This window comes from Kutzneria viridogrisea DSM 43870 (assembly GCF_000525635.1).
Lineage (GTDB): Bacteria > Actinomycetota > Actinomycetes > Mycobacteriales > Pseudonocardiaceae > Kutzneria > Kutzneria viridogrisea.
The window spans coordinates 795,913-853,583 of record NZ_CP007155.1 but is presented as its reverse complement, the minus strand read 5'-3'; the positions used below and the strand labels follow the sequence as shown (position 1 = coordinate 853,583).

Here is a 57,671-nt window from a genome sequence, read left to right as displayed (position 1 = left end):
TGATTGGGCTACGGGGGCGAGGGGAGCCTAAAGCGTCACGCCCCGCACCGGGAGATGGTTGAGGCCAATCCGGTGTGGTGTTCGCCCACCCGGCCCAGCGAATGCGCCACCTATCGACCTAATCCGCCCCGGTCAGCGCGACTGGTGTCCACCGAGCAACTCCCCGAACCGGTCCGCGACCCACCGGTGCACGGCGTCGGAGACCTCCGTGGTCTCCGCGCGGTGCTCGAACCAACGCCAGTCGCAGTTGACGTTGACCTCGAGGAACACGTGGTCCCCGTCGACCACGAGCAGGTCGAACGCGGCGACCTGGAGCTTCCAGTGCCTGGCCAGCGCCAGCAGCCGGTCGGCTAGCGCGGGCGGCACCTCGGTGCGCCGCACGGTCACCGCGTCCGGATCCACCCACAGCTGCGCGGGGTCGAACTTGTCGACCTGGTAGCCGATCAACTGCTCGCCGACCACGAACACGCGCAGCTCGGTGTCGGCGTTGAGGTACTGCTGCACGATCACCGGTGCGGGCTCGGGCACGTCACCGGCCCGCGCGGTGTCCAGCGGGCGCGGGAACAGCCCGTGCTGCACCCCGGGGCGCGGCTCCAGCAGGTGCCGCCCGGTGGTCTTGACGATGCACGCGCCCCCGCCGGGACGACTGCGGCCGGGCTGGGTGCTCACCGCGGTGCGCGGCGTGCGCAGCCCGAAGGCGGTGGCGTCGCTGAGCTGGGTGAGCCGGTTGAGGTGGCCGGTGGTCCTGGTCGGGTTGACGTGCGCCCAGTCGGTGCGCTCGGTCAGCCAGCCGGAGACGGTGCGCCACTGGTCCAGCGCGTAGGACCCGGCGATGGTGCGCGGGTCCACCGGCATGGCGGACAGCTCGAAGTGCCTGCGCCACACCAGTAACGGCCGCAGCAGCCAGCGGTCCAACTCCAGCAGCGGGGTGTCGGTGTAGATCGTCAGCGCCAGGTCCAGGCAGCGGTCGGCGTCGATGCGGGCCATCCGGATGCCGCGCTCGGCCAGCGCGATGGACAGCTCGTTCATCTCCATGTCCGCCGAGCGGGCCAGCACCAGCACGCAGGGCGTGGGGTCCCCGCCCTCCTCGGCGACCATGCCGAGGCGGTGGATCTGCTCCTGGAAGTCGAAACAGCCCGCGGGTGCGCGGAAGACGTAGTCCTGGCCCTGTAACAGCAGCGGGGTGGGTCGGCCGGTGGGCACCGGGGCGGCCGGTGCCGGAATGGTCGGTGCGGTGGGTGGACCACCGACGACCGGCTGGAACGGGCCGTCCGACTGGGCCCGCCCAGCACCGATCATGCTCAGTCGTCCTTCTTGCTGCGCGAAATCCGCTCGGCCCTGGCGTACTCGACGGCGAAGTCAGCGAGCGCCTGGTCCTGGATCTCGCCGCTGCGGAGCTGGGCGGCCAGTTCCTGCATCGACATCGCGGTCACCTCTTTCCCAGTGGCGCATCACACGTTCAGGCGATCCACGAGGGGTAGTTTCCGGACCCGCCTAACGCAATGTCAAGGAGACAGATTCGGATCATAGCCCATTTGGAGGATCAAGAACGAAGCCCTCAGGGCCGATACACAGGAACCTCTCAGCCACGCGTGACCCTGTCGAACTCCGCCTTCGGGTTGTTGATCTGTCCCAGGGACACGACCTCGCGCTTGAACAGCCAGGCACCCAGCCAGTCGAAGGCCACCCGCACCTTGCGGTTGAAGGTGGGCATCCGGCTGACGTGGTACGCGCGGTGCATGCCCCAGGCCACGAAGCCCCTGGCCTTGACCCCGTAGACGTCCGCGACGCCCTTGTAGAGCCCCAGGCTGGCCACCGAACCGGCGTACTTGTGCGTGTAGACCCGCGGCTTGCCCCCGCGCAGCACGCGCACGATGTTCTTGGACAGCTGCTTGGCCTGGCGCACGGCGTGCTGCGCCGAGGGGCTGCACGTGGCCGCGGGGTCCTCGTCGGTCTTGGACAGGTCCGGCACCGCGGCGTTGTCCCCGGCAGCCCAGGCGTTGTCCACGCCCTGCACCTGCATGGCGGCGGTGCACAGCACCCGGCCGCGCTGGTCCAGCGGCAGGTCGGTGTTGGCCAGCACCGGGTTGGCCTTGACCCCGGCCGTCCAGATGATCGTCTCGGCGTCGAACTCGGTGCCGTCGTCCAGCACCACGTGCCCGTCCTCCATGGACTTGACCCGGGTGTCCAGGAAGCACTCGATGCCGCGCTCCTCGAGCTGCTTGACCGTGTACACGCCCAGGCTCGGCCGCACCTCGGGCATCACCCGGCCGGCGGCCTCGACCAGCACCCAGCGCATGTCCTTCTGGTCCAGCGTGTCGTAGTACCGCGTGGCGTAGCGGGCCATGTCCTCCAGCTCGGCCAGCGCCTCGATGCCCGCGTAGCCGCCGCCGATGACCACGAAGGTCAGCAGCCTGCGGCGCAGCTCCGGGTCGTCGGTGGTCGAGGCCAGGTCCAGCCGGGAGAGCACGTGGTTGCGCAGGTAGATGGCCTCGCCGATGGTCTTGAACGCGATGCCCCGCTCGGGCAGGCCGGGGATGGGCAGCGTGCGGGCCACCGAGCCCAGTGCGACCACGAGCGTGTCGTAGCCGACCTCCTCGATGTGGCCGTCCAGCGCCTCCACGGTGGCGGTCTTCGCCGCGTGGTCGATCTTGGTGACCCGGCCGGTCAGCACGTGGCAGCGCTTGAGCACGCGGCGCAGCGGCACCACGACGTGCCTGGGCTCGATGGAGCCGGCCGCCGCCTCGGGCAGGAAGGGCTGGTAGGTCATGTGCGGCTGCGGGTCGACCACCGTCACCGACGCCTCACGGGAACGCAGCTTCTTCTGCAGGCCGAGCGCGGTGTACATGCCCACGTAACCGCCGCCGACAATGAGAATCCTTTTGGGTAGGTTCCTCGATGGTTCCGACTTCACTGCCGCCATACGCTCATGGTCGCACCGAGGGCCAGTGGCCGCTGACCTCAAACGGCCCGATGTGACGCCAATCGCTCGTGATGACGATCACGGATAGTGGCGTGTTGCGGCAGGATGTCCGAGTTCGTTCGGACATCCGAATCGGTTCACCTCCCCGAATGGACCACTACGCGAGGGTAGTTCGCACACTCTGAGTGACATCCCCGGAACGTGACCCACACTGCTGCGTTCGGCGCAAACCGCGGGAAAGCCTGCCCAGGAGGGCACCGCGCCGATCGGTCATCTGTTAGGGCTTCAGGCATGCGCCGAACAGTTGCAGCCACCCTGCTGGCCTCGGCGGTGCTGGCCGCCACGGCCGCCGCCCCCGCCGCCGGAGCCGCGCCGAGCACGCTGACGCAGATCAACGCCACGCCGTACGCGCTGGCTGAGGGCGGCAGCTTCGCCAAGTACGCGCCCCGCGTCACCGCGCTGGACGCCAAGCTCGCCAACGCCAAGGTCGCCGACGTGCTCGCGGACGCCAACCGGACGGCCACCGCGGGCTGCCACGGGGCCGCCAGCTTCTGCTGGGACAGCGGGGACAACTCCACCGCCGACTGGTACCCGCAGGGCCTGTCGGGCAGCTGGGACGCGACCGGCGGCCAGCCCAAGATGGTCCTGACCAGTTGGTACAACAAGACCGGGGACAAGGGCGTGCGGCTGACCTTCGCCGACTACCACGACCCCGCGCACGTGAAGTACCGGCACGCGCTGCTGGTCGAGCCCACCGCGGCGGACAACTTCGGCCCGGTCAAGGTGCACGCCGGCGGCATCGCGCTGGTCGGCGACTACCTGTACGTGGTGGACACCGCACACGGCCTGCGGGTGTTCGACCTTCGGCACATCTGGCGCACCGCGGCCGACCCGGGCAAGAGCAAGATCGGCAAGCAGTCGGACGGCAAGTACTACGCCTACGACTACCGCTACGTGGTCGCACAGGTGGGCTCGTACCGGCAGGGCGGATCCGGGGACTGCGACCCGCCGCCCAGCTCGCTGACCGCCCCGCTGTGCTTCTCCTACATCGGGGTCGACCGCAGCATCAGCCCGCCCTCACTGCTGACCGGCGAGTACTACAACGGCAAGGCGGGCGCCCGGCTGGTCCGCTGGTCCCTGGCCGCCGACGGCAAGCTGGCCACCGGCAAGGCCGCGGCGGCCTACCAGAGCCCGCACCAGAACCTTCAGGGCGCGGTCTCGTACAAGGGCGAGTTCGCCTCCTCGCGCAGCCAGAGCGCCAGCAAGGACGGGGTGCTCTACGACGAGCGCGTCGGCGCCGCCGCCACGTCGAGCAGCCTGCCGCCCGGGCCGGAGGACCTGTCCTACGACCCGGCGGCCAAGCGGGTCTGGACGCTCACCGAGCACCCCGGCTCGCGCACGGTGCTCGGCGTCGCGCTCACGCTCGGCTGATCGCGCGGCGCAGCACCTCGCGGACCATCTCCTGCGTCAGCCGCCGGGTCTGCGTGTTGTGCGGGCTCGGGTGGAAGCACCCCAGCAGCACCAGGTCCGCGCCCTCGTCGGTGGCGGGCAGCACCACCTCGGCGCCGTGCCCGAACCGTGGGCGCGGCCTGGGCGCCTGCCAGCCCGCCTCCGCCAGCACCGGCAACAGCGCCTGCCAGCCGAACGCACCCAGCACCACGACCGCCCGCAGGGTCGGCCGCAGCAGCTCGAACTCGCGCGCCAGCCAGTGACGGCAGTTGTCCCGCTCCTGCGGGGTCGGCTTGTTCTCCGGTGGGGCGCAGCGCACCGGGGCCGCCATCCTGGTGCGGTACAGCTCCAGGCCGTCACCGAGGTGCGTTGCCTCGGCCTGCGAGGCGAGCCCGACCGCGTGCAGCGCCTCGAACAGGAAGTCACCGGAGCGGTCCCCGGTGAACATGCGCCCGGTGCGGTTGGACCCGTGCGCTGCGGGCGCCAGTCCGACGATCGCGATCGAGGCGTCGTCGGGGCCGAAGCCGGGCACCGGCCGGGCCCAGTACTGCTCGTCCCGGTAGGCGGGCCGCTTCTCCCTGGCGGCCTGCTCCCGCCACGCCACCAACCGGGGACAGGCACGGCACCGCGTGATCGAATCACCGAGTTCGACTAGGTCCTGGTTCATTAGGGTTCAACCATGGCAGACACCACCGAGGACAGCGAGACCCCGAACCCCGTCGACGAGTTGGTGGCGACCAGCCACAGCATCACCGCGGACGGCCGGGAGCTGTCCTACACGGCGACGACCGGGCGCGTGGTGCTGCGCCAGGAGGTCGTCAGCGAGGGCAAGTTCGACGGCAACCAGGCCAAGGCCGAGGTGTTCCTCACCGCGTACACCCTGGACGGGACCCAGGCCGCCGACCGGCCGGTGACCTTCGCCTTCAACGGCGGCCCCGGCTCGGCCAGCGTGTGGCTGCACCTGGGCCTGCTCGGGCCGCGCCGGGTGGTCAGCGGGGACGCCGGTGCGCCCGCCGCCCCGCCGTACGCGCTGGTCGACAACGCCGAGACCCTGCTGGCGCACAGCGACCTGGTGTTCATCGACCCGGTGTCCACCGGGTACTCCCGCTCGGTCAAGGGCGGCAAGTCCGACGAGTACCACGGGTTCAAGGCCGACATCGAGTCCGTGGCCGAGGTGATCCGCCTGTGGACCTCGCGCAACGGCCGCTGGATCTCCCCGAAGTTCCTCGCCGGCGAGTCCTATGGCACCACCCGGGCCGCCGGGGTGGCCGCGCACCTTCAACAGAAGTACGGCATGTACTTCAACGGACTGATGCTCATCTCCACCGCACTGGACTTCACCACTCTCGACTTCTCCACCGGCAACGACCTGCCCTACGTGCTGTTCGTGCCCACCTACGCCGCCATCGCGCACTACCACGGCCTGCACGGGGACCGCCCGCTCGCCGAGGTCGTGGCCGAGGCCAACGAGTTCGTCGAGCGCGACTACCCCTGGGCGCTGGCCCGCGGCAGCCGCCTCACCGAGCAGGAACGCCAGTCCGTTGTGGACCGGCTCGCCCGGATCACCGGCCTGTCGCCGGACTACGTGGACCGGGTGGACCTGCGCATCGAGCACCTGAGGTTCTTCACCGAACTGTTGCGCGGCAAGCGGTTGACCGTTGGGCGCCTCGACGGCCGGTTCACCGGCTGGGACAGCGACTACGGCCGTGAGTGGATGAGCGAGGACCCGTCGATGACCGCCATCATCGGCCCCTACGCCACCACCCTGAACCACTACCTGCGCGCCGAACTCGACTACCTCAGCGACCTGCCCTACGAGGTGCTCTCCGACAAGGTGCACCCCTGGTCGTACAAGGAGTTCGAGAACTCGCACGTCACCGTCACCGACAAGCTCGCCGCCGCCATGCGCGCCAACCCGCACCTCAAGGTGCACTTCGCGCTCGGCTACCACGACGGCGCCACGCCCTTCGCCGCCACCGAGCACGTCCTGGCCCACCTGGCGATCCCGCGCGAGCTGCACGCCAACATCGACATCGCCTACTACGAGGCCGGGCACATGATGTACGTGCACGAGCCCAGCCGCGTCCAGCAGTCCGCCGACCTCGCCGCCTTCCTGCGTTCGGCCTGCACGAGCTGACTCCGCTGCGCCCCGAAGGTGCCCTTTGCGACGTTCAACGTCACGAAGGGCACCTTCGGGACATCGGGTGCGGGGCGGTGAGCCCTCAGCCACCGTCATGAAGGTGCCGTTGCAGACACCCAACGTCGTGAAGGGCACTTTCATGACGGGACCAGTGGGCGTGTGTGCACGGGTGGCCGGGGACGGGACGCGGCCGCCGCGTAGGCGGCACGCAGTTCGTCGAGGACTCCGCGCGGATCATCGCGCAACCGCGAGGGCAGGGTCTGCACCACGAGCACCCCGGCCGCGGCGTACCTGGTGTTGCGCGCCAGCGTGCGGGCGTAGCCCTCAGGTCCGAGGTGGAACTCAACAGAGTCGATCTCCCACGCCAAGGCCACCTCCTCGAACCAGGCGTCCGGGATCGCAACGAGATCACCAGCACTGTCGAACACCGGCGTGTTCCACTGCGCGGGTGGGAGTTTCGACCTGCGCCACAACGCGAGTGCCTGGGACTCGGCGACAGATCTGGCACCCCCGAGCACCTCACCGAGGACCTGCCGGGGCAAGGCCGATCCTCGTTGGCTACCGGCATCCAGTTCGGTGATCAGCTCGACAGGTCCGCACCGGCCGCGTTGTACGACTTCTGCGAGCAGGGCTCGGATCGGGTCGGTGGCCCGCATCCGCCGCGCGGCATCTAGTGCGGCCCTGCCCAACGGGGCCAACGGTACCCCGTCACGGATCTCCGGGCGCGGCTGGTTGCTCGTTCTCTCCACGTGCACGAAACCGGTGCTCTGCACACGTCTTTCCTTGCGCACCAACAGGTGTAGCTCATCCTCGTCGGGAAGGTTGCGCATGCCGTGGCGGCGAGCGGCCGCCACGCCGGTGAGCATCGCGCCGTCACCGCAGTGCAGCAGCGCGGCCTCGACCCGTTGGGCGGTGGTCGGCGGGCTCGCGGCGAGCAACACGATGCCTGGCAACAGCCAGCGCCATGGGCCGCCCGACAGACAGCGCCGATACGAAGTTCGTTGTGGCACACCCAGTCTGTCCAGTGCAGCGACCTGGATGACTCCTTTGCGGCTCGCCCGCCACAACCGGTCGACGTCGAGCGCCCAGTTCCCTCGCCTCATGCCGACATCCTGCGCCGGACCTCTGACAACTCCGCCGCCCCCAAGACATGAAGGTGCCGTTTGAGACGTTCAACGTCTCAAACGGCACCTTCACGGCACTACTACTGGCGGGCGCTAGACCACTGCGACGTGGGGGTGTTCCTCGGCGAAGTGGCAGGCGCTGAGGTGGCCGAGCCGCTCGGTCAGCGGGGGCTCCTCGGTGGCGCAGATGTCCTGGGCCTTCCAGCACCGGGTGCGGAACCGGCAGCCCGAAGGCGGGTTGACCGGGCTGGGCACGTCACCGGTGAGCCGGATGACCTCCCGCCGGCCCCGCAGCTCGGGGTCGGGCACCGGCACCGCGGACAGCAGGGCCTGCGTGTACGGGTGCGTGGGGTGCTCGTAGATCTGCTCGTCGGTGCCCAGCTCGACGACCTTGCCGAGGTACATGACGGCGACCCGGTCGGACAGGTGCCGCACCACGGACAGGTCGTGCGCGATGAACACGTAGGACAGGTCGAACTCGGTCTGCAGCTCGTCGAGCAGGTTCATCACCTGTGCCTGCACCGAGACGTCCAGCGCGGACACCGGCTCGTCACAGATGATCACCTTGGGCCGCAGGGCGAGTGCCCGCGCGATGCCGATGCGCTGGCGCTGGCCGCCGGAGAACTGGTGCGGGTAGCGGTTGATGTGCTCGGGGTTGAGCCCGACCACCTCCAGCAGCTCCTGCACCTTGCGCTGCCGGTCACCCTTGGGCGCGACCTCGGTGTGGATCTCGAAGGGCTCGCCGACCAGGTCGCCGACCGTCATCCTCGGGTTGAGCGAGGTGTACGGGTCCTGCAGCACGATCTGGATGTCCCGGCGCAGCCTGCGCAGCTCCTGGCCCTTGAGCCCGAAGATGTCGCGGCCCTCGAACTTCACGGTGCCCGAGGTGGCCTTCTCCAGGCGCATCAGCACCTGGGCCAGGGTGGACTTGCCGCAGCCGGACTCGCCGACCACGCCGAGGGTCTCGCCCTTGCGCAGGTCGAAGGACACCCCGTCCACGGCCTTGACGTGCCCGATGGTGCGCTTGAACAGCACGCCGACCTGCACCGGGAAGTGCTTCACGAGGTCGCGGACCTCGAGGATGGTCTCAGACACGCTGCATCAGCTCCCCGGTGAAGTGGCAGGCGCTGGAACGGCCATCGCTCAGTACCACCGACGCGGGCACCTCGGTACGGCAGATGTCCTGCGCCATCCGGCACCGCGGGTTGAACGGGCACCCCGGCGGGATGTTGGTCAGGCTCGGCGGCAGCCCCTTGATCGTGTTGAGCTGCTGGCCCTTGAGGTCCAGTCGCGGCAGCGACTCCAGCAGCGCGATCGTGTAGGGGTGGCCGGGCTTGGCGTAGATGGAGCGGGCGTCCCCGGACTCCACGATCCGGCCCGCGTACATCACCGCGATCCGGTCGGCGACCTCGGCGACCACGCCGAGGTCGTGGGTGATCAGCACCATGCCCATGTTGCGCTCGCGCTGGATCTCCGAGAGCAGGTCCATGATCTGGGCCTGCACGGTGACGTCCAGCGCCGTGGTGGGCTCGTCGGCGATGAGCACCTCGGGGTCCAGCGCCAGCGACATCGCGATCATCGCGCGCTGCCGCATGCCGCCGGAGAACTGGTGCGGGTACTCCCCGAACCGGCCCTTGGCGTTGGGGATCTTGACCTGTTCCAGCAGCTCGATCGCTGCCTTCTTGGCCTCGGCCTTGCTCATGCCGCGCCGGCCGCGCAGCTGCTCGGCGATCTGGAAGCCCACGGTGAACACGGGGTTCAGCGCGGACAGCGCGTCCTGGAAGATCATCGCGATGCCCTCGCCGCGCACCTTGCGGCGGCGCTCGGGGGTCGCGGTGAGCAGCTCCTCACCCTTGAACTTCACCGAACCGCCGGTGACGAACGCGGGCGGGGTGTCCAGGATGCCCATGATGGTCTGCGCGGTGACACTCTTGCCGGAGCCTGATTCTCCCAGCACGGCAACGGTTTCCCCGGCGTTAACGTGGTAGCTCACGCCGTTGAGGACCTTGGCCACACCGTCGCGGGTGCGGAACTCGACCTGCAGGCCGAGCACCTGGAGCAAGGGCTCGCCATCTGCCGCCGTCACTTCCTCGGGCGGCACGAACTCCCCGGAGGAGCCGTCGTACACGGTCTCTGCCACGGACTTTTCCTCCTATCGGGACTTGGGGTCGAGGGCGTCGCGCACGGCGTCGCCCAGCATCACGAAGGCCAGCACGGTGATGCTGACGAAGGCGGCCGGGAACAGCACCATGTGCGGGGCCACGGTGAAGTAGTCCCGCGCGTCGCTGATCATCACGCCCCAGGACACGACCGGGGCGTGCAGGCCGATGCCCAGGTAGGCCAGGGTGGCCTCGGCGCCGATGTTGGCGCCCAGCGCGATGGTCGCGTACACCATGACCGGGGCGACGGTGTTGGGCATCAGGTGCCGGAAGATGATCCGCAACGGGCCCGCGCCCAGTCCCCGCGCCGCCTTGACGTAGTCCTGCTGCTTGGCGACCAGCGTGGCGGCGCGCATGATGCGCATGGCCACCGGCCAGGACAGCACCGCGATGGACAGCACCACCTGGGTGATGATCCGCACCTCGCCGGGGTTGCTGCCGGGGGCGTTGAAGGTCATCAGGATGACGATGGCGCCGAGCACGAAGGGCAGTCCGGCGAAGATGTCGGCGAACCGGGACAGCAGGCTGTCCGCCCAGCGGCCGTAGTAGCCGGAGACGATGCCGACCAGCGCGCCGATGATCACTGTGCCGATGGTGGACAGCACGCCGACCAGCAGCGAGGCCCGCGTGCCGTAGATGACGCGCGAGAACATGTCCGAGCCCTGCACGTCGTAGCCGAACCACGCCTGGCCGGACGGGCCCTGCCTGGCGTGGTTGATGTCGGCCGCGTTCGGGTCGACGTGGCTGAACAGCCCTGGGAACAGCGCGATGAGCAGGATCAGCACGATGATCACCAGGGAGATCACGAACGCGGGCTTGCGGCGCAGTTCACGCCAGGCGTCGCTGCCCAGGCTGCGCGGCTTGTCCTGCTTGCGGGAGTCGTCCAGCCTGGTCTCGGCGCCCTGGTCCAGGGCCGGACCGCTGCTCGCCGCGGTGGGGTCACTCATAGCGGATCCTCGGGTCGAGTACGGCGTAGAGCAGGTCAACGACCAGGCTCATCAACAGGTAGACCAGCACGAGCAGGGTCACCACGCCGGTGACGACCACGCCCTGCTGCTGCTGGATGTTGATGAACACCAGGCCACCGATGCCGTGGATGTTGAACACGCCCTCGGTGACGATCGCACCGCCCATCAGGGCACCGAGGTCGGTGCCGAGGAAGGTGACCACCGGGATCACTGAGTTGCGCAGCAGGTGCACGCCGACTACGCGCTTGCCGGGCAGGCCCTTGGCGATCGCGGTGCGCACGAAGTCCGCGCCCCGGTTCTCCGCGATCGAGGTCCTGGTCAGCCGGGCCACATAGGCCATCGACAGGCTGCCGAGCACGAAGCCGGGCAGGATCAGGTCGAAGAACGACGGGTTGCCAGGCACCGAGACGGTGAAGATCAGCTTGAGGATGTAACCAGTGACGAACACCGGCAGCGAGATCAGGACCAACGTGGAGATGAGGACCAGGTTGTCCAGGAAGCCGTTCTTGCGCAGGCCGGTCAGCACACCGGCGGTGAGGCCGATGATCGCCTCGATGATCAGCGCGACGACCGCGAGCCGGATGGTGATCGGGTAGGCGTTGGCGATCAGCGTGCTGACGTCGATCCCGCTGAAGGTCTGCCCGAAGTTGCCGGTGAACAGCTTGCCCAGGTACTTGATGTACTGGACGAGCAGGTTGTCGTCGAGGTTGAAGTCCGCGCGCATCTTGGCCACGTACTCCGGCGGGCACGGCCGCTGGCCGCACTTGCCCGCGAACGGATCGACCGGGATGGCCCAGACCAGCGCGTAGATGATGAACGTGGTACCGAAGAAAACAGGTATCAGTTGCAGCAGGCGTCGCAGAACGTAGCGACCCATACGTCCGCTCCTTGTGGTGGGAGCTGGTCAGCAGGAAGCCCGTGGGCCGCCGTCCCACTTGGGGATCCGGCGGCCCACGGGAATGTCCTGGACCGGCTTAGCTGGCGAGTCGGAAGGACGACAGGTCGGGCTGGCGCTTCCAGCTCAGCTTGGCCGCGCTGAGCTTGCTGGAGTAGCCGCCGGTGCCCTTCTCGCTCCACAGCGGGATGCTCGGCAGGTCCTTGGCGATCAGGGCCTCGGCCTGCTGGTACAGCTTGATCGCGCCGTCCTTGTCCGCGGTGGAGTCGGCCTGCTCCAGCAGCTTGTCGACCGCCGGGTTGCTGTAGGTCGAGTCGTTGGAGGAGGCGCCGGTCTTGTACAGCGGGTTGAGGAAGTTCTCGATCGACGGGTAGTCGGCCGACCAGTCGGAGCGGACCATGCCGGTGGCCTGGTGCGAGGTGATCATCGAGCGGAACTGGCCAAGGCTGGTCTGCGGCACGAAGTCGCAGGAGACACCGAGCACCTTGGTGATGGAGTTGCAGACCGCGGTCAGCGCCTCCTTGTGGCCACCGTCGGAGTTGGAGGCGATGGTCAGCTTGCCGCTGAAGCCGGACTTGGCGAACGCGGCCTTGGCGGCCTCGGGGTCGTACTTGCAGAACTCGCAGGAGTTCGGCACGTTGCCGTCGAGGCTGGAGGCGAAGTAGCTGTTCGCCGTGGTGTAGGCGTTGTTCAGGACCTGCTTGATGATGCCGTCGCGGTCGATCGACAGCGAGATGGCCTTGCGCAGGTCCGGGTTGTTGTAGCCCGGCACGTAGTACGGCACGGCGATCGTGTCGATGTCGATCAGCGTGGTGTTCAGCGCGCGGCCCTGCAGGTCCGCCTTGTACTTGTCACCGACCAGCGCGGCGGGCGGCATCAGGTCCAGGAAGTCCAGCTGACCGCCCTGCAGGTCGCTGTAGGCGGTGTTCAGGTCGGAGTAGGTCTTGATATCGAGGTCCTTGAAGTGGACCGCGTCCTGCCCCTGGTAGCCGTCGAAGCGGGTGAGCTTGATGTCCTGGTTGGGCGTGTAGGACACGAACTTCATCGGGCCGTTGCCGATGGGGTTCTGCTCGAACTTCTTGGGGTCCTTGAAGAACACGTCGGGCAGCGGGTCGAAGCCCTCGTAGCCGACCTTGACCGGGAACACCGAGAACGGTGCCTTGAGGGTCACCTGGAACTCGTAGTCGCCGACGACCTTGAGCCCGGACATGGTCTGGGCGGTGGGCTTGGCGTCCTTGCTGTCCGGGTGGACCTCGTCGAAGCCCTGGATCTGCGAGAAGAAGTCCGCGTTGATCTGGGCGTTGGTGGCCAGCGCCGCGTAGTTCCAGGCGTCGACGAAGTTGTGCGACTTGACCTCGGTCCCGTCGTGGAACTTCCAGCCCTTCTTGATCTTGATGTCGTACACCTTGGCGTCCGAGCTGGTGATCGACTCGGCCATCAGGTTGTACGGCTTGGCGTTGTCCGGGTCGAAGCCGACGAGGCCCGCGTAGAGCTCGTCGATGACCCGGATGCCGCCCTGCTCGTTGGTGTTACCCGGAGTCAGCGGGTGCTGCGGTTCGGTGCCGTAGATCGACACCGCCCCGTCGCTGTTGTCCGCCCCGGCGGTGCTGCCGCCGCCACCACAGCCGGTCGCCAGCAGCGCGACGGCCGCGGGCACGGCGACAAACGCCGCCATCTTCCGCTTGCCCATCAAGACCCTCCCAGAGATCCCCACGCCGGGCGCCGACCGGTCAGGACGGGCGCCGACGATGGCAGCACCACCACTCCGTGGTGCTGCTAACCCAGCGAACGTAGTCAGCACTGCAGCCCCCGTCACAGAGGGGTAGATCACAAAGCAATCACAATGCGTGTGCATCGGCCACTCGAATGGCAGAAAGTAGCCAACCGGGTGCTGGCGGTGGCCTGAGCACCACTCACCGACAGAGCACGCTCACGCTGCGCACACCGGCTCAGCGCGCGAGGGACAGCGCGATGCCGTCCAGAATGTCGTGTTCACTCACCAACAACTCTGTGATCGCGGCCCGTTCGGACAGTCGCTCCGCCAGCGCGCGCAGCACTACCGCGCCGCCACCGATCACGTCAACCCGGCCCGGGTGGATGGTCGGGATGGCCGCCCGCTCCTCCCGCCCGATCGTCAGCAACCGCTTGGCCAGCGACCGGATCTGATCGGTGCTCAGCCGGGACAGGTGCACCGTTTCCGAGTCGTACTCAGGAAGGTCCTGTGCGATCGCGGACAGGGTGGTCACCGTGCCCGCCACCCCGATCCAGGTCCGCGCCTGCTGCACCGGTACGGCCTCAAAAGCCTTGTCCAGCACGGAGTTCGCGAACTCCTCCGCGGCCCCGACCTGTTCGGCGCTCGGCGGGTCCTCGGGCAGGCAGCGCTCGGTGATCCGCACGCAGCCCACGTCCACCGACTTGGCGGCCCGCACCTGGGCGGTCCCGCCGTCCCAGGTGCCCAGCACCAGCTCGGTGGACCCACCGCCGATGTCCACCACCAGGAACGGGCCGTCCGCCGGGTCGCAGTCGCCGACCGCCCCGGTGAACGACAGCCGCGCCTCCTCGTCCCCGGAGATGACCTCGGCCGCCACGCCCAGCACCTCGCGGGTCATCGCGAAGAACTCGTCCCGGTTGGCCGCGTCCCTGGTGGCCGAGGTGGCCACCATGCGGACCCGCTCGGCACCCTTGCGGCGCAGCAACGCGGTGTAGTCGGCGAGCGCGGCGCGGGTGCGGGCCAGCGCCTCGGGGGCGAGCACACCGGTCGCGTCAACCCCCTGACCAAGGCGGACGATGCGCATTTCCCGGTGCACGTCCCTGAGCCAGCTGGTGCCGTCCTCACGCAGGGTGACGTCGGCGATGAGCAAGCGGATCGAGTTGGTCCCGCAGTCGATGGCGGCTACACGCGGCATGGCCCCACGCTAGTCGCCGGACCGGCCAACGGCGCTCACGACATGAAGGTGCCCTTCGCGACGCTCAACGTCCCAAAGGGCACCTTCATGGCACGGCTGGACGGCGCCAAGACGCAGCGAAGGTGGCTTTCGCCGCGTTGGACGCGGCGAAAGCCACCTTCGCGTCACGTCAGTGGCAGCCGCCGCCGGAGGACTTGGTGGTGGTCGTCGTGGTGGTGGGGGCCGTGGTGGTCGTGGTCGAGGTCGGCGACGAGGTGGTGGTCGACGCGGGGGTCGTGGTCGTCGTCGGCGTGGTCGTGGTGGTGACCGTCGTGGTGGTCGTGGTGCACGGGGGCGTCGTCGTGGTGGTGACCGTGGTGGTCGACGTGGGTGTCGTCGTGGTGGTCACGGTCGTGGTCGACGTGGGCGTGCTGGTCACCGTCGTGGTGGTGGGAGGCGTCGTGCCCGGCGTCTGCGGCTGGGCGGGGTGCACCGGGTCTGCCGGCGGGCCCTGCACGGGCTGCTGCTTGGACAGCGGCAGCACCGGCTCGACACCGGAGACGTTGGGGACCTCGCTGGCCCCGGAGGCGTACGCGTCAGCCCAGGCCAGCACGGTCTGCACGTAGCTGTCGGAGTGGTTGTAGTTGAACACCGCGGCGGCGCGCTGCTGGCGGTTGCGCATGTCCCCACCGCTGGCGCACAGGTAGTTGCCCGCGGCCAGCGCGGCGTCGTAGATGTTGTTCGGGTCGGCCTGCCCGTAGCCCTTGGCGTTGGAGATCGCCGCGTAGCTGAGCCAGGTGGACGGGATGAACTGCATCGGGCCCACCGCGCGGTCCCACACCGGGTCGCCGTCCCACTTGCCGCCGTCGGTGTCGGCGATCGCCGCGAAGCCGGAGCCGCCGCTGAGCACCGGGCCCAGGATGGGCCGCAGGGTGTTGCCCTGCGCGTCCACGGCACCCCCGCTGGCGTGCCCCGACTCGACGTGCCCGATACCGGCCAGCAGGGACCAGTCCATGTGGCAGTTGGGCGTGGTGCGGGCGAGGATCTGCTCGGCCTTGCGGTAGGCGGCCATCGCGGCGGAGGGGATGCCCATCGGCCCGTTGGGCAGCGAGCTGGCCTGACCCGAGTCGTTCGGGTCCAGCACCTCGGGCCCCAGCTGGGCGGATTCGGGCAATCTGCCGGTGGCGCCCAGCGGGCTGCTCGGCACCTCGGCCGCGTTGACCGGACCGCTCAACGGCGCCTGGTTGGCCGTGTTGAGCCAGGACGCGGTCGCGTCCCCGGCCAGCACAACCGGCGCCAGCAGTGCTGTCACGGCCATCGCCGCGCGCAACCGTCGATCGGGTGCGACACGCGCTGGCTTCGGCTTCCCGGCTCGGACGCTGTGCACACCCACGACGGCCCCACACTCCTCGTCTCGACCACTCACACCCGAAGTGATCGTTGCTGACGACCTGTTATGTCACAGTCAGCCTGCCCCATACCCACGAAGGTGTCACTTGCTCGGGTGAGATTTGCCTGGATGACAACATCCCGTAGGCCATTTGGGGGTCCCGTGTTCATCACCCGAGCCACAACTTCCGCAGGGTGGCTCAGGTGACGGACAGGTTTCAGCCCTGTGCCGCGCAGTCGCCGGAAGGCCAGGAACCGGACAAAGCGGCCAGCGCCTCGTCGCCGAACGGGTTCACCCCAGGGCCCGCGGCCAGCGCGTGCGCGATGTGCACGTGCAGGCACTTGACCCGGCCCGGCATGCCGCCCGCGCTCACCTCGTGCCCGAGCGGGTCGATGGCGTCCCGCTCGGCCAGGTAGGTCTGGTGCGCGCGCAGGTAGGCCGCGGCGAGCTCCTCGTCCTCGGCCAGGCGGGCGGTCATCTCCTTCATCAGTCCGGCGGCCTCCAGCGTGCTGGCCAGGGAGGTCAGCCGGGGGCAGGTCAGGTAGTACAGCGTGGGGAACGGCGTGCCGTCCTCCAGCCGAGGGCTGGTCTGCACCACCGCGGGGTGCCCGCTGGGGCAGCGCGCCGCGACCGCCCGCAGTGCCCTGGGCCTGCGCCCGAGCTGGGCGGCGATGGTGTCGAAGTCTGCTTCGGAGACCGGCTCGTAGGCCCGTGCCGTCACGAGCCGCTCCCGGTGATCGAGTCCCACAACTGTGCGTACCAAGGTTTCGTCGAGGTCTGTTGTTGCGGCGAGGTCTGCTGGTCGGACTGCTGACCGTCGCCGGGGAGCTGCACGGTGTACGGGGTCTCCCCCGGCATCACCATGCGCAGCCTGCGCCGCGCCTCGGCCTCCACCTGCGCCGGGTCGGCCAGCTGCGACTTGCGCTGCTCCAACTGCTGTTCCAGGGCCTTGAGCTGGGTCTGCTTGTCCAGCTCGCTCTGCACCTGGGCGTGCTGGGTGAGGTAGGTCCGCAGCGGCAGCGCCACGGTCAGCGCCAGCGCGCACACCACCATCGCCAGCACCGCGGCCCGCCGGGTCGCCGACAGCCGGAAGGCGCCGCCGGTGCCCGCTCCCGAGCCGGACCGCGCCCGCCCGCCCGCCGGACGGCGCACGGGCGGCTGCGGCTGCTCCTGCTTGGCGCGCTGCTCGCGCCGGGGCCGACGAGCACGGTCGGCCCGGCGCGCCGCGGGATCGGAGTCCCCGCGGCGCCGGGTCTCCCGACCGTGCTCGCGTTCGGCCACGGGTCAGCTCCGCGGGCTGAACCGGGGGAAGGCCAGCTCACCCGCGTAGCGGGCGGCGTCACCGAGGGTCTCCTCGATGCGCAGCAGCTGGTTGTACTTGGCGGTGCGCTCGCCGCGGGCCGGGGCACCGGTCTTGATCTGGCCGACGCCGGTGGCCACGGCCAGGTCGGCGATGGTGGTGTCCTCGGTCTCGCCGGAGCGGTGGCTCATCATCGACTTGTAGCCGTAGGAGGTGGCCAGGGCGACCGCGTCCAGGGTCTCCGACAGGGTGCCGATCTGGTTGACCTTCACCAGCAGCGCGTTGGCGGCGCGGCGGGAGATGCCCTCCTCCAGGCGCTCCGGGTTGGTGACGAACAGGTCGTCGCCGACCAGCTGCACCTTCTCGCCCAGCTCGGCGGTCAGCTGCACCCAGCCGTCCCAGTCGTCCTCGGACAGGCCGTCCTCGATGGAGACCAGCGGGTAGGCGTTGACCAGCTCGGTGTAGTACGCGGTGAGCTGCTCGGCGCTGCGCTTGGTCTTCTCGAAGGTGTAGGCACCGTCGGAGTAGAACTCGGTGGCGGCCACGTCCAGCGCGAGCGCGATGTCGGTGCCGACCTTGTAGCCCGCCTTCTCGATGGCGGCCAGGATCAGGTCCAGCGCCTCGCGGTTGCTGGACAGGTTCGGCGCGAACCCGCCCTCGTCGCCGAGCCCGGTGGCCAGGCCCTTGCCCTTGAGCACCGACTTGAGCGAGTGGTAGACCTCCGCGCCCCAGCGCAGGGCCTCGCGGAAGGACTCCGCGCCGATCGGCGCGATCATGAACTCCTGGATGTCCACGTCCGTGTCGGCGTGCGAGCCGCCGTTGAGGATGTTCAGCATCGGCACCGGCAGGATGTGCGCGTTCGGGCCGCCGACGTAGCGGAACAGCTCCAGGCCGCTGGACTCGGCTGCGGCCTTGGCCACCGCGAGCGAGACGCCGAGGATGGCGTTGGCGCCGAGCCGGCTCTTGTCCGGGGTGCCGTCCAGGTCGACCAGCTTCTGGTCCACCACCCGCTGCTCCACGGCCTCGATGCCGACCAGCTCGGGACCGATCTCGTCGAGCACGGCGGTGACGGCCTTCTCCACGCCCTTGCCGTTGTAGCGGCTGGTGTCGCCGTCGCGTAGTTCCACGGCCTCGTGCTCGCCCGTGGAGGCACCGGAGGGCACCGCGGCCCTGGCCAGCGTGCCGTCGTCCAGCGCCACCTCTACCTCGACGGTCGGGTTGCCCCGCGAGTCCAGAATCTCGCGCGCGCCGACCTGCTCGATGACCGCCACTAGAACTCCTATTCAGCCCAAAAAACTTGCGCAGCCGACTCCACCGCCGACCAGCCTAGCCGGGCGGCCCTGTCCCCCGGTGGCGGCACGCTACCGGGCCAAGGGAAACGCTGGGTGATCGTCCTGAATCGTGGGAGACGCGTCCTGGCGTCCGACCGGGTGCGGCAGCAGGCTGGGGACATGACCAAACAGCTCGGGATCCTGCTGTTCGACGGGGTGGAGGACCTCGACGCCACCGGCCCCTGGGAGGTGCTGGCCTACTGGACCAGGACCTGGCCGCAGGACGGTTACGCCGTGTCCACCTTCTCGGCCACGGGCCAGCCGGTGACCTGCGCCAAGGGCCTGCGGATCCTGCCCGACCACTCCTACGCCGACTCGCCGCCGTGGGACGTGCTGCTGCACCCCGGCGGCCGGGGCACCCGCCCGATGCTCACCGACCAGGCGCACCTGGACTGGGTCCGCGAGCAGCGGGCCGCCGTGCCGCTGATGACCAGCGTGTGCACCGGCTCGCTGGTGTTCGCGGCGGCCGGACTGCTCAAGGGCCGCCCGGCGACCACGCACTGGGCCTCGCTGGACCGGCTGGCCGAGTTGGACCCGAGCATCGAGGTGCGCGCCGAGGACCGGTTCACCGACGACGGGGACGTGATCACCTCGGCGGGCGTGTCCGCGGGCATCGACATGGCCCTGCACCTGGTGGTGCGGCTGGCCGGAGCGGACCGCGCCCGGGAGGTGCGCCGCAGCATCCAGTACGACCCCCTGCCGCCGATCTGACGGGGTTGGCCGCCTTCGGGACCTGAGCTGTCCCGAAGGCCGCCAACGCGACTAGTCGGCCAGACCGGTGAGCACCTCGGGCAGCGGCCCGGTGTGCAGCACGCCGAGTCGTTGGGTGGCACGGGTCAACGCCACGTACAGGTCGTTGAGCCCGCGCGGTGACTCGTCCAGCACGCCCTGCGGGTCGACCAGCAGCACGGCGTCGAACTCCAGGCCCTTGGACTGCCCCACGGTCAGCACGACCACCGGGCTCTCCAGGTCCTCCTCGCCACGAGAGAGCCGGTCGACCAGCGCGCGCGGCGCCAGCACCGCGAGCCGGCCTTCACCGATCTCGGCCAGCTCCCGCTCGATCGCCGCCGAGACCGCGGCCTCCAGTTCCCCGTCGGCCACCTGGCGGTGCCACGGGCTGGTTCCCGCGTCGCGCACCGACTTCGGCGGCACCGCCGACGGGTCCAGGTTGGCCAGCACCTCGGTCGCCACCGCCATGATCTCGCTGGGCGTGCGGTAGTTGACCGTCAGCTCGGCGAGCTTCCACCGGTTCATCACGTAGGGCCCGAGCACCTCCTGCCAGGACGTGGTGCCCGCCAGGTCCCCGGTCTGCGCGATGTCCCCGACCACCGTCATCGACCGGCTCGGGCAGCGCCGCATGAGCACCCGCCAGGCCATCGGCGAGAGCTCCTGCGCCTCGTCCACGATGACGTGGCCGAAGGTCCAGGTCCGGTCGTCGGCCGCGCGCTCGGCGGCGGTCATGTACTCGCCGGAGGCCACCCGCGCGACGAGCGCGTCGGCGTCCAGCATGTCCACCGCCATCAGCACGTCCGGGTCCGCCTCGTCCTGCAGGTCCAGGATGTCCAGCACGCCCTGGGCGTAGGCCAGGTCCCTGCGGCGCTTGGCCGCGGCCGCCGCCTTGGCCGCCCGGTCGTCCTCGCCGAGCAGTTCGGCGGCCTCGTCCAGCAGCGGTGCGTCCGCGGGGGTCCACTCCGCGCCCGGCTCGCGCAGCAGCAGGTCACGGTCCTGTTTGGACAGTGCGCGCGAGGTGGCGCCCAGCCGCTTGGCGGAGCCGAACAGGTCGGTGAGCAGCTGCTCGGGGGTCAGCACGGGCCAGAGCTTGTCGATGGCCGCGATGACGTTCGGGTCCTCGCGCAGCTCGCGGCGGATGTCGGCCACGTCGTCGGCGTCCAGGAACTGCGCGCCCAGCTTGCGCGCCACCTGCTTGCCCAGCGCGCCGATGATCTCCCGTTCGAACACGGGGCGGGCCTGGTTGTGCGGTCGCCGGGAACGCCGCGCCCTGCCGCGCGCGTCCGCGCAGGTCTGCCGGTCCAGGTGCAGTTCGTGCTGTTCGTGCACCAGGTCCAGGCCCTCGCGCGGCACCCACTGCCGGTCGCGCACCGCCGCCGCCAGCGCGTCGGCCATCGCCAGCCTGCCCTTGACCGCGGCGACCTCGGCGGGCTCGGTGCCCACGGCCTTGAGCCCCGGGTACAGCTCGCCGACGGTGGACAGCAGCACCCCGGTCTCGCCCAGCGAGGGCAGCACCTGGCCGATGTAGTTGAGGAAGGTGGCGTTCGGCCCGACCACCAGCACACCGCGCTTCTCCAGCTGCCTGCGGTGCGTGTAGAGCAGGTACGCGGCGCGGTGCAGCGCCACGGCGGTCTTGCCGGTGCCCGGCCCGCCCTGCACCACCAGCACCCCGTTGAGCTCGGCGCGGATGATCTTGTCCTGCTCGGCCTGGATGGTGGCCACGATGTCGGCCATGCGCCCGGTCCGGCTGGCGCTGACCGCCGCCAGCAGGGTGGCCTCGCCGACCAGGCCCTCACTGCGTCCGGGCGCCGCGCTGGCCAGGTCCAGCACCTCGTCGTCCAGCGCGACCACGTCCCGCCGCCGGGTGCGCACGTGCCTGCGCCGCAGCACCCCGTCGGGGTTGGCGGCGGTGGCCAGGTAGAACGGCCGGGCGGCGGGCGCCCGCCAGTCCATCAGCAGCGGCTCGTAGTCGCCCTCGGTGTCGAAGATGCCCAGCCGGCCGATGTGCTGGTGCTGGCCGTCGGTGAAGTCCAGCCGCCCGAAGCACAGGCCGTTCTCCACCGCGCTGTACTGGGCGAGGTGCCCGGTGTGCATGGCTGTGGCGGTGTCCCGCTCGGACCTGGCCTGAGGCGTGCCGCCGGTCTCCAGCAGCACGGCGGCCAGTCGGCGCGAGGTCTGCTCGCGCAGGCCGTCCAGGCGGCCGTAGAGCATGGTCACGTACTCCTGCTCACGCGCTATTTCCTGGTTGTCCGCATTACCCGCAGGGCTTGACAACTCGCCTCACACACCCTTAATATTGCCACCAGACACCTTTTCGGTGTCTTTATTTTTGTGCGCTCCGACCGGGCAATCTAGCAAACCCGGGCTTCCGCGCGCCACTATTGGGCCTGTCGGAACAAGCCGATCTTGCGTAGCGTTGGCCTGACCATGAGTGACGGCACCTTCGAGGCGTTTCGGCGGGCCGAGGCGCTGATCGCCGGCGGACGTCCGCTGGACGCCCTGCGCGAGCTGGGCCCCGTGCTCGATGCCGAGCCGGACCTGCCCAGCGTCCTGCAACTGGCCGGTCGCGCCTACCTGAACTCAGCCCAGTTCCACCGCGCCGAGCAGGCCCTGCGCCGCCTGCTGGAACTGGACCCCAGCGACCACTACGCCCTGTTCGCGCTGGGCAAGACCCTGCAACGCACCGGCCGCCACGCCGAGGCCCAGACCCAGTTGCGGCTGGCCGTGGCGATGAACCCCCGCCCGGAGTACCAGGAGGCCCTCGGCGAGGTCAGCGCCCGGCTCGCCCTGCGCGACGGCACCACGGGCTGAAGATCGTCCCCACCTACTACTGACCGTCCCCCGCCACTCCCTGGGGGGGCGTCCCCGGCACCAGTCTACCGCCCACCCCCGACAGTTGATCTTGCTCAAGATCCAGGTGTGCACAACTCGGCGGCTGTGGACAAGTGGCTCAAGCCCTGGTCAGGCTCACCTTGCCGTAGGCATCAGCACTGCTGAACACCGAACGCGCGTAGTCCACCGAGTTGTTGTAGACCAGCACGGCCTTCCACCAGGTCTTGGGCACCGAAAGATCACCGCTGCGGCACAGGTAGCGCCCCGCGGTGCGGCTCGCGTCGTCGATGTTCTGCGGGTCGGGGGCCTTGCCGTCCCCGCTGGCCCGCACACCGAGCATGCGCCAGGTCTCCGGGGTGAACTGCATCGGTCCCACCGCGTGGTCCCACTTGGTGTCCCCGTCCAGCTCACCCTTGTCGGTGTCGGGCACGGCCAGGAATCCCTGCGTGCCGTCCAGCGCGGGCCCGATGATCGGCTTGGACTCCTCGCCGCTCTCGGTGACGGTGGACCCGCCGTAACGGCCGTGCTTGGACTCGATGCGGCCCACCGCGGCCAGCGTGGACCAGGTCAGGTGGCAGGACGGGTTGCTCGCGCGGATCGCCAGCGTGGCCTTGGCGTAGGCGACGAGCACGCGCTCGGGCAGGTCGGTGACGTAGGCCATGCGCCGCACCCAGCCCTGGAAGGTCTCCGCGGGCGGCGCACCGGGCTTGTCCGGATCGGGGATGTCCGAGGCCGGTCCCGGGATCGCGGCGTTGGCTTCCACAGCCAGTTCCGGCACGAAGAACGGCGGCGGCCCCGCGGGCTTGGTCGGACCGTTGTTCCTGCTGCCCAGCAGGGAGATCGCGAAGATCGCGCCAGCGCCCAGCGCCACCACGAGGCCGACCAGGAACAGGCGGCCGATCCACTCGCCGACCCCGGCCTTGCGGCGACGTCTGCCGCGCGGCGGATCGGCGTCGAGACCGGGTACGGGCGAACCCTGCCGGGGCAGGGTGTCGGTGAGCCTGTTCGACGGCTCCGTCGACTGGCCACGACTGCTGCGGGGCGAGCGCGACCAGGGTGGCGGGGACGAATCAGGCATGCGACCCAGGCTACGTGCTCGCGGGCCAGTACCGCCGCCAGTCGTCCGCGCTGAGCCTGGTCTGGTCCAGTCCGGCCTGCTTGGCGGCCTGTTCGGCGGCTCGCACCTCGCGTTCGAACCGCTTGGCCACCGCGCGCAGCTCGCCCTCCGGGTCCTCACCGGCCAACCGGGCCAGCGCGGCCACCAGGAACAGCGTCACCCCGGCGCCCTCGCCGTCGGGCAGCAGGTCCACCGGGAACCCAGCCTTGCTCGTCCGGCTCGCGAGCTTGCCCGCCAGCGAGACCGCGGGCTGCCCGAGCGCCACACCGTCCACACTGGACTCACGCCGCTTCTCGGCCTGCTTGAGCTCGTCCCAGCGCCGGTCGTGGTGGTCGTCCTCGGCCACCTCGTCGCCGAACACGTGCGGGTGCCTGCCGACCAGCTTGTCCACCAGGTCCTGAGCCACCCCGTCGATGTCGAACGGGGCCGGGTCCTCGGCGGCCACCCTGGCGTGGAACAGCACCTGCAGCAGCACGTCGCCCAGTTCCTCGCGCAGCGCCTGCCGGTCACCCTGCTCGATCGCGTCCAGCAGCTCGTAGGTCTCCTCGACCAGGTACTGGCGCAGTGAGTCGTGAGTCTGCTTGGCGTCCCACGGGCAGCCGCCGGGTGAGCGCAGCCGGTCCATGACCGACACGGCGTCCAGCAGCGCGGCGCCCGCGGGCGGCTCGGTGCCGATCACCACGGCCCCCGCCGCGTGCAGTGCGGCGGCGGTCGGCTCGGCCAGGCTGGCGCTGATCAACGCCACCGGTCCCGGTGCGGCGAGCACCTGCTCGGTGGCGCCGACCGGCTCGGCGCCGAGCGCGAGCCGCACCTGCTCGGGCAGGTCGCTGCCCGCGTACACCGCGGACGCGCCGCGCAGTGCGGGCAGCGCGGCCGCGGGCAGCACGGCCCCCAGGCGGAGGTCAAGCAGGACAACGAGGTTGTGCTGATCGGTCACTGGTTCGGGTTCTGCGTCTTCGCCGTCAGGGTCACGCCGACCGCCTCGCCGGTGCTCGGGGCCAGGCTCAGCGCCAGCGGGTCCCACACCCCGTAGCGCGGGTTGACCTTGAGGCCGCGCTGCACGGCGGTGACCGCGGCGGCGCCCTTGCCGATCGCCGGGATCAGCTGCGGGTCGACCGAGTCCATGTCGACCGGGCTGGCCGAGGTGTCGCGCTTCTTGACGTAGCCGACCAGCCAGGAGGCACCGCTGTTGTCGAACTGGTAGGCGACCACCGAGCCCTGCGGCACCACGAACAGCGAGGCGAGCTGGGACGCGGTGTCCAGTTGCAGGGTCTTGTTCACCAGGTTGGTCTTCGAGTTGGCACCCAGCGACTTGATGATCTCGTCGGCGCGTTGCGGGTTGTCCGCGATCTCCTTGGCCTTGGCCACGGCGACCGACTTGTCGGACACCACCGCGGTGTCCACGGTGATCGACAGGCGCGGGGCGAGCTTGCCACCAATGGCGCTGAAGACCTGGTTGTCCCACACGCTCTGCCGCAGCAGCCCGCGCTCCGGGGCCACGCTGCCGTCCTGGGCCCCGCTGGACTGCGCGGCCAGGGACTGCTCGGTGATCCGGTCCACCAGCTGCTGGTCCACGTGGATGCCCTGCTCGGTGGCGAGCTGGGTGGCCAGCTCGTGGAAGATCGCGTACGAGACGATCGTCCTGGCCACCTGGTCGAACTTGCCCTGCTGCTGGAGCTGGCGGGCCTGGGGCACATTGGCCAGCTCAGCGGAGATCTGCTGCTGCACCTGGTCGATGCCGACCACGTGGTCGCCGATGATCGCGGCGGCACCGAGCTGACTGGGTCCGGCGCCACAGCCCGCCAACAGCGCGCCGACGGCGGCGCAGGCGACGAGCATGATCCCCGGACGGCGAATGGCAAGCGTCACAGTGCGTACCCTCTCACAGCGCTGGTGATCTCAACCACCTACTACCGGCGCGGGTGCACCGAGCAGGGAGTCCAGGAACTTCGCACACCAGTCGAGCAGCTCCAGGTCGCGCAGCGGCGGGGCGCCCATGCGGCCACCGGCCGGTCCCTCGGTGGGCCGGGGCACCGAGACGAGCCGAGTGGCCGGCTTGTGCACCGCCTTGGGGAACAGCCGGCGCATGCGCACCAGCTGGGAGTCGCGCAGTTCCAGCGGTGCGAACCGGATCGTGCTGCCCTGGGTGGCCACCTCGGTGACCCCGTGCACGCGGCAGGCCTGCCGGAACCTGGCCACCGCGAACAGGTGCTCCACCGGGGCGGGCGGGGTGCCGTAGCGGTCCTTGAGCTCCTCGGCCACCGCGGCCAGCGCAGCCTCGTCCACCGCGGCGGCGAGCTTGCGGTAGGCCTCCAGGCGCAGCCGCTCGCCGGGCACGTAGTCGTGCGGGATGTGCGCGTCCACGGGCAGGTCCACCCGGACCTCCGCCAGCTCCTCGGCCTCCTCGTCGGTGGGAGCGCCCGCGTGCTTGCGGAACGCCTCCACGGCCTCGCCGACCAGCCGCACGTACAGGTCGAAGCCCACGCCCGCGATGTGCCCGGACTGCTCGGCGCCCAGGATGTTGCCCGCGCCGCGGATCTCCAGGTCCTTCATGGCCACCGCCATGCCCGCGCCCAGCTCGGTGTTCTGCGCGATGGTGGCCAGCCGGTCGTGCGCGGTCTCGGTGAGCGAGCCGTCCGGCGGGTACAGGAAGTAGGCGTAACCGCGCTCCCTGGCCCGGCCGACCCGCCCGCGCAGCTGGTGCAGCTGGGCGAGGCCGAGCAGGTCCCCGCGCTCCACGATCAGCGTGTTGGCGTTGGAGATGTCCAGGCCGGTCTCCACGATCGTGGTGCACACCAGCACGTCGAACTCGCGCTCCCAGAAGCCCTGGATGATCTTCTCCAGGCGGTCCTCGTTCATCTGGCCGTGCGCGGTGGCGATCCTGGCCTCGGGCACCAGCTCGCGGATGCGCCGCGCGGCCTTCTCGATCGAGGACACCCGGTTGTGCACGTAGAACACCTGGCCGTCGCGCAGCAGCTCGCGGCGGATCGCGGCGCCGACCTGCTTGTCGTCGTAGGCGCCGACGTAGGTCAGGATCGGGTGCCGCTCCTCGGGCGGGGTGAGGATGGTGGACATCTCGCGGATGCCCGCCAGGCTCATCTCCAGGGTGCGCGGGATCGGGGTCGCCGACATGGTGAGCACGTCCACGTGCGTGCGCAGCGCCTTGATGTGCTCCTTGTGCTCCACGCCGAAGCGCTGCTCCTCGTCCACGATGACCAGGCCGAGGTCCTTGTAGCGCAAGCCGGTCTGCAGCAGCCGGTGCGTGCCGATGACGATGTCCACCTCACCGTCGGCCAGCCCGGCGACCACCTTCTCGGACTCGGCGGGATCGGTGAACCGGGACAGGCCCTTCACGGTGACCGGGAAGGCGCGCATGCGCTCGGCGAAGGTGTTCAGGTGCTGCTGGGCCAGCAGCGTGGTCGGCACCAGCACGGCGACCTGCTTGCCGTCCTGCACCGCCTTGAAGGCGGCGCGCACCGCGATCTCGGTCTTGCCGTAACCCACGTCACCGCAGATGACCCGGTCCATCGGCACGGCGCGCTGCATGTCGGCCTTCACCTCGTCGATCGCGGCCAGCTGGTCCGCGGTCTCGGTGAACGGGAACGCGTCCTCCAGCTCGCGCTGCCACGGGGTGTCGGTCGCGAAGGCGTGCCCCGGCGCGGACTGCCTGGCCGCGTAGAGCTGCACCAGCTCGGCCGCGATCTGCTTGACCGCCTTGCGCGCCTTGGCCTTGGTGTTCTTCCAGTCCGAGCCACCGAGCTTGTTCAGCGTGGGCAGCTCGCCGCCGACGTAGCGGGAGACCTCGTCGAGCTGGTCGGTCGGCACGAACAGCCGGTCCCCGGGCTGCCCCCGCTTGCTGGCCGCGTACTCCAGCACGAGGTACTCCCTGGTGGCGCCCGCGACCGTGCGCTGCACCATCTCCACGTAGCGCCCGATGCCGTGCTGCTCGTGCACCACGTAGTCGCCCGGCTTCAGTGCGAGCGGGTCCACCGCGTTGCGCCGCCGCGAGGGCATCTTGCGCATGTCCTTGGTGGAGGTGCCGCCCCGGCCGCCGGTCAGGTCGGTCTCGGTGAGCACCACCAGGGCGAGTACCGGTGCGGTGAACCCGTCCTCCATGGACCCGCGGGCCACGGTGACCACGCCACTGTCCGGCGCACTGGTCAGCCCGTTCTCGGCCAGCCGGGCGGGCACCTCGGCCTCGGCGAGCTGCTCGACCGCGCGCTGGGCGGTGCCCGCCCCTGGCACGACGAGCACGGCGGTGCCGCCCGAGGCCGTGTGCGCCCGAAGGTCGGCGAAGGCCCGCTCGACCTCGCCGTGGTAGGCGTCCACCGGGGTGAACTCCAGCCGCTGCACGTCCTCGGCGTCGCTGGTGAGCTGGCTCAGCGTCCACCAGGACCGGCCGGTGTCCACGGCGTGCGTGGCGATCTCGGCCAGCGAGCGGTAGGCCGAGGCGCCCAGGTCGATCGGGGCGCCGCCGCCACCGGCCGCGGCCATCCAGGAGGCCTCCAGGAACTCCTGCCCGGTGCGCACCAGGTCCTGGGCCCTGGTGCGGATCTTCTCCGGGTCGGCGACCAGCACGAGGGTGTCGGCGGGGGCCACGTCGGTGAGCAGTTGCAGCTCGCCGGGGCACAGCGCGGGGATCAGCGCCTCCATGCCCTCGCAGGGGATGCCGCTGGACAGCTTGTCCAGCATCTCGGCCAGCTGGGCGTCGGCCTGGTGCTCGGCGGCCAGCGCGGCGGCGCGTTCGCGCACCGACTCGGTCAGCAGCAGTTCGCGGCAGGGCGGGGCGGTGAACCCGGCCAGCTCACCGGGCAGGGAGCGCTGGTCGGCCACGGAGAACGGCCGGATCTCGCTGACCTCGTCGCCCCAGAACTCCACCCGGACGGGGTGCTCCGCGGTGGGCGCGAAGATGTCCAGGATGCCGCCGCGCACCGCGAACTCGCCGCGCTTCTCGACCATGTCCACGCGGGTGTAGGCCAGGTCCACCAACCGCTGCACCAGCGGCTCGTACTCGTGCTCGGCGCCCTTGACCAGGTGCACCGGGGCCAGCTCACCCAGGCCGGGGGCCATCGGCTGGATCAGGCTGCGCACCGTGGCCACCACGACCTTGAGCGCGCCCGCCGGGTGTTCCTCCGGGTGCGCGAGCCTGCGCAGCACCTCCAGCCTGCGGCCCACGGTGTCCGCGCGCGGGGACAGGCGTTCGTGCGGCAGCGTCTCCCAGGAGGGGAAGGTCGTGACGGCGTCCGGGCCGAGCAGGTCGGCCACGACCGCGCCGAGCTCGTCGGCCTCCCGGCCGGTGGCGGTGATGGCCAGCACCGGACGGCCGCCGCCCTGCTCCGCGGCCAGCCCGGCCACCAGCAGCGGGCGGCCCGCGGGCGGTCCCTCCAGTTCCAGGCGTGGCGTGCCCACCGCGGCGACCGCCTCGCGCAGCGACTTCTCGGCGAGCACGGAGGCGAGCAGACCAGACAGTCGACCCTGGGTCACTTCGGCAGTCCCCCTCGGACGTGGCTTGAGCACTTCGCCCAGGGTATTCCGGAGGTCCGACAACGACCCGTCGCGGTCAGGTCCGCGGCCCGGGCACGACCACGAAAGCACCTCTATCCGCCGATCAGGCAGCGGCAGGTGGCTCTGCTACTTTCCGGCCACCGACCGGGAAGGGCCCTGATGTCTGCACCGAAGCAGGACGCGATGAACACCGTGCGATCGATGGTGAAGGCGGCCAGGGGTGCGACGGCGGCGCTGCGCAACCCGCTCTACGTTCCGCCGGGCCACTTCTACTCACCGATCCCGGCGCCGGAGGACCTGGCGCGGGCGGCGAGCGCGGCACGGGGCAGGACCGAGGTGCCGGGTGTGGACCTGCGTGCGCCGCAGCAGCGGGCACTGGTGGCGAAGCTGGCCAAGCGCTGGTCCGAGGTGCCGACCCGGCAGCTGGTGGACTGGCGGTACCACCCGGACAACGTGATGTTCGGCCTCGCCGACGCGGCCGTGTACTACTCGGTGTTCAGCGAGCTCAAGCCGCGCAGGGTGATCGAGGTCGGCTCCGGCTTCTCCTCGGCTATCGCGCTGGACGCCTCGGACCGCTACGCGCCGGAGAGCAGGTTCACCTTCGTCGAGCCCTACCCGGAGCGCCTGCTGGACCTCCTGCGCCCCGATGACCAGCAGCGCTGCACGCTGATCCGCACCGGGGTCCAGGACCTGCCGCTGGACACCTTCGACCAGTTGCGGTCCGGGGACCTGCTGTTCATCGACTCCACGCACGTGAGCAAGGCGGGCAGCGACGTCAACTACCTGTTCTTCGAGGTGCTGCCCCGGCTCGCCGAGGGGGTCGTGGTGCACGTGCACGACATCTTCTGGCCGTTCGAGTACCCGGTGGACTGGCTGCGCGAGGGCCGCAACTGGAACGAGAACTACCTGCTGCGGGCCTTCCTGAGCTACAACTCGGCGTTCGAGGTGCTGCTGTTCAACTCCTGGCTGTGGACCACGGAGCACGCGTTCGTGAGTGAGACCCTGCCGCAGGCGGCCGACCAGCAGCCCGGCAGCATCTGGCTGCGCAGGAAGGCGAGCTGACCCCAGCCCCGAGGATGTGGTGGCGCGGGCGCGCGACGGTTGGACGCCGTCGCGCGCCCGCGCGCGCTCACCAGACTCGGTCCTTACGCATGGCCCCCGCCCCCTTCCCCCCTCGCCTTCGATGGTGCCCGAGGTGCGGTGTGCCGCGCCACCAGATTCAGGCATTGCAGGATTGTTGAACAATCCTTAGGCTGCGCGCATGAGGATCCTGCGCTGCGGCAGGCGTGCCGCCCTGGTCGAGGTGGACGCCCTCGAACAGGTGCTCGGCCTGCACGCCTGCCTGAGCGAGGACCCGCCGCCCGGACTGGTCCAGCTCATCCCGGCCAGCCGGACCCTGCTGGTGGAGTACGACCCCGGCCGGATCGGCTTCGACCAGCTGGCGACCGAGCTGCGCGGGCGCGAGGCGGGCACCCAGGTGCTGGCGGCCGAACGGGAGCTGGTGGTCCCGGTGAGCTACGACGGGGCGGACCTGGCCGAGGTCGCGGAGCTGACGGGCCTGACGGAGGACGAGGTGGTGGCACGGCACCTCGCGGGGCGCTACCGGGTGGCGTTCTGCGGGTTCGCACCGGGCTTCGGCTACCTGGACGGGCTCGACCCGGCGCTGCACGTGCCGCGGCGGTCCACGCCGAGGGTGCGCATCCCAGCGGGTTCGGTCGCACTGGCCGGGGACTACACGGCGGTGTACCCGCGTGAGTCGCCCGGCGGCTGGCAGCTGATCGGCCGTACCGAACTGGAGCTGTGGGACCTGGCGAACTACCCGCCGACGGCGTTGACCCCGGGTACGGCCGTCCGGTTCGTGCGCGCATGATCGAGGTGCTGGCCGCCGGTCCACTGGGGACGGTGCAGGACCTGGGCCGCGAGGGCTTGGCGCACCTGGGCGTCGGACGTTCCGGGGCGGCCGACCGGCCCGCGGCGGCGCTGGCGAACCGCCTGGTGGGCAACCCCGGGTCGGCGGCCGTGCTGGAGCTGACCTTCGGCGGGCTGCACGTGCGGCTGGGGCGTGGCGTGCTGGCCGCCCTGACCGGGGCGCCTTGTCCCGTAACGGTTTCCGGGCGGGCGGTCGGCTCGCACGCCCCGTTCTGGGTGCACGCGGGCGAGGAACTCCGTGTCGGCGCACCGGTTCGCGGTCTGCGGAGCTACCTCGCGGTGCGGGGCGGCGTTGCGGTGGAACCGGTCCTGCGGTCCAGGAGCACCGACCTGCTGTCCGGTCTGGGCCCGCCGCCGCTGGCGCCCGGCATGGTGCTGCCCATCGGCGAGGACCGGCTCGACTGGCCTGCCGCCGACTTGGCGCCACAGGCCGAACTTCCCGAGGTACCAACACTTTCCGTGCTACCCGGCCCCCGGCTCGACTGGTTCGCGGCCGACGCGTTGCGGGTGCTGTGCGCGCGGCCGTACGTGGTGAGCGGGGACAGCAACCGGATCGGTGTGCGGTTGACCGGCGCCGCCCTGCCGCGGCTGGTGGAGCGCCAACTGCCCTCGGAGGCGGTCGTGTCCGGCGCGGTGCAGGTGCCGCCCTCGGGCCAGCCGATCGTGTTCCTGGCCGACCATCCGGTGACCGGCGGCTACCCGGTCATCGGGGTGGTGGACGAGGTGCCCGCCGCCGCGCAGGTCCGGCCGGGTCAGCAGGTCCGGTTCCGGGTCGCCAAGCCATGAAAGTGCCGTTCCTGGCACCTGACGCCAGGAACGGCACTTTCATGGCACGTGCCGCTCCCGTCAGCGGCGGGTGCGCAGCCGCGGCTTGTTCTCCATGGCGGACAGGCCGTTCCAGGCGAGGTTGACCAGGTGTGCGGCCACCTCGTCCTTCTTGGGCTTGCGCACCTCCAGCCACCACTGGCCGGTGAGCGCGACCATGCCGACCAGGGCCTGGGCGTAGAGGGCGGCCAGCTTGGCGTCGTAGCCGCGGGCGTCGAAGTGCAGGCCGAGGATGTGCTCGACCTGGCTGGCGATGTCGTTGAGCAGGCTGGAGAAGGTGCCGGTGGAGCTGGCCACCGGGGAGTCGCGGACCATGATCCGGAACCCGTCGCTGGAACCCTCTATGTAGTTGAGCAGGGCTCGGGCCGCCGCCTCCAGCAGGTCGCGGGGGTTGCCGCCGCCCGCGCCGAGCGCGCTCACCACGTTGTCCAGCAGGCGCTGCATCTCCCGGTCGACCACGACCGCGTAGATGCCCTCCTTGCCGCCGAAGTGCTCGTAGACCACGGGCTTGCTGACCCCGGCCCGGTGCGCGATCTCCTCGATGGAGGTGGCGTCAAAGCCCTTCTCGGCGAACAGTTCCCGCGCCACGTCCAGCAACTGCTGGCGGCGCTCCTTGCCGGTCATCCGGACACGCGTCACAGGGGCGGCACCGTCCACTGTGCCACCCCTGCCGCGAGTCCTTCGCCTGACAACCATCGGCTGTCACGATAGGTCATTGCTTGGGTGTGCTGATCCTGGCCAGCCGCTGGGCGCTCGGCCAGCGCACGTTCCACGCCCAGCCGAGCTTCTCGAACAGCCAGATGGTGCGTGCGGAGATGTCGATCTGACCGCGCTTGACCCCGTGCCGCGCCGAGGTCGGGTCGGCGTGGTGCAGGTTGTGCCAGGACTCACCGAAGGACAGGATCGCCAGCGGCCAGAAGTTGGCCGAGCGGTCGCGGGCGGCGAAGGGGCGCTCGCCGATCATGTGGCAGATCGAGTTGACCGACCAGGTCACGTGGTGCAGGAAGGACACCCGGACCAGGCCCGCCCAGAAGAAGCCGGTCAGCACGCCCCACCAGGACCAGCTGATCAGGCCGCCGAGCACGGCGGGCAGCACCAGGCTGACCGCGGTCCACAGCGGGAACAGCTTGTCCACCTTGCCCAGGGCCTTGTCGGCGGTCAGGTCGGGGGCGAAGCGGTCCTTGTTGGTCACGTCGCGCTCGTAGAGCCAGCCCATGTGCGCGTGCCAGAAGCCCTTGGCCAGCGCGATCGGGCCGGTGCCGAACAGCCACGGCGAGTGCGGGTCGCCCTCGCGGTCGGAGAAGGCGTGGTGGCGGCGGTGGTCGGCGACCCACTTGATCACCGAGCCCTGCAGGGACATGCTGCCCGCGATGGCCAGCGCCACCCGCAGCGCCTTCTTGGCCTTGAACGAGCCGTGCGTGAAGTAGCGGTGGTAGCCCACCGTCACGCCCATGCCGCTGATGCAGAAGAACACCGCGCCGATGGCGATGTCCACCCAGCTCAGACCCCAGCCCCAGGCCAGCGGGACGGCGGCGATCAGCGCCGCGAACGGCAGGATCGTGAAGATGTAGATGAGGGTCTGCTCGACGTTTCCGTGGCGGCCGTCGATGATCGGCTTGGGTCCCCCACCCGCCGCTTCCCTTGGCTTGTCCAGGGCTGTGGTCATACCGTGACACCTCTCCGGCGAAAATGGACTTGACTTAGGTCCACCTAGCCTACGGAACCGTAACTTACGCCAGCGTAAGTAGAGCGCGGCGGGAATACCACCCCGCGTTCGGACGTTCTTGTTCCCTTCACAGGTAACACCGGCGTGTCGCGACCTCGGCGTGTTGAGATCATCCGGTGATGAGCTCACCTGGTGTTCGTCGCGGCCGCGCCCCGCGGATCGTGATCGTCTCAACGGCTTCCGCGCTGGTAGTGGTGCTCGGACTGCTGCTGGGCGTCGGCTGGTACTACAGCGGCGAGCTGCTCGACCCGGCCAAGGCGGTACCCGGTTACGGGGACGTCTCGCTGGGCGCGACAGCGGTGAACGGTGTGAGCGCCGTCTCACTCCAGAAGGGCGGGGACACCGCCAACGAGGGCCTCTGGGGCCTGGAGTGGCCGGGCGGTTTCGCACACCTGGGCAAGGTGCTCTCCCAGGACGACACGAAGGTGGTCCGGGAACTGGTGCTGGGCACCGCGCCGCCCTCGGGCACCAAGGTGCGGATGACTCCCGCGATGTGGCCGAGTGACCCCAAGGCGGCGCTGGGGCTGGACTTCCAGGAGGTGCGGGTCCAGTCGGAGCTGGGCGCGATGCCCGCCTGGTACACCCCGGGCAGCAGCACCTGGGTGATCGCGGTGCACGGGCACGGCGGCACCCGGCAGGAGACGCTGCGGGTCATCCCCGCGCTGCACCAGCTGGGCCTCGGCGTGCTGTCGGTGACCTACCGCAACGACGCGGGCGCCCCGGCCTCCCCGGACGGGCTCTACCACCTCGGCGACAGCGAGTGGCGTGACGTGGAGGCCGCCATGCGCTACGGCACCGAGCACGGGGCGAAGAAGTTCGTGCTCTACGGGTGGTCCATGGGTGGCGCGGTCGTGGAACAGGTGCTCGCCCAGTCCGCCCTCGCCGGACAGGTCAGCGCGGTGGTGCTGGACGCACCGGTGGTGAGCTGGACCAAGACCCTGGATTTGCAGGCCGCCAACCGGGGGCTGCCGCTGACCGGCCCGCTGGCCCGGCTGGCCGAGCTGGTCTCCGGCTGGCGCACCGGCACCGACTTCGGCCGGATGGAGCTGCTGGACAGCCCGCCCGCGCACCGGCCGCCGACCCTGCTGTTCCACGGGGCCGCCGACAGCACGGTCCCGGTGCGGGCCTCCCGCGACCTGGCCGCGGCGGCCTCCCGGCTGGGCTGGCCGCTGACCTACGTGGAGGTGCCCGGCGCGGAGCACACCGCCGCCTGGAACGTGGACCGGCAGTCCTATGAGCGCACGATGTCCGAGTTCCTGACCAAGTTCGCGGGGTGAGCTGACCCGGACCGGCCCGTCGTGACACCATGGAGGGGCGAACACCGGTCCGCTGTGGTGTAACGGCAGCACCTTGGATTTTGGTTCCAATGGTTCAGGTTCGAATCCTGGCAGCGGAGCAGACGCACAGTGATGGGAGACGGCCCTGCAGGAGGACGTGGTCGACCACTACGAGGAGACGGCACCGGCGCTGGCCGAGATGTCGGATGCCTGGCTGGTCGGCCGTGCCCGTGAGCTGGCCATCTCCTGTAGTGGTGAGACCGACCGCGCCTCCCAGGAGGCCATCGAGGAGGTCGACCGGCTGCTGGCCGAGGCCCAGCGCCGCGGCGAGCCCAGGATGGTCGCCCAGCTGCTGCGCACCAGCTGCCTGGCCCGGCTGACCAGCCCCGCGCTGGCCAACGAGACCGATCCGCTGCTGGACGAGATGATCACCCACACCCGGCGGCACGGGCTGACGGTGATGGAGGCGGGCGCGCACGCGCTGCGCGGCAGGCGGCTGTTCCTCGGCGGCTTCGAGGACGAGGCGCTGACCGCGGCGGCCAAGGCGCTGGCCATCCTCGACGAGGACCTGACCCCGGACAGCCTGGTCAACCTGCGGGTGTGGAAGCGCATGCTCGCCACCGTGCTGGTGGACATCGGCCAGCTGCTCAGCCAGCTCGGCGTGTACGAGATCGCCGCGCAGCAGCTGGTCCGTGCGCAGTCCAACATCCGCGACTACGGCGGGCCGTTCGAGATCTCCGAGCACATGATCAACCGGACCCGGCTGCTGCTGGGCTGGGGGCTGCGCCTGGAGCGGGTCGGCCTGTACGACCGGGCCGCGGAGAAGTTCGCCACCGCCTCGGCCATCGCCGCGGCGGCCGAGGTGCCCTGGCGCGAGTCCCAGCCGCAGCGGCGCAGCGCGGAACCGGCCGCCGACCAGCTGCCCGTCGTCGGCGCCGCGCACGCGCTGGCCAGGCCGGGCGCCGAGCACATCGCCCGGTTGCGGTCCCTGGGCAGGATCACGCACTACCCGCGCGAGCTGATCATGGTGGCGATCGCGCTCGCCCGCTGCTACGAGCGGGAGGAGCGGTTCGAGGAGGCCGTGCGCACCCTCGGCGAGGCCGCCGACCGGCTGCTGCACGACACCTCCGAGACCACGCTGCGGCTGTGCCTGATGCGCGAGTTCGCCCGGCTGTCCGGACCGGAGAGCACCGAGGTCGGCGCCAACGCGCTGGAGCAGTACGCCACCGAGCTGGAACACGAGATGTGGTCCATGGGCGAGTCCAAGGTGACCAGCCTGCAGACCCGGCGCGAGCACGAGCGGCTCAGCCGCGAGCACGGCACGATCTCCCAGCAGGCACTCCAGGACCCGCTGACCGGGCTGCCCAACCGGCGCGCGCTGGACGAGCGGCTGGAGTCGCTGGTGGCCGCGCCCGGGGAGCACCCGCTGTCGGTGGCGCTGGTGGACCTGGACGGGTTCAAGGGCGTGAACGACCGTGCCTCGCACGCCGAGGGGGACGACGTGCTGCGGGTCATCGCCAGCACGCTGCGCAACGCGGTGCGCGGGGACGACATGGTGGCCCGCTACGGCGGGGACGAGTTCGTGGTGCTGCTGCCCGGCGCCCCGCTCAGCGCCGCGGAGGCCGCGCTGGGCCGCGCGGTGGACGCGGTGGCCAGGCTGCCCATCGACCTGTCCCGGGGCGTCACCCTGTCCATCGGGGTGATTTCCTTGCGGCCACAGGAAACCGCGGCGCAGGCGCTGGCCCGCGCGGACGCGGCCATGTACCTGGCCAAGCGCGGGGGCGGCAACGGGGTGGCGGCTGTGGCCGGGGACACCCTGGCCGAGCCGCTGGGCGGCGTCGGGGTGGCAGTCGACGAGGCACCGTAGGATCGTCAGTCGGAACAGGGCTTCGCATCGCCCTGCCGACAAGCATGACGAATACCTAGGGAGAGTCGTTCATGCCCGAAGGCGGACAGGTCAGCACCATCGTGCTCGCAGCCGGTGAAGGGACCCGGATGCGCTCGGCGACACCGAAGGTGCTGCACGCCCTCGCTGGCCGTTCCCTGGTCGAGCACGCCGTGCGGGCCGCGACCGGGGTGGATCCCGACCACCTGGTCGTCGTGGTCGGGCACGGTCGCCAGGCCGTCGCCGAGCACCTGGACGCCGTCTCGGGCGAGGTCGACCGCAAGATCACCGTCGCGGTGCAGGAGGAGCAGCGGGGCACCGGGCACGCCGTGGGCTGCGCGCTGGCCGCGCTGCCCGAGGTGGTCTCCGGCACCACCGTGGTGACCTACGGGGACGTTCCGCTGTTGGACGCCCAAACGCTGACCGAGCTGCTCGCGGAGCACGCCTCGACGGGCAACGCCGTGACGGTGCTCACGGCCGTGGTGCCCGACCCGCACGGGTACGGCCGCGTGCTGCGCGACGCCGATGGCGGGGTGCTGGCCATCGTGGAGCAGAAGGACGCCGACGAGCAGCAGCAGGCCATCACCGAGATCAACTCGGGCGTGTACGTCTTCGACACCGCAGTGCTGCGCGACGGCCTGTCCCGGCTGACCACCGACAACGCCCAGGGCGAGCTGTACCTGACCGACGTGCTGTCCATCGCGCGCGGGGACGGCCGCCGGGTCGGCGCGCTGGTGTGCACCGACCAGTGGCTGGTCGAGGGGGTCAACGACCGGGTGCAGCTGGCCAGGCTGGGCGCCGAGCTCAACCGCAGGCTGGTCGAGGGCTGGATGCGCGCCGGGGTCACCGTGGTCGACCCGGCGAGCACCTGGCTGGACGCCGACGTCGCGCTGTCCCGCGACGTGCGCATCGAGCCGAACGTGCAGCTCAAGGCGGGCACGGCGGTGTACGAGGGCGCGGTGGTCGGCCCGGACACGACGCTGAGCAACTGCGTGGTCGGCGCGGGCGCCTCGGTGGTGCGCACGCACGGCTCGGACTCCGAGATCGGCGAGGGCGCCAGCGTGGGTCCCTTCGCGTACCTCCGGCCGGGCACCAAGCTCGGCGACAGCGGCAAGATCGGCACCTTCGTCGAGGTGAAGAACTCCGAGATCGGGGCGGGCAGCAAGGTCCCGCACCTGACCTACGTGGGCGACGCCACCATCGGTGAGCAGTCCAACATCGGTGCCTCCTCGGTCTTCGTGAACTACGACGGTGTCCGCAAGCACCGCACGGTGATCGGTTCGCACGTGCGGACCGGGTCGGACAACATGTTCGTGGCCCCGGTGACCGTGGGCGACGGTGCCTACAGCGGGGCGGGCACCGTGATCCGGCGCAACGTGCCGCCGGGTGCACTGGCCGTCTCGGGCGGTCCGCAGCGCAACTTCGAGGGCTGGGTCACCCTCCGTCGCGCCGGGACCGCGGCAGCGGAGGCCGCACAGCGCGCGCTCGCAGAGCAGGGCGCGGAGAAGACAGCGCAAGACGACCCGAAGGAGCAGTGACAGTGGCCTCTATGTCCGGCACACCCAAGAAGAGCTTGATGCTCTTCGGCGGGCGCGCGTACCCGGAGCTGGCAGAAGAGGTCGCCAAGCACCTCAACGTCACGGTGACCCCCCAGTCCGCCTACGAGTTCGCCAACGGCGAGATCTTCGTGCGGTTCGAGGAGTCGGTGCGCGGCTGCGACGCCTTCGTGCTGCAGAGCCACGGGGCACCCATCAACCAGTGGGTGATGGAGCAGCTGATCATGGTGGACGCGCTCAAGCGCGCCTCCGCCAAGCGGATCACCGTGATCATGCCGTTCTACCCGTACGCGCGGCAGGACAAGAAGCACCGCGGTCGCGAGCCGATCTCGGCCCGGCTGATCGCGGACCTGTTCAAGACCGCGGGTGCCGACCGGATCATGACCGTGGACCTGCACACCGCGCAGATCCAGGGCTTCTTCGACGGCCCGGTGGACCACCTGTGGGCCCTGCCGCTGCTGACCGAGCACGTGTCCCGCAAGTACCGGGGCGAGGAGATCACGGTGGTCTCCCCCGACTCGGGCCGCACGAAGCTGGCCGAGAAGTGGGCGGACACCCTGGGCGGCTGCCCGATCGCGTTCATCCACAAGACCCGTGACCCGCTCAAGCCCAACGAGGTCGTCGCCAACCGGGTGGTCGGCGAGGTCAAGGGCCGGCTGTGCGTGGTGATCGACGACATGATCGACACCGGCGGCACGATCGCCAAGGCCGTCAGCCAACTGGTGGCCGAGGGCGCCAAGGACGTCATCGTGGCGGCCACGCACGGGGTGCTGTCCGGGCCCGCAGCCGAGCGGCTGAGCACCTGCGGCGCCCGCGAGGTGGTGCTGACCAACACGCTGCCGATCTCCGGCGCCAAGGAGTTCCCGCAGCTCACGGTGCTGTCCATCGCCCCGCTGCTGGCCCAGGCCATCCAGCAGGTCTTCGAGGACGGCTCGGTCACCAGCCTGTTCGACGGCAACGCCTGAACCACCGGCGAACGCGCGAATGCCCGGGGCCCCACCCCGGGCATTCGCGCGTTTGCGGGGGGCCGATTGGCGCCGCTTTCCAGTGGCCCCTACACTGTCTTGGTTGCCTCGGCGAGGGGTGTTGACTCGCGGCTCCGTGATCGACGCGGCGGCGGCCTGGTTGCCGCGCGCTGTTCATGGTTACGCGCGCCCTCGCCGCCGCAGGCCACCCCCGCGCAGTACCTGCCCCCACCCGCTGAAGTGCAAGGAGTACCCCACCGTGTCCGAGGTCCGTCTCGCCGCCGAATCGCGTACCGAGTTCGGCAAGGGTGCGGCCCGCCGCACCCGTCGCGCCGGCAAGATCCCCGCGGTGCTCTACGGCCACGGTTCCGACCCCAAGCACCTGGCCCTGCCGGCGCTGGAGTTCGCCCGTGTGGTCCGTGAGCACGGCGGCAACGCCGTCCTGTCCCTGGACCTGAACGGCAGCCAGGAGCTGGCGCTCACCAAGACCGTCACCACGCACCCGATCAAGAACTACATCGAGCACGTGGACCTGCTGCTGGTGCAGCGCGGTGAGAAGATCACCGTGGACGTGCCCGTGGTGCTGGTCGGCGACGCCGCCGCGGCCACCCTGGTCACCCAGGAGCTGTCCACCATCCAGATCGAGGCCGAGGCGCTGCACCTGCCTGAGAACCTGGAGCTGTCCATCGAGGCCGCGGGCCCCGGTACCCAGTTCCACGCCTCGGACGTGACGCTGCCCTCCGGCGCCAGCCTGGTGACCGACGCCGACGCGCTGGTCGCGGCCGTCAACGAGGCCCCGAGCGCCGCCCAGATGGACGGCGAGGCGGCCGAGGCGGCCGAGGCCTCCGCCGACGAGAGCTGAGCCGATCACCCCGGCGAACTCACCCGACGCCCCGCCCCCTTTCGAGGGGGGCGGGGCGTTCGCGCATCCGCAGCAGCCCGCGCTGACGGCCGTTGCGGTACGCGCGGTGCGCTTCCCGCGCCCCGGCGGCGGCCGTCGCGGCTACCGCGAGGACGAGGTGGACGCGTTCCTGGAGCAGGTCGCCGAGACCCTGGCCGGACGCGGCTCGCTGACCGCGGACAACGTGCGCGAGGTCACCTTCACCCAGGAGCGGCCGGGGCGGCACGGCTACGACCCGCACCGGGTGGACGCCTTCCTGGACCAGGTGGAGCGGCAGCTGCGCCGGGGCGGGGTGGCCCCGACCCGGTTGCGCGGCAGCAGCGAGCTGGCGGCCGTGCGGTTGCCGAGGGCGGCTCACGGCTACGATCCCGCTGAGGTGGACGCCTTCCTGGCCAGGGCGGCCGCGACCCTGGACGGGCGCGGCACGATGACCGCCAGCGAGGTGTACCGGACCCGGTTCAGCGCCACCTCGGGCCTGCGCAGGGGCTACCGGGTGTCCGCTGTGGACGCGCTGTTGGACGAGTTGGAGCAGGAGTTGCGCTCTCGTGGACGCTAGCGAGGTCGTTCTCGTGGTGGGCCTGGGCAATCCCGGGCCGCAGTACGCCGGGAACCGGCACAACGTGGGTTTCCTGGTGCTCGACGAGCTGGCCGACCGGGTGGGCGGCAAGTTCAAGGCGCACAAGGGCGGGGCCGAGGTCGTGGAGGGCAGGCTCGGCGGCAACCGCGTGGTGCTGGCCAAGCCGCGCTCGTTCATGAACCTCTCCGGCGGACCCGTGGTCGCCGCCGCCAAGTTCTACAAGGTGCAGCCCGGTTCGGTGATCGTCGTGCACGACGAACTGGACCTGCCGTTCCAGACCGTGCGGCTCAAGCTGGGCGGTGGGGAGAACGGCCACAACGGACTGCGCTCGATCTCGAAGTCGCTGGGCACCAAGGAGTACCTGCGGGTGCGGTTCGGCATCGGCCGGCCACCCGGCCGCATGGACCCGGCCGACTTCGTGCTGCGCGACTTCTCCACGGTGGAGCGCAAGGAGCTGGCCTTCGCCCTGGACCACACAGCCGACGCGGTGGAGGCCCTGGTCAGTCACGGCCTGGAAGCCGCCCAGAACACCTTCCATTGAGCGGGACTCGGCCGCGGCTGAGCGGGACACGCCGACAACCCGGCGAGTCCCGCTCTGAGGGTGACGAGTCCCGCTCTGGGGAGCGCGAGTCCCGCTCAGCAGGCGGACCGGGTCACCGCTCGGTACCGTCCGCACATGAGCCTCGGGCCTGACGACGTGCGTGACGTGACGTTCAGCTTGGCTTTGATCAGCAAGAACGCCTACGACGAGGCAGAGGTGGACGCGTTCCTCGACCGGATCGAGGCCACCCTGCGCGGCAGTGACGACCTGGCGGCACGGCACGTGCGCGAGGTCACCTTCAGCAGCCCCAGCCTGGGCCGGCGGGGCTACGCCAAGGAGGAGGTCGACGCGTTCCTCAGCCAGGTCGTGCAGACCCTGGAGGGCGGGCACGCGCCGACCACCGGCTGATCAGTCCTTGGCCAGCAGCTGGGCCACCTGCTGCCCGGCGGCGGCGCGGCGCAGCTTGCCCGAGGGCGTCTTGGGCAGGTTGCCCGGCGCGAGCACGACCACCGCGTAGGGCCGCACCCCCGCGGCGTCGACCACCTTGGACGTGACCTCGTTCCGCAGCGCCTTCTCCGCGGCGGGGTCACCGGCCAGTTTGGACTCCAGCGCCACGGCGAACCGCTCGCGCCGGGTACCGGCGTCCAGCCGCACCGCGACCGCGTTGCCCGCGCGCACGCCCGGCACCGAACTGGCGGCCCGCTCGATGTCGGTCGGGTAGATGTTGCGGCCACCCATGATGATCACGTCCTTGCGGCGACCGCACACGACCACCTGCCCGTCCACGAGGTAGCCCTCGTCCCCGGTGTCCAGCCAGCCCTCGGCGTCCTGGGTGGACACCGGGCCGTCCACGGTGAGGTAGCCGGGGGTCACCGACTCCCCGCGCAGCATCAGCAGGCCCACCTCGCGCTCGCCGAGCTCCTGCCCGTCCTCGCCGAGCACGCGGATCTCCAGCCCCGGCAGGGGTTCACCGAGCAGCGGGAAGGCGCGGGTCGGCCCGTCACCGGCGGGTGCGGCCACCCGCTCGGTCTCCAGCCGCTCCGCGTCGACCACGTCGGTGGCCAGGCCCACCCCGGGCTTGGCGAAGGACACGCCGAGCGTGGTCTCGGCCATGCCGTACGCGCAGAACACGCAGCCGGGGTCCATGCCGAACCGGGCGCCCGCCGTGGTGAACGAGGCCACCGCCAGCGCGTCGATGGGTTCGGCCCCGTTGAGCGCGATCCGCAGCGAGGACAGGTCGTAGGTGTCGTCACCGTCCACGGAGGCCAGTCGGCGGCCCGCGATGGCGTAGGCGAAGTTGGGCGCCGCGGTGACCGTGCCCCGGTACCGGCTGATCAGGTCGAACCACAGCAGCGGCCCGCCGAGGAACTCCGCGGGGCTGACCTTGACCAGCTCCACGCCGAAGGTCATCGGCAGGGTCAGGAAGCCGACCATGCCCATGTCGTGGAACAGCGGCAGCCAGGACACCATCGTGTCGGCGTCGAAGTCGAACTCGGCGGCCTGCACCATGGCCCGCATGTTGGCCATCAGGTTGCGGTGGGTGATCCGCACGGCCTTCGGGTCGGCGGTGGAGCCGCTGGTGAGCTGGAGCAGCGCGGTGGCCTCCTCCGCCACCGGCACGGGCTCGGTCAGCGGCTCGCCCCCGGCCAGCTCGTCCAGCCTGCGGTAGCGCACCCCGTGCTCGTCGAGCACCCCGGCCAGCGCGTCGAAGGGCGCGCCCAGCAGCACCAGGCCCGCGCCGATCATGTTCAGCACGCGCAGGGTGTCCTCGGCCCACTCGGCCAGGTTCGTGCGCGGGGTCGGCTGGTGCAGCATGGTCACGCTGCCGCCGGACAGCCACACCGCCTGCACGGCCGGGGCGATCAGCGCTGGGTCGGCGGCCAGCACCGCCACGGCGCTGCCGGGGGTCAGGCCGTCGGCGAGCAGGGCGCCCGCGATCCGGCTGGCCGCCTCGTGCACCTGGGCCCAGGTCCTGCGCGCCGGGGCGTGGGGCTCGCCCGTGGTCATCCCCTTGGCGCTGCCAGCGGGCCCGGTGGCACTGGCCCGCATCGTGTCGACGAACGTGCTCATAGCGCGGAGCCTAGATGCGTAGGCCGTTCACGCGCAGGAAACATCCGTACCGGTCACTCAGCGGCGTCGGCGGCTTCCATCCACTGCTGCTCGACCTCGTCCTTCTCGGCGAGCACGGTCCGCAGCTCGGCGTCCAGGCTGAGCAGCCGCTCCGGCTCGGTCGCCGCCTCGGCCAGCTTGGCGTGCAGCTCGTTCTCCTTCTTGGTCAGCACGTCCAGCCTGCGCTCCAGCCTGGCCAGCTCCTTGCGGGCGGCCCGCTGCTCGGCGGCGTCGCTGGCCTTGGGCGCCGCGGCCGGTGCGACCACGGCGGCGCTCTGCTCGCGCTGCGCGTCCCGGCGCCTGAGGTACTCCTCGATGCCGCCGGTCAGGTCGGTGACCCCGCCGTCGCCGAACAGGGCGACCACCCGGTCGCAGACCCGCTCCACCAGGTACCGGTCGTGCGAGACGACGACCATGGTGCCCGGCCAGGAGTCCAGCAGGTCCTCCAGTTGCTGGAGGGTGTCGATGTCCAGGTCGTTGGTGGGCTCGTCGAGCAGCAGCACGTTCGGCTCGGCCATCAGCAACCTGGTCAGCTGCAACCGGCGCCGCTCGCCGCCGGACAGGTCGCCGACCGGGGTCCACTGCCGGGTCTTGCTGAAGCCCAGCTTCTCCGCCAGCTGCGAGGCCGACAGCTCGTGCTTGCCCAGCACGACCCGGCGCGCGACCTCCTCCACCGCCTCCAGCACGCGCATGTCGCCCGGCAGGTCGTGCAGTTCCTGGGTCAGGTGCGCCAGCCGCACGGTCTGGCCCTGGATCCGCTTGCCGCCGTCGGGTTCCCGCTCCCCGGCGAGCAGGCGCAGCAGGCTTGTCTTGCCCGAGCCGTTGACCCCGACCAGGCCGACCCGGTCCCCGGGGCCGATCCGCCAGGTCACGTCCTTGACCAGGGTGCGGTCGCCGACCACGAGCGTGGCGTCCTCGATCTCCAGCACCGTCTTGCCCAGCCTGCGCCGGGCGAAGGCCGTCAGCTCCACGGAGTCGCGCGGCGGCGGCACGTCGGAGATCAGCGCCTCGGCGGCGTCGATCCGGTAGCGGGGCTTGGAGGTGCGGGCGGGTGCGCCGCGGCGCAGCCAGGCCAGTTCCTTGCGGGCCAGGTTGCGCCGCTTCTCCTCCGCCGTGTCGGCCAGCCGGGCCCGCTCGGCGCGGGCGAAGATCCAGTCCCCGTAGCCGCCCTCGTACTGCTCCACGGCCCCGCCGACGACCTCCCAGGTCCTCGTGCACACCGTGTCCAGGAACCAGCGGTCGTGGGTCACCACCACCAGTGCGCCGCGGCGGCCCAGCAGGTGCTCGGCCAGCCAGCGCACGCCCTCCACGTCCAGGTGGTTGGTGGGCTCGTCCAGCACCAGCAGGTCCAGCTCGCGGACCAGGGCGGCGGCCAGCGCCACGCGGCGCCGCTCCCCACCGGACATGGTGGCCACCGGCGAGTCCAGGCCCAGCGCGGTGATGCCCAGCCCGTCCAGGATCGAGCGCACCCGCGCGTCGGCGGCCCACTCGTGCTCCGAGGTGTAGCCGTGCGGGTCCAGCACCGCGTTGCGCACCGTGGCGTCGGTCGGCAGCTGCGTGCGCTGCGTGACCACCGCCATGCGCAGGTCCCGGTTCTGGCTGACCCGCCCGGTGTCCGGCGGTTCGATGCCCGCGAGCACCTCCAGCAGCGTGGTCTTCCCGCCGCCGTTCAGCCCGACCACGCCGATGCGATCACCCTCGTTGACGCCCAGCGAGACGTCGTCGAGCAGGCTGCGCACGCCGTAGGACTTGCTGACCGATTCCAGGTTGACCAGGTTCGCCACGGCTTGAGCCTACGGCGGACCTCAGGCGTGCACGCCGGGTGGGATCGGGCGCGCGGAGTCGTCGGTGACCACCCGTGCCCCGGCCACCGGTCCCTGGGCCACCCGGACCGTGCGGCACACCCCGGCGCCGGACAGCTCGGCGGCCACGCGCACCGCGGAATCCGCGTCGGTGCACAGGAAGGCGCAGGTCGGCCCGGAGCCGGACACGATGCCCGCGAGGGCGCCCGCGTTGACCCCGGCGCGCAGGGTGCGGCGCAGGCCCGGTCGCAGCGAGACGGCAGCGGCCTGCAGGTCGTTGCCCAACAACAGGGCGAGCTGGCGCGGGTCCCCGGAGGCCAGCGCCTCCAGCACCGGCTCGACGGCACCGATGCGCGGCGGGTTGCCCTCGGCGCGCAGCCGGTCCAGCTCGCGGAAGACCGTCGGCGTGGACAGTCCCTCGCGGTCCAGGGCGATCACCCAATGGTAGGTGTGCCTGGCCAGTACCGGCACCAACTGCTCGCCCCGCCCGGTGCCCAGGGCCGTGCCGCCCTGCAACACGAAGGGCACGTCGCTGCCCAGCTCGGCGGCGATGGTGGACAGCTCGTCACGGCCGATCTCCAGCCGCCACAGCGCGGCGAGCCCGACCAGGGTGGCCGCCGCGTCCGCGCTGCCGCCCGCCATGCCGCCCGCGACCGGGATGCCCTTGTTGATCGTGACCCGGACCCCGGGGGCATCCGGGTCGCGGCCCACGTGCGCGGCCAGTGCCCGCACGGCCTTCCAGGCCAGGTTCTCCGGCCCGGCGGGCACCTGGGCCGCGCCCTCGCCGTGCACCTCGACCCCGGGCTCCTCGGCGACGGCCACGGTGACCTCGTCGGTCAGCGACAGCGCCTGGAACAGCGTGGTCAGGTCGTGGTAGCCGTCCTCCCGCAGGTCACCGCACGCGAGGTGCAGGTTGACCTTGGCGGGCACGCGGACGGTCACGGGTGGTGGCACGACGGCTAGCACCTGTTCAGCCTACGGGCTGAGCGCCGGTTGGCTAGAACGCCGGCAGCACGCCCCCGTGGTAGGTCTTGGTGATGTAGTCCTTGACCTGCGGGGAGTTCAGCAGCTCGGCCAGCGCCTTGATCCGCTTGTCGTTGGCCAGCTCGGGGCGGGTGACCAGGCCGTTCGCGTTCGGGTTGCCCTGGGCCTTCTCCAGCAGGATCGCGTCCTTGCCCGGGTCCAGCTGGGCGTCCAGCGCGTAGTTGCCGTTGACGATCGAGGCGTCGGTGTCCTGGAGGCTGCGCGGCAGCTGGGCCGCCTCCAGCTCCACGAACTGAAGGTGCTTGGGGTTGTCCGCGACATCGCGCGGGCTGCCCGTGCTCGCCCCGTCCTTGAGCTTGATCACGCCGTTGTCGGCGAGCAGCTTGAACGCGCGCGCCTCGTTGCTGGCGTCGCTGGGCACGCCGATCTTCGCCCCGTCGGGCAGCTCGGCCGCGCTCTTGACCTTCTTCGAGTACAGGCCGAGCGGCTCCAGGTGCACCGCGGTGATCCACTGCAGCTTGGCGCCGTTCTTCGTCTCGAAGTCGGCCAGGTAGGGCTGGTGCTGGAAGTAGTTGGCGTCCAGCGACTTGTCCACCAGCGAGGTGTTGGGCGTGACGTAGTCGGTGAACTCCTTGACGTCCAGCTTCAGCCCCTTGGCCGAGGCCAGGTTGTCGGCCACGTACTTGAGGATCTGGCCGTGCGGGGTGGGGCTGACGCCGACCACCAGCGGGGCGTTCTCGTCGGGGGCCGAGCCCGCGCCGCCGCCGCACCCGGCGAGGGTGAGCGTGACGAGGGCAGCCGGGATCAACGCGCGGAGCTTCATGGGGGTGCTTTCCTCAGTGGTTCAGGCGGTGACGTGGCGGCGTCGGTCGATGAGCCGGGCCACGCGGTCGAACAGGAACTGGAGCAGCATGGCCAGCAGGCCGATGACGATCACGGTGGTCCACATGATCCGGTCGTCGTAGCGCTGGTAGCCGTAGCGGATGGCCAGGTCGCCGAGGCCGCCCCCGCCGACGACGCCCGCGATCGCGGAGAAGCCGACGAGGGTGACCGCGGTGACGCCGACGGCGGAGACCAGTGCGGGGGCGGACTCACCGAGCAGCACGCTGCGCACGATGCGCAGCCTGCTCGCCCCGGTGGTGACGGCGGCCTCCACCACCGTCGCGTCCACCTCCCGCAGGGCCGACTGCACCAGCCTGCCCAGGAAGGGCACGGCGCCGATGGCCAGTGGCACGATCGCCGCGGTCGGCCCGATCGAGGTGCTCAGCAGTGGTCGCGTGACGATCTGTTGCAGCAACACGATGAGCACGATGAACGGCACGGACCGGCCGAAGTCCGCCACGACGCCCAGGATCCGGTGCAGCACCGGCAGGGGCCGCAGCCCGTTGGGCGCCGAGACGTGCAGCAGCACGCCGAGCGGGATTCCGAACAGCGTGGCGAACACGGTCGCCACGGAGATCATGTAGAGGGTCTGGCCGAAAGCTGGCTGAAGCAGATCAAGCACTTCTGACCACGGAGTGGTCGGTCTCACGCTGCCACCTCGCTGCCGCTCGGCGGCGGCGTTCGCCCAGTCCCTGTACCCAACGGTGAGTTCGCAAGCTCACTCACGCAGCAACTCCCTGTGGTCCCTTGGGTGTCCGCCGCACAACAGCACCGGCCTCGGAGATCCACTCCAGGGCCGAGTCGGCCCGTTCCCCGTTGATGCCAACGCGGAACCGTGCGACCGGGGTCTCCCCCAGCCGGGTCAGGCCACCGCCGAGCACGGCGAGCTCGACGCCGAAGCGGTTGGACGCCTCGGGCAGCAGCGCGCCCACGGCGGCGAAACCGACCAGCACCACGTCGGCGACGCGGTCGTGCGTGCCGATCAGTCCTTCGCCCTGGTCCAGCCCGGGCAGCAGCGTGGCGGCGGTCCTGCTGTCCGCGTCGGAGACCAGGTCGAGCACCTTGCCGTGCTCGACGACCTTGCCGTCCTCCAGCACCGCGACGTCGTCGCAGATCCGGCGCACCACAGCCATGTCGTGCGTGACGACCAGGACCGTGACGCCGAGTTCGGCGCGGGCGCGGTCCAGCACGGTCAGCACCGAGCCGGTGGTCTCCGGGTCCAGAGCCGAGGTGGGCTCATCTGCCAGCAGCACGGCGGGGTTGGCCGCCAGCGCCCTGGCCACGGCCACCCGCTGGCGCTGTCCGCCGGAGAGCTGGTCGGGGTAGGAGGCCGCCTTGTCAGTCAGGCCAACGAGATCGAGCAGCTCGCCGACGCGCTTGCGCCGGACCGGGCCGTCCACACCGGCGCTTTCCAGTGGCAGCGCGATGTTCCCAGCAGCGGTGCGCTGACGCAGCAGCGAATCCCCTTGCGGGACAACGCCGATCTGCCTGCGCGCGGCACGCAGCCTGCTGCCGTCCAGCGAGACGAGGTCCGTGCCGTCGACTCGGATGGCCCCGCTGTCGGGGCGCTCCAGCAGTGCGATGCAGCGGGCGAGGGTCGACTTGCCTGCCCCGCTGGGGCCGACGACGCCGCACACAGAACCGGCCTGGACTTCCAGGCTGACCCCGTTGAGGGCGCGGACCGAACCCGCACGGGAGGAGAAGGACTTGACCAGGTTGTCGACTGTAATCACGATTGCTCCACAGCACGCGTGGCAGCGCACACCGACTAGCGGCGCCACTGTCCGAAGAGGACCGTCCTAACGGGACGAAGAAGACGTTCGAGTGAACTGACCGGGAAACGAGAGTTCGTCAGCCGTCGAGTCGACAGGCACTGACCGTACGACGGCACTGGTCGACTACTCGGCGGCGGGTCAGCGTGCGTGCCGCACACAGTCGCGTGAGGTCCATAGAAATCCTCCATCGGTCCTGGCGGTAGCACCTGCCCGCGAACGGGTGGTTGCTGCGGCGTCGTCGATCCAGGTCTCTCGGCCGCTCGGGATGGATGCACCAAGAGTAGACCCGACGCAACTGGAAGAAATCAAGCTACCGACACGAAGTTCCCCGGATCGTTCGGCAAATCACACTGCCGCCCGTGGATTGATCGCTACTTTGCGTACACAACAAACGGTTCCACGGCGTCGGGAGTTGTCCACAGGTACCCGAGTTGTCCACAGGCGGGTCCAGTTCAAGATCAACTAGGGGGTGCGGGCGGTAGACTGGAGCTGGGCACGCCCCCCAGGGAGTGGCGGGGGATGGACTAGTCCCCAGCAACGAGGGAACAGACCGGCCAGGTCCCGTGTTGCACGGGGTGTGGACGAGGTCAGGGGCTCAGCGGTCGGCGAGTTCGGCGATGCGCGCGAACTCGGTGATGCCGAGCTGCTCACCCCGGGTGGACGGGTCCACCCCGGCGGCGACCAGCAGTTCGGCGGCACGGTCGGCGGATCCGGCCCAGGTGGCCAGGGCGGCGCGCAGGGTCTTGCGGCGCTGTGCGAAAGCGGCGTCGACCAGCGCGAACAGCGATTCGCGGCGGACACCGGCCGGGGGTTCGCGGCGGGTGAAGGCCACCAGCGCGGAGTCCACGTTGGGCACCGGCCAGAACACCGAGCGCGGCACCGGACCGGCCCGGCGGGCATCGGCGTACCAGGCGATCTTCACACTCGGCACGCCGTACACCCGGCTACCAGGACCGGCGGCCATCCGGTCGGCGACCTCGGACTGCACCATCACCAGGCCGGTCCGCAGCGAGGGCAGCTCGGCGAGCAGGTGCAGCACGATCGGCACGGACACGTTGTACGGCAGGTTGGCCACCAGCGCGGTCGGCGCGGACCCGCCCTCGAGGATCTCCTGGGCGCCCACGCGCATCGCGTCGGCCCCGACCACGCGCAGCCGGTCGGCGAACTCGGGGGCCCGCTCGGCGGCGGTGCGGGGCAGCCGTGAGGCGAGCACCGGGTCGATCTCCACGGCGACCACCGAACGGCAGGCCGGCAACAGCCCCAGGGTCAGCGACCCGAGGCCGGGCCCGACCTCCAGTACGACGTCGTCCGCACGGAGACTGGCGGAGCTGACGATGCGGCGCACCGTGTTGGTGTCGTGCACGAAGTTCTGGCCCAGCTTCTTGGTCGGCCGGATGTCCAGTTCCTCGGCCAACGCACGGACCTCAGCGGGCCCCAGCAACTCGTACACGCAGGCGATCTTAGGTTCAGCTGATGCCGAGCTTGCCGGCGCACTCCCACGGCTGGTAGCCGCGAGCCGCACGGACCTTGTTGGCGATCGCGATCTGCTCCTCGCGGCTGGCCAGGTCGGCGCGCGGGGCGTACTGCCCACCACCGTTGGAGGTCCAGGTCCCCATGTCGAACTGGAGGCCGCCGTAGTAGCCGTTGCCGGTGTTGATGTGCCAGTTGCCGGTGGACTCGCACTGGGCGATGCGGTCCCAGACCGCGTCCCCGGCCATCGGCTTGGTGCCGACCTTGATGACCTTCGGCTTCATCGGCGTCAGCACGGTGACGGCGATCTGCTGCTTGTCGGTCTGCTTGCCGTTGTGCATCGTGACCCGGTAGGTCACGTTCTGCTTGCCCGCGGCACCGGGGTCGACGACGGTCTGCTCACCGCGTTCCATCGTCGGGTCGTTGATCTTCTGGACTTCCGGCTGGATGTCCTGCTGCTCCTGCACCACGGTGACGCCGTTGCGGCTGACCGAGACCTCGGCGCCGGTGGCGAGCTTGGTGCTGACGGCGGGGCTGACGTTGTCCTCGCCGCCGAGCGAGACGTTCAGCTCCTTGAGCAGCTCCTGGATGCTGACCGCGTAGGTCTTGAGCTGCTTGGGGGCGTTGCCGCCGTCGCTGAAGGTGATGGTCTTCGCGGTGCGGATGTCCACCGACATGCCGTTCAGCGGGATCTGCGCGCTGGGGTCGGCGGACATCTTGGTGTCGTCGGTCTTGACGCCCAGTTCCTGCAGGGCGGCGCCGACGGTGAGCGCCTTGACCCACTGGCTCTGCTGGACCCCGTCGACGGACAGGTTCATCATCCGGCCGCGCTGCAGCACGATCTTGCCGCCGTCGGCGATCTGCGTGCCCGCCGAGGGCATCAGGGCGTCGTGCGAGCCGGCGGCCAGGCCCTGCTTCTCCAGCACCTCGCCGACGGTCCCGGCGAAGGTGTGCACGGTGACCGGCTGGCCGTCCACGTCCACCGTGACGGCCTTGTCCATGGCCAGCGCGGTGGCGCCGCCACCGGTCAGGCTCACCAGGGTGGCCATGACGGCCGCCTTGATGAACCGGCGCTTCCAGACGGACTGGGTCTTCTCCTCGGTCTTGACCTTGACCTTGCGCTGGGGCTCGGGCACCAGGTTGGTGTCCTCGAGGCCGCGCTCGAGCTCTTCCCAGGTCTGCGACAGGCCCTCGGTGAGGGGCTCGTCGACGATCCGCGGGATGACCGTGGTCTTGGCGTTCATCAGGTCGAGGAGCTGGTCCAGCTCCATGTCGACCGAGGACAGCAGGTCCTGCGCGTCGGGGCCGAGGACGTCGAGCACGTCCTGGGTGGAGACGTAGGCGCCACCGGGCACGAACTGGCGGGTGGCCTCGAGCTCGGCCTCCCAGTCCCAGTCCCAGTCCAGGTCGGGCCGGACGGTCGACCAGTCGGTGCGCTCCGCGACGGCGACGCCGCCCGCGGGGGCCCAGAAGCCAGAGGTGGTGCTGCTCTGCGTGGCGGGGGAATCCACGCGTGGTCTGCGGTGCCTACCAGTCCCGGTCACGGGGTCGTTACCTCCGAAAAGCCAAGGTTTCCGCGAGTGCTCGCGGCTGACTGCCACTGCTGACTCTCAGCCGCTGGTGCTTCTCCTCGCGTCACATCGGTCTCGTGCTCCGACTCCCGCAACCAGGTTCACACGGCGTGTCCCCGAACAACACCGGCCTGATCGCGGGTTGATGCCGGACTGCGACGTCCACTGGCATCGATCACGAGACCGTAACGGAGGTTGGGCGTGGCCGCAAACATCGTCCAGGTTGATGTGTCACCAGTCACACCACGGAGTGATGTTTTTGTGAGCACGGACCGTCATCGTCCCAGCGGAACGGTCATGCCGAACACACGTTTCGCAGTGGCGGCCAGAGTTGTTGCCAAATCACCGACATCAACTCCGCGTAGCTCGGCCAGTGCACGCAGTGTGTACGCCACGCAGTAGGGCTCGTTCGGACGGCCGCGGAACGGGTGCGGCGTCAGGAAGGGCGCATCGGTCTCCACCAGGAGTTGTTCCGCGGGAACACTCCTCGCGGCTTCCCGCAGGGCCGTGGCGTTGCGGAAGGTGACCGTCCCGGACAGGGACAGCACGAACCCGCGCTCCACGCAGCGCCGCGCGAAATCCACATCCCCGGAAAAACTGTGGAAAACCACCGTGGGCGGCGCACCCTGTTCGTCCAGGATGCGCAGCACGTCCTCGTGCGCCTCCCGGTCGTGGATCATCAGCGCCTTGCCGGTCCGCTTGGACAGCTCGATGTGCCAGCGGAAGGCCTCCTGCTGGGCCTCGTGCGGGGAGTAGTCCCAGTAGTAGTCCAGGCCGGTCTCGCCGATGGCCACCACCCTCGGGTGTGCCGCCAGTTCGGTCAGCTCGGCCCGGTCGGCCTCGCTGAAGTCCTTGGTGCGCGTGGGATGCAGCGCGACAGCGGCGTACACCCGGTCGTCCCAGGTGGACGCCCGCACGGCCCAGCGCGCCTCCGGCATGGCATCGGCGACCGTCACTACGCACGCGACGCCCGCTTGGTTCGCCCGATCCAGCATGGACCTCACGTCGGCGGCATTCTCCGCGCCGCAGGCTTCGAGGTGGGTGTGGGCGTCGAACGCCGGTACCGGAAGGGGTTCCGGTACCGGCGGTCGCTCACCCTTGCGGGGTGTCATTTCTGGATCGGCGCCCACTCCGGACCGGTCTCGCCCAGTTCCGGGTCCAGCTTGGCGAACAGCGGCGCGGGCTTGTCCAGCGGCAGGCCCACCTCGATCGGCGTGGACTCCCAGCGGGCCTGCTCGGCCTTGTAGTCACCGGTGAGGATCGGGTACTCCCGCGTCGGGTCGTCCAGGTCCTTCACCTCGTGCATCTCCGGCTGAGCGGCCCACAGCCCGGTGCCGCCCAGCAGCTCGTGCACCTTCTGCGCGGAGTGCGGCAGGAACGGCGTGAGCAGGGTGTTCGCGTCCTTCACCACCTGCAACGTGGTGTGCAGGATGGTGTCGCGGCGCTCGGGGTCGTCCTTGCGCTTCCACGGTTCCTGTTCGGACAGGTACTTGTTCGCCGCGGACACCACGCGCATGGCCTCACCGACACCGGCACGGAACCGGGAGTTGCGCAGGTGCTCGCCCACGGTGTCGAAAGCCTTGCGGGACAACGCCTTCAGGTCCTCGTCGGCCTGCTCGACCCTGGTCGGCCTTGGCACGGCGCCCACGTTCTTGTTGGCCATGGACACCGAGCGGTTGACCAGGTTGCCCCACTCGTTGGCCAGCTCGAAGTTGATGCGCCGGACGAACTCGTCCCAGGTGAAGTCCACGTCCTGGGTCTCCGGGCCCGCCGCGGAGATGAAGTAGCGCAGGCTGTCCGGCCCGAACTCGTTGAGGAAGTCGCCCACGTAGATCACGGTGCCCCGCGAGGTGGAGAACTTCGAGCCGCTCATGGTGAGGAACTCGCTGGAGGCGATCTCGGTGGGCAGGTTCAGCGTGCCGTACGGGCCGGGCTCGCCGCCCTTGTCACCGGTGCCGTTGTGCCCCATCAGCAGCGCGGGCCAGATCTGGGCGTGGAAGGTGATGTTGTCCTTGCCCATGAAGTGCACGATCCGCGCGGCCGGGTCGTTCCAGTAGCGCTTCCACGCGTCCGGGTCCCCGCTGCGCCGCGCCCACTCCACGCTGGCCGAGAAGTAGCCGATGACCGCGTCGAACCAGACGTACAGCCGCTTGAGGGCCTGGTCGCGCCAGCCGTCCAGCGGGATCGGCACACCCCAGTCCAGGTCGCGGCTGATCGCCCTGGGCCGCATGTCCTTGACCAGGTTCTTGGTGAAGTTGACGACGTTGGGCCGCCAGTCGGTCTTCGAGGCCAGCCACTCGCCGAGGGTGTCGGTGAACGCGGGCAGGTCCAGGAACAGGTGTTCGGTCTCGACGAACTTCGGCGTCTCGCCGTTGATCCGGGACTTGGGGTTGACCAGGTCGGCGGCGTCGAGCTGGTTGCCGCAGTTGTCGCACTGGTCCCCGCGCGCCCCGTCGTAGCCGCAGATCGGGCAGGTGCCCTCGATGTAGCGGTCGGGCAGGGTGCGGCCGGTGGACGGGCTGACCGCGCCGGTGGTCGTCTTCGGCACGATGTAGCCGTTGCGGTACATCGCCAGGAACAGCTCCTGCACCACGGCGTAGTGGTTGCGGGTGGTGGTGCGGGTGTACAGGTCGTAGGTGACGCCCAGCCGCCGCATGTCCTCGGCGACCACGCGGTGGTACTTGTCGGCGGTCTGCTGCGGGGTGAGCCCCTCCTTGTCCGCCTGCACCAGGATCGGCGTGCCGTGCTCGTCGCTGCCGGAGACCATCAGCACGTCGTGCCCCGACATTCGCATGTAGCGGGCGAACAGGTCGGAGGGGACACCGATACCGGAGACATGGCCGATGTGACGGGGGCCGTTGGCGTAAGGCCAGGCCACCGCCGTCAGCACGGAGGCACTCATGGACGTAAAGACTACGGAGGGGCCAGCCGATCCCACGAACCGGTTACCCGGTGAGCGACACCCGACAGCGCGTGTCGGACGTTCGCGTACGGTGTGTCGGCGCTTCCCGTGCGGATTCCCAGCTCGTGGGAGTTCGTACCGGAACGTCCGACACGCGGTACCGGAACGTCCGACACGCGGTGGACCGGGCGCTCAGGGAGTCGAGTCCCGGGCCGCGAGCACGGCGTCGTACAGCGCCTTCTTGCTGACCGCGGCGGCCTCGGCCACCTCGGCCACGGCCTCCTTGAGCCGCTGGCCGCCCGCGACGCGCTGGCGCACGGCGGGCACCAGCTCACCCAGGTCGGTGACCTCGGCGGCCACCGGCTCGGCCCCGGCGAGCACCACGGTGACCTCCCCGCCCACCCCCTCGGCGGCCCAGGCCGCGAGCTCGGCGAGGGTGCCGCGGCGGACCTGCTCGTCGGACTTGGTCAGCTGGCGGCACACCGCGCCACGCCGGTCGGGGCCGAGGACCTGCACCGCGTCGGCGAGGGTGGCGGCGACCCGGTGCGGGGACTCGAAGAACACGCAGGCGCGGGTCTCGCTGGCCAGCCCGGCGAGCCACCTGCGGCGTTCACCCGGTTTGCGGGGCGGGAAGCCGTCGAAGCAGAACCGGTCGCAGGGCACCCCGGACAGGGCCAGGGCCGTGGTCACCGCGGAGGGGCCGGGCAGGCAGCTCACCGGCAGGTCCTCGGCCACGCAGGCGGCCACCAGGCGGTAGCCGGGATCGGACACGCTGGGCATGCCCGCGTCGGTGACCAGCAACACCGTGGCGCCGCCGCGGACGGCCTTCACCAGGCCGGGCAGCCTGGCCTGCTCCACGGCGTCGTAGAAGCTGACGATCCGGCCCGAGGGCGCCACGCCCAGCCCCGCGGCCAGCGAGCGCAGCCGCCGGGTGTCCTCGGCGGCGATCATGTCCGCGGTGGCCAGCGCGTCCAGCAGCCGCGCGGAGGCGTCGCCGGTGTTGCCGAGCGGGGTGGCCGCGAGCAGGAGCCGCCCAGATCCGGATACGGGATTCACGTCCCTCACCCTACGATCGGCCGGGTGACCACGATCGCGCAGCGGACGGACGGCGAACCCGAGGGCGTGGTGGACGTGGGCGAGGTGCCCCCGGCCGACCCGCCGCCGGCTGCCGACCCGGTGGAACGCCTGGGGCCGCCCGCACCGGCCGACCGGCTGCGCGGCTGGCTGGTGACCCTCGCGGTGACCCTGGTCGGCGGTCTGGTCCGGTTCTGGGACCTGGGCTGGCCCACGGACAAGGGCACCCCGGTCTTCGACGAGAAGCACTACGTGCCGCAGGCCTGGCAGATGCTGCGCAACGGCGGCTACGAGGACAACCCCGGCTACGAACTGGTCGTGCACCCGCCGCTGGGCAAGTACCTGCTCGCGATCGGCGAGTGGCTGTTCGGCTACGACGGCTGGGGCTGGCGGTTCGCCCCCGCGGTCGCGGGCACCCTGTGCGTGTTCCTGATCGTGCGGATCGGGCGGCGGCTGACCCGCTCCACCATGCTCGGCGCGCTGGCCGGGGTGCTGCTGATCTGCGACGGGGTCAGCCACGTGCAGGCCCGCATGGGCATGCTCGACATCTTCGGCGAGCTGTTCGTCATCGCGGCCTTCGGCTGCCTGCTGGTCGACCGGGACGTGATCCGCGCCCGGCTGGCCACCGCCGTCCGCGAGGGCTGGGCCACCGAGTCCGTGTGGGGCCCCCGCCTCGGGTTGCGCTGGTGGCGACTGGCCGCGGGCGTCTCACTCGGCCTGATGTGCGCGGTCAAGTGGAACGGCCTGTACTTCATCGCCGCCTTCGGCCTGCTCACCGTGTTCTGGGACGCCACCTCGCGCCGGGCGGCGGGGGTCGAGCGGCCCTGGATGGGCACGTTCGTGCGGGACGTGCTGCCCGCGCTGTGGGCGATCGTCGCGGTCTCCGTGCTGGTGTACCTGGGCTCGTGGTGGGCCTGGTTCGGCAGCGAGACCGGGGTGGACCGGCACGCGGTGGGCAACCAGCTCCAGGGCGCGAGCTGGCTGCCCGACGCGCTGCGCTCGTTCCTGTTCTACGAGGGCAACGTCTACCACTTCCACTCCACGCTGATCACCGGTGCGCCGAACGTGGGCACCCACCCGTGGGAGTCCAAGCCCTGGACCTGGCCGATGGGCCTGCGCCCGATGCTCTACTACATCGAGCAGACCCCCAGCCCGCTCGCCGCGGGCTGTGGCGCCAGCCAGTGCGTCAGCGCGCAGATGCTGATCGGCACGCCCGCACTGTGGTGGCTGGCCTTCCCGATGATCGGCTGGTCGCTGTGGCGTGCCTTCGCCCGCCTGGACTGGCGGCACGCCGCCGTCATGGTCGGCTACATGGCCGGGCTGCTGCCCTGGTTCGCCATGTTCGACCGGCAGATGTTCTTCTTCTACACCACGCCGATGGCGCCCTTCCTGGTGCTCGGCCTCACCCTGGCCTGCGGGGACATCATCGGCAGGGCCAGGGCGGGCAGCGAGCGGCGCAACACCGGCCTGCTCGTGGTCGCCATCTACGTGGGACTGGTGGTGGCCAACTTCGTCTGGCTGTGGCCGGTGCTCAACGGGGTGCCGATCAGTGCGGCCCAGTGGCAGGCCGAACTCTGGCTGCCCAGCTGGAAGTGAGCTGGTCGGGGATGTCCCTGGCGCGCTGCGGCGGGGCGGTACCGGCGCGCAGGTGCCGGGTCACGTCCCGGTGGAAGCCCGGCACGGCGTCCAGCAGCGCGGCGGCGAAGGAGCCCTCGCCCACCGGGTAGTCGGCCTCGACGCGGAACGAGCGGGGTTCGCGGCGCGGGTCGGCGATCAGCGCCGAGGGGTTCGCGCGGACCTCGCGCAGCAGGGCGCACCGGCCCGTGGTGGCGTCCTGCGGGCAGAAGCACTCCAGGTGCAGCGTGTCCGGGGCCTGTGCGAGCTGGCGGACCAACCAGCTCACCCGGGTCGAGGGCCTGCCCTCGCGCGGGGCCTCCACGTCCACGTGGCAGCGCACCTGGCCGGCGCGCAGGTCGGCGACCACCTCCACGACCCCGGACCGGCCCGGCTGGCGGATGCGCCCGGTGAGCAGGCCGCGCCCCGCCAGCCGCACGGCCTGTGCCCGCAGGTGCGCGGCGCGGTCGGCGAGCTGCCTGCGGGACAGCGCGGGCACGGCGTCCGCGGTCAGTGCGGCGAAGCGGAGCAGTTCCTCGAAGTGCAGCGCCACCTGGTG

Annotated in this window: 50 protein-coding genes, 2 tRNA genes and 1 riboswitch (2 of these 53 only partly in view); of the genes, 17 read left to right on the top strand and 35 right to left on the bottom strand. The window is 70.7% G+C overall.

The features are described 5' to 3' along the window. From KALB_RS04095 to KALB_RS04085, 4 genes are all read right to left on the bottom strand, one after another. A tRNA-Leu gene (locus KALB_RS04095) sits at positions 1-18 on the bottom strand; it reaches 57 nt to the left of the window's first position. Positions 19-132: 114 nt separating this feature from the next. After that, positions 133-1,299, bottom strand: a complete 1,167-nt coding sequence (locus KALB_RS04090; RefSeq protein WP_025354453.1) for an ATP-grasp domain-containing protein — start codon at positions 1,297-1,299, stop codon at positions 133-135. A 2-nt stretch (positions 1,300-1,301) separates the two neighbouring features. Next, on the bottom strand, positions 1,302-1,424 hold the full coding sequence (locus KALB_RS49750; protein ID WP_268872236.1) for a hypothetical protein: 123 nt from the start codon (positions 1,422-1,424) through the stop codon (positions 1,302-1,304). A gap of 158 nt (positions 1,425-1,582) precedes the next feature. Next, positions 1,583-2,923, bottom strand: a complete 1,341-nt coding sequence (locus KALB_RS04085) for an NAD(P)/FAD-dependent oxidoreductase (protein WP_025354452.1) — start codon at positions 2,921-2,923, stop codon at positions 1,583-1,585. A 291-nt stretch (positions 2,924-3,214) separates the two neighbouring features. On the opposite strand from KALB_RS04085, the gene KALB_RS04080 reads away from it, so the two are divergent. After that, the gene (locus KALB_RS04080) at positions 3,215-4,354 is read left to right on the top strand and encodes a hypothetical protein (protein ID WP_025354451.1); all 1,140 of its coding nucleotides are present in this window, start codon (positions 3,215-3,217) and stop codon (positions 4,352-4,354) included. On the opposite strand, the gene KALB_RS04075 is transcribed toward KALB_RS04080, so the two are convergent. After that, complete coding sequence (locus tag KALB_RS04075) at positions 4,341-5,039, bottom strand: uracil-DNA glycosylase (protein WP_025354450.1); 699 nt, start codon at positions 5,037-5,039, stop codon at positions 4,341-4,343. The two genes, KALB_RS04080 and KALB_RS04075, sit on opposite strands and share 14 nt — an antisense overlap. Positions 5,040-5,051: 12 nt before the next feature. Here KALB_RS04075 and KALB_RS04070 point away from each other — a divergent pair, with 12 nt between their 5' ends. Continuing rightward, the gene (locus tag KALB_RS04070; protein WP_025354449.1) at positions 5,052-6,509 is read left to right on the top strand and encodes a S10 family peptidase; all 1,458 of its coding nucleotides are present in this window, start codon (positions 5,052-5,054) and stop codon (positions 6,507-6,509) included. 140 nt (positions 6,510-6,649) lie between these two features. Here KALB_RS04070 and KALB_RS04065 read toward each other — a convergent pair whose 3' ends face one another. The 11 genes from KALB_RS04065 to eno all read right to left on the bottom strand — a co-directional run bounded on the left by KALB_RS04065 (position 6,650) and on the right by eno (position 18,504). Then, positions 6,650-7,615, bottom strand: a complete 966-nt coding sequence (locus KALB_RS04065; protein WP_042220210.1) for a hypothetical protein — start codon at positions 7,613-7,615, stop codon at positions 6,650-6,652. Positions 7,616-7,729: 114 nt separating this feature from the next. After that, positions 7,730-8,731, bottom strand: coding sequence for an ABC transporter ATP-binding protein (locus KALB_RS04060; protein WP_025354447.1), 1,002 nt, complete (start codon positions 8,729-8,731; stop codon positions 7,730-7,732). Next, on the bottom strand, positions 8,724-9,722 hold the full coding sequence (locus tag KALB_RS04055) for an ABC transporter ATP-binding protein (RefSeq protein WP_030110992.1): 999 nt from the start codon (positions 9,720-9,722) through the stop codon (positions 8,724-8,726). The genes KALB_RS04060 and KALB_RS04055 overlap by 8 nt, the downstream gene beginning before the upstream one ends. Positions 9,723-9,788: 66 nt before the next feature. Continuing rightward, the gene (locus KALB_RS04050; RefSeq protein ID WP_025354445.1) at positions 9,789-10,742 is read right to left on the bottom strand and encodes an ABC transporter permease; all 954 of its coding nucleotides are present in this window, start codon (positions 10,740-10,742) and stop codon (positions 9,789-9,791) included. Beyond that, positions 10,735-11,640, bottom strand: a complete 906-nt coding sequence (locus tag KALB_RS04045) for an ABC transporter permease (protein ID WP_025354444.1) — start codon at positions 11,638-11,640, stop codon at positions 10,735-10,737. The genes KALB_RS04050 and KALB_RS04045 overlap by 8 nt, the downstream gene beginning before the upstream one ends. A 97-nt stretch (positions 11,641-11,737) precedes the next feature. Continuing rightward, the gene (locus KALB_RS04040) at positions 11,738-13,348 is read right to left on the bottom strand and encodes a peptide ABC transporter substrate-binding protein (RefSeq protein ID WP_148309342.1); all 1,611 of its coding nucleotides are present in this window, start codon (positions 13,346-13,348) and stop codon (positions 11,738-11,740) included. A gap of 259 nt (positions 13,349-13,607) precedes the next feature. Further along, a complete protein-coding gene (locus KALB_RS04035) occupies positions 13,608-14,564 on the bottom strand; it encodes a Ppx/GppA phosphatase family protein (protein ID WP_025354442.1) in 957 nt (318 codons plus the stop codon). 169 nt (positions 14,565-14,733) lie between these two features. After that, on the bottom strand, positions 14,734-15,861 hold the full coding sequence (locus KALB_RS48415) for a lytic transglycosylase domain-containing protein (RefSeq protein WP_025354441.1): 1,128 nt from the start codon (positions 15,859-15,861) through the stop codon (positions 14,734-14,736). Between the two features lie 289 nt (positions 15,862-16,150). Then, the gene (locus tag KALB_RS04025) at positions 16,151-16,654 is read right to left on the bottom strand and encodes a DUF501 domain-containing protein (RefSeq protein ID WP_030110989.1); all 504 of its coding nucleotides are present in this window, start codon (positions 16,652-16,654) and stop codon (positions 16,151-16,153) included. Then, a complete protein-coding gene (locus tag KALB_RS49040; protein ID WP_025354439.1) occupies positions 16,651-17,214 on the bottom strand; it encodes an FtsB family cell division protein in 564 nt (187 codons plus the stop codon). Before KALB_RS49040 ends, KALB_RS04025 begins: the two co-directional genes overlap by 4 nt. A gap of 3 nt (positions 17,215-17,217) precedes the next feature. Next, the gene (eno, locus tag KALB_RS04015; RefSeq protein WP_025354438.1) at positions 17,218-18,504 is read right to left on the bottom strand and encodes a phosphopyruvate hydratase; all 1,287 of its coding nucleotides are present in this window, start codon (positions 18,502-18,504) and stop codon (positions 17,218-17,220) included. 180 nt (positions 18,505-18,684) lie between these two features. Between eno and KALB_RS04010 the strand changes: the two genes are divergently transcribed. Then, the gene (locus KALB_RS04010) at positions 18,685-19,275 is read left to right on the top strand and encodes a DJ-1/PfpI family protein (protein ID WP_025354437.1); all 591 of its coding nucleotides are present in this window, start codon (positions 18,685-18,687) and stop codon (positions 19,273-19,275) included. A 51-nt stretch (positions 19,276-19,326) separates the two neighbouring features. Here KALB_RS04010 and KALB_RS04005 read toward each other — a convergent pair whose 3' ends face one another. Next, positions 19,327-21,504: a HelD family protein gene (locus KALB_RS04005; RefSeq protein ID WP_148309897.1), complete on the bottom strand. Its 2,178-nt coding sequence runs from the start codon at positions 21,502-21,504 to the stop codon at positions 19,327-19,329. 216 nt (positions 21,505-21,720) lie between these two features. Between KALB_RS04005 and KALB_RS04000 the strand changes: the two genes are divergently transcribed. Then, entirely contained in the window at positions 21,721-22,104 is a 384-nt protein-coding gene (locus KALB_RS04000) for a tetratricopeptide repeat protein (RefSeq protein ID WP_025354435.1), read from the top strand. Between the two features lie 139 nt (positions 22,105-22,243). On the opposite strand, the gene KALB_RS03995 is transcribed toward KALB_RS04000, so the two are convergent. From KALB_RS03995 to mfd, 4 genes are read right to left on the bottom strand one after another with little or no spacing between them, the layout of a single operon-like run. After that, complete coding sequence (locus KALB_RS03995; RefSeq protein ID WP_025354434.1) at positions 22,244-23,203, bottom strand: lytic transglycosylase domain-containing protein; 960 nt, start codon at positions 23,201-23,203, stop codon at positions 22,244-22,246. Positions 23,204-23,213: 10 nt separating this feature from the next. Beyond that, positions 23,214-24,179: a nucleoside triphosphate pyrophosphohydrolase gene (locus KALB_RS03990; protein WP_025354433.1), complete on the bottom strand. Its 966-nt coding sequence runs from the start codon at positions 24,177-24,179 to the stop codon at positions 23,214-23,216. Then, positions 24,176-25,111 carry a hypothetical protein gene (locus tag KALB_RS03985; RefSeq protein WP_148309341.1) on the bottom strand — a complete coding sequence of 312 codons (936 nt, stop codon included), beginning with the start codon at positions 25,109-25,111 and terminating at the stop codon, positions 24,176-24,178. The genes KALB_RS03990 and KALB_RS03985 overlap by 4 nt, the downstream gene beginning before the upstream one ends. A 30-nt stretch (positions 25,112-25,141) precedes the next feature. Further along, the gene (gene mfd / locus KALB_RS03980; protein WP_411931181.1) at positions 25,142-28,711 is read right to left on the bottom strand and encodes a transcription-repair coupling factor; all 3,570 of its coding nucleotides are present in this window, start codon (positions 28,709-28,711) and stop codon (positions 25,142-25,144) included. A 219-nt stretch (positions 28,712-28,930) separates the two neighbouring features. Here mfd and KALB_RS03975 point away from each other — a divergent pair, with 219 nt between their 5' ends. From KALB_RS03975 to KALB_RS03965, 3 genes are all read left to right on the top strand, one after another. Then, positions 28,931-29,809, top strand: a complete 879-nt coding sequence (locus KALB_RS03975) for a class I SAM-dependent methyltransferase (protein WP_025354430.1) — start codon at positions 28,931-28,933, stop codon at positions 29,807-29,809. 199 nt (positions 29,810-30,008) lie between these two features. After that, on the top strand, positions 30,009-30,617 hold the full coding sequence (locus tag KALB_RS03970) for a 5-oxoprolinase subunit B family protein (RefSeq protein ID WP_025354429.1): 609 nt from the start codon (positions 30,009-30,011) through the stop codon (positions 30,615-30,617). Further along, positions 30,614-31,462, top strand: coding sequence for a 5-oxoprolinase subunit C family protein (locus KALB_RS03965; protein WP_025354428.1), 849 nt, complete (start codon positions 30,614-30,616; stop codon positions 31,460-31,462). Before KALB_RS03970 ends, KALB_RS03965 begins: the two co-directional genes overlap by 4 nt. 60 nt (positions 31,463-31,522) lie before the next feature. Here KALB_RS03965 and KALB_RS03960 read toward each other — a convergent pair whose 3' ends face one another. Together KALB_RS03960 and KALB_RS03955 are read right to left on the bottom strand one after the other, a co-directional pair. Next, the gene (locus KALB_RS03960) at positions 31,523-32,125 is read right to left on the bottom strand and encodes a TetR/AcrR family transcriptional regulator (RefSeq protein WP_025354427.1); all 603 of its coding nucleotides are present in this window, start codon (positions 32,123-32,125) and stop codon (positions 31,523-31,525) included. An 88-nt stretch (positions 32,126-32,213) separates the two neighbouring features. Continuing rightward, positions 32,214-33,167 (bottom strand): acyl-CoA desaturase, encoded by a 954-nt coding sequence (locus KALB_RS03955; RefSeq protein WP_025354426.1) that lies wholly within the window; start codon positions 33,165-33,167, stop codon positions 32,214-32,216. A 179-nt stretch (positions 33,168-33,346) separates the two neighbouring features. Between KALB_RS03955 and KALB_RS03950 the strand changes: the two genes are divergently transcribed. The 9 genes from KALB_RS03950 (at position 33,347) to KALB_RS03910 (ending at position 41,337) form a co-directional block, all read left to right on the top strand. Continuing rightward, a complete protein-coding gene (locus tag KALB_RS03950; protein ID WP_042220206.1) occupies positions 33,347-34,504 on the top strand; it encodes an alpha/beta hydrolase family protein in 1,158 nt (385 codons plus the stop codon). Between the two features lie 48 nt (positions 34,505-34,552). Continuing rightward, positions 34,553-34,623 (top strand) — tRNA-Gln (locus tag KALB_RS03945). Between the two features lie 38 nt (positions 34,624-34,661). Next, positions 34,662-36,371, top strand: coding sequence for a GGDEF domain-containing protein (locus KALB_RS03940; protein ID WP_236650167.1), 1,710 nt, complete (start codon positions 34,662-34,664; stop codon positions 36,369-36,371). A 71-nt stretch (positions 36,372-36,442) separates the two neighbouring features. Then, positions 36,443-37,927 carry a bifunctional UDP-N-acetylglucosamine diphosphorylase/glucosamine-1-phosphate N-acetyltransferase GlmU gene (glmU, locus tag KALB_RS03935; protein WP_025354423.1) on the top strand — a complete coding sequence of 495 codons (1,485 nt, stop codon included), beginning with the start codon at positions 36,443-36,445 and terminating at the stop codon, positions 37,925-37,927. 11 nt (positions 37,928-37,938) lie between these two features. Continuing rightward, complete coding sequence (locus tag KALB_RS03930; RefSeq protein ID WP_236650166.1) at positions 37,939-38,910, top strand: ribose-phosphate diphosphokinase; 972 nt, start codon at positions 37,939-37,941, stop codon at positions 38,908-38,910. Positions 38,911-39,169: 259 nt separating this feature from the next. Beyond that, positions 39,170-39,772 carry a 50S ribosomal protein L25/general stress protein Ctc gene (locus tag KALB_RS03925; protein WP_025354421.1) on the top strand — a complete coding sequence of 201 codons (603 nt, stop codon included), beginning with the start codon at positions 39,170-39,172 and terminating at the stop codon, positions 39,770-39,772. Between the two features lie 82 nt (positions 39,773-39,854). Then, entirely contained in the window at positions 39,855-40,367 is a 513-nt protein-coding gene (locus tag KALB_RS03920) for a DivIVA domain-containing protein (protein ID WP_025354420.1), read from the top strand. Further along, complete coding sequence (gene pth, locus KALB_RS03915) at positions 40,357-40,929, top strand: aminoacyl-tRNA hydrolase (protein ID WP_025354419.1); 573 nt, start codon at positions 40,357-40,359, stop codon at positions 40,927-40,929. Before KALB_RS03920 ends, pth begins: the two co-directional genes overlap by 11 nt. A 135-nt stretch (positions 40,930-41,064) precedes the next feature. Then, positions 41,065-41,337 carry a DivIVA domain-containing protein gene (locus tag KALB_RS03910; RefSeq protein ID WP_030109637.1) on the top strand — a complete coding sequence of 91 codons (273 nt, stop codon included), beginning with the start codon at positions 41,065-41,067 and terminating at the stop codon, positions 41,335-41,337. On the opposite strand, the gene KALB_RS03905 is transcribed toward KALB_RS03910, so the two are convergent. The 11 genes from KALB_RS03905 to rsmI form a co-directional block, all read right to left on the bottom strand. Next, positions 41,338-42,999, bottom strand: coding sequence for a fatty acyl-AMP ligase (locus KALB_RS03905; protein WP_025354418.1), 1,662 nt, complete (start codon positions 42,997-42,999; stop codon positions 41,338-41,340). A 53-nt stretch (positions 43,000-43,052) separates the two neighbouring features. Next, complete coding sequence (locus KALB_RS03900) at positions 43,053-44,822, bottom strand: ABC-F family ATP-binding cassette domain-containing protein (protein WP_025354417.1); 1,770 nt, start codon at positions 44,820-44,822, stop codon at positions 43,053-43,055. A 21-nt stretch (positions 44,823-44,843) separates the two neighbouring features. Beyond that, positions 44,844-45,806 (bottom strand): 4-(cytidine 5'-diphospho)-2-C-methyl-D-erythritol kinase, encoded by a 963-nt coding sequence (locus KALB_RS03895; RefSeq protein WP_025354416.1) that lies wholly within the window; start codon positions 45,804-45,806, stop codon positions 44,844-44,846. 31 nt (positions 45,807-45,837) lie between these two features. Next, entirely contained in the window at positions 45,838-46,647 is an 810-nt protein-coding gene (locus KALB_RS03890) for a MetQ/NlpA family ABC transporter substrate-binding protein (protein WP_025354415.1), read from the bottom strand. A 21-nt stretch (positions 46,648-46,668) separates the two neighbouring features. Beyond that, on the bottom strand, positions 46,669-47,355 hold the full coding sequence (locus tag KALB_RS03885; protein ID WP_025354414.1) for a methionine ABC transporter permease: 687 nt from the start codon (positions 47,353-47,355) through the stop codon (positions 46,669-46,671). 73 nt (positions 47,356-47,428) lie between these two features. Then, complete coding sequence (locus KALB_RS03880; protein WP_025354413.1) at positions 47,429-48,439, bottom strand: methionine ABC transporter ATP-binding protein; 1,011 nt, start codon at positions 48,437-48,439, stop codon at positions 47,429-47,431. A gap of 223 nt (positions 48,440-48,662) precedes the next feature. Beyond that, positions 48,663-48,753: riboswitch (SAM riboswitch) on the bottom strand. Between the two features lie 323 nt (positions 48,754-49,076). After that, positions 49,077-49,931, bottom strand: a complete 855-nt coding sequence (gene rsmA, locus KALB_RS03875; RefSeq protein WP_025354412.1) for a 16S rRNA (adenine(1518)-N(6)/adenine(1519)-N(6))-dimethyltransferase RsmA — start codon at positions 49,929-49,931, stop codon at positions 49,077-49,079. Between the two features lie 16 nt (positions 49,932-49,947). Then, complete coding sequence (locus KALB_RS50030) at positions 49,948-51,462, bottom strand: resuscitation-promoting factor (protein WP_025354411.1); 1,515 nt, start codon at positions 51,460-51,462, stop codon at positions 49,948-49,950. Positions 51,463-51,797: 335 nt separating this feature from the next. Continuing rightward, complete coding sequence (locus KALB_RS03865; RefSeq protein ID WP_025354410.1) at positions 51,798-52,634, bottom strand: TatD family hydrolase; 837 nt, start codon at positions 52,632-52,634, stop codon at positions 51,798-51,800. Continuing rightward, positions 52,631-54,424: a methionine--tRNA ligase gene (gene metG / locus KALB_RS03860; RefSeq protein WP_025354409.1), complete on the bottom strand. Its 1,794-nt coding sequence runs from the start codon at positions 54,422-54,424 to the stop codon at positions 52,631-52,633. Before metG ends, KALB_RS03865 begins: the two co-directional genes overlap by 4 nt. A gap of 192 nt (positions 54,425-54,616) precedes the next feature. Continuing rightward, entirely contained in the window at positions 54,617-55,480 is an 864-nt protein-coding gene (rsmI, locus tag KALB_RS03855) for a 16S rRNA (cytidine(1402)-2'-O)-methyltransferase (protein ID WP_025354408.1), read from the bottom strand. Positions 55,481-55,549: 69 nt separating this feature from the next. On the opposite strand from rsmI, the gene KALB_RS03850 reads away from it, so the two are divergent. After that, complete coding sequence (locus tag KALB_RS03850) at positions 55,550-57,094, top strand: dolichyl-phosphate-mannose--protein mannosyltransferase (RefSeq protein WP_042221619.1); 1,545 nt, start codon at positions 55,550-55,552, stop codon at positions 57,092-57,094. Here KALB_RS03850 and KALB_RS03845 read toward each other — a convergent pair. Continuing rightward, positions 57,045-57,671, bottom strand: partial view of a hypothetical protein gene (locus KALB_RS03845; protein WP_025354406.1) — the 3' portion only. 570 nt of this gene lie beyond the right edge of the window; only the last 627 of its 1,197 coding nucleotides appear in the window; the start codon falls outside the window, past its right edge; it ends in the stop codon at positions 57,045-57,047. The two genes, KALB_RS03850 and KALB_RS03845, sit on opposite strands and share 50 nt — an antisense overlap.

Coding starts and splice junctions, on each gene's coding strand:
- KALB_RS04090 (WP_025354453.1), bottom strand. CDS start 1,299: ATGATCGGTGCTGGGCGGGCCCAGTCGGACGGCCCGTTCCAGCCGGTC.
- KALB_RS49750 (WP_268872236.1), bottom strand. CDS start 1,424: ATGTCGATGCAGGAACTGGCCGCCCAGCTCCGCAGCGGCGAGATCCAG.
- KALB_RS04085 (WP_025354452.1), bottom strand. CDS start 2,923: ATGGCGGCAGTGAAGTCGGAACCATCGAGGAACCTACCCAAAAGGATT.
- KALB_RS04080 (WP_025354451.1), top strand. CDS start 3,215: ATGCGCCGAACAGTTGCAGCCACCCTGCTGGCCTCGGCGGTGCTGGCC.
- KALB_RS04075 (WP_025354450.1), bottom strand. CDS start 5,039: ATGAACCAGGACCTAGTCGAACTCGGTGATTCGATCACGCGGTGCCGT.
- KALB_RS04070 (WP_025354449.1), top strand. CDS start 5,052: ATGGCAGACACCACCGAGGACAGCGAGACCCCGAACCCCGTCGACGAG.
- KALB_RS04065 (WP_042220210.1), bottom strand. CDS start 7,615: ATGAGGCGAGGGAACTGGGCGCTCGACGTCGACCGGTTGTGGCGGGCG.
- KALB_RS04050 (WP_025354445.1), bottom strand. CDS start 10,742: ATGAGTGACCCCACCGCGGCGAGCAGCGGTCCGGCCCTGGACCAGGGC.
- KALB_RS04045 (WP_025354444.1), bottom strand. CDS start 11,640: ATGGGTCGCTACGTTCTGCGACGCCTGCTGCAACTGATACCTGTTTTC.
- KALB_RS04040 (WP_148309342.1), bottom strand. CDS start 13,348: ATGGGCAAGCGGAAGATGGCGGCGTTTGTCGCCGTGCCCGCGGCCGTC.
- KALB_RS04035 (WP_025354442.1), bottom strand. CDS start 14,564: ATGCCGCGTGTAGCCGCCATCGACTGCGGGACCAACTCGATCCGCTTG.
- KALB_RS48415 (WP_025354441.1), bottom strand. CDS start 15,861: ATGGCCGTGACAGCACTGCTGGCGCCGGTTGTGCTGGCCGGGGACGCG.
- KALB_RS04010 (WP_025354437.1), top strand. CDS start 18,685: ATGACCAAACAGCTCGGGATCCTGCTGTTCGACGGGGTGGAGGACCTC.
- KALB_RS04005 (WP_148309897.1), bottom strand. CDS start 21,504: ATGCTCTACGGCCGCCTGGACGGCCTGCGCGAGCAGACCTCGCGCCGA.
- KALB_RS04000 (WP_025354435.1), top strand. CDS start 21,721: ATGAGTGACGGCACCTTCGAGGCGTTTCGGCGGGCCGAGGCGCTGATC.
- KALB_RS03995 (WP_025354434.1), bottom strand. CDS start 23,203: ATGCCTGATTCGTCCCCGCCACCCTGGTCGCGCTCGCCCCGCAGCAGT.
- KALB_RS03975 (WP_025354430.1), top strand. CDS start 28,931: ATGAACACCGTGCGATCGATGGTGAAGGCGGCCAGGGGTGCGACGGCG.
- KALB_RS03970 (WP_025354429.1), top strand. CDS start 30,009: ATGAGGATCCTGCGCTGCGGCAGGCGTGCCGCCCTGGTCGAGGTGGAC.
- KALB_RS03965 (WP_025354428.1), top strand. CDS start 30,614: ATGATCGAGGTGCTGGCCGCCGGTCCACTGGGGACGGTGCAGGACCTG.
- KALB_RS03960 (WP_025354427.1), bottom strand. CDS start 32,125: ATGACCGGCAAGGAGCGCCGCCAGCAGTTGCTGGACGTGGCGCGGGAA.
- KALB_RS03955 (WP_025354426.1), bottom strand. CDS start 33,167: ATGACCACAGCCCTGGACAAGCCAAGGGAAGCGGCGGGTGGGGGACCC.
- KALB_RS03950 (WP_042220206.1), top strand. CDS start 33,347: ATGAGCTCACCTGGTGTTCGTCGCGGCCGCGCCCCGCGGATCGTGATC.
- glmU (WP_025354423.1), top strand. CDS start 36,443: ATGCCCGAAGGCGGACAGGTCAGCACCATCGTGCTCGCAGCCGGTGAA.
- KALB_RS03930 (WP_236650166.1), top strand. CDS start 37,939: ATGTCCGGCACACCCAAGAAGAGCTTGATGCTCTTCGGCGGGCGCGCG.
- KALB_RS03910 (WP_030109637.1), top strand. CDS start 41,065: ATGAGCCTCGGGCCTGACGACGTGCGTGACGTGACGTTCAGCTTGGCT.
- KALB_RS03905 (WP_025354418.1), bottom strand. CDS start 42,999: ATGAGCACGTTCGTCGACACGATGCGGGCCAGTGCCACCGGGCCCGCT.
- KALB_RS03890 (WP_025354415.1), bottom strand. CDS start 46,647: ATGAAGCTCCGCGCGTTGATCCCGGCTGCCCTCGTCACGCTCACCCTC.
- KALB_RS03865 (WP_025354410.1), bottom strand. CDS start 52,634: ATGACACCCCGCAAGGGTGAGCGACCGCCGGTACCGGAACCCCTTCCG.
- metG (WP_025354409.1), bottom strand. CDS start 54,424: ATGAGTGCCTCCGTGCTGACGGCGGTGGCCTGGCCTTACGCCAACGGC.